This is a genomic window from Streptomyces sp. NPDC002958 (assembly GCF_055563255.1).
In genome coordinates, this window is record NZ_JBVHDS010000009.1 from 225,516 (window position 1) to 281,374 (window position 55,859).

49 protein-coding genes, 2 tRNA genes and 5 pseudogenes (2 of these 56 cut by a window edge) are annotated in these 55,859 nt (G+C 70.5%); 22 read left to right on the forward strand and 34 right to left on the reverse strand.

What is annotated here, in order from left to right; genetic code table 11:
* Window positions 1-646, reverse strand: partial view of an IclR family transcriptional regulator gene (locus ACZ3IC_RS18730; protein ID WP_467417492.1) — the 5' portion only. Its footprint begins 113 nt before the window's first position; 646 of the gene's 759 nt are visible here — the first part of the coding sequence; its start codon is at window positions 644-646; the stop codon falls past the left edge of the window.
* Window positions 647-967: 321 nt separating this feature from the next.
* Entirely contained in the window at window positions 968-1,927 is a 960-nt protein-coding gene (locus ACZ3IC_RS18735) for a D-2-hydroxyacid dehydrogenase (protein ID WP_467417493.1), read from the reverse strand.
* A gap of 294 nt (window positions 1,928-2,221) precedes the next feature.
* On the opposite strand from ACZ3IC_RS18735, the gene ACZ3IC_RS18740 reads away from it, so the two are divergent.
* Window positions 2,222-3,046: a maleate cis-trans isomerase family protein gene (locus ACZ3IC_RS18740; protein WP_467417587.1), complete on the forward strand. Its 825-nt coding sequence runs from the start codon at window positions 2,222-2,224 to the stop codon at window positions 3,044-3,046.
* Window positions 3,047-3,140: 94 nt separating this feature from the next.
* On the forward strand, window positions 3,141-4,238 hold the full coding sequence (locus ACZ3IC_RS18745) for an LLM class flavin-dependent oxidoreductase (RefSeq protein ID WP_467417494.1): 1,098 nt from the start codon (window positions 3,141-3,143) through the stop codon (window positions 4,236-4,238).
* A 16-nt stretch (window positions 4,239-4,254) separates the two neighbouring features.
* Here the strand turns inward: ACZ3IC_RS18745 and ACZ3IC_RS18750 are convergent, their stop codons facing one another.
* Window positions 4,255-6,126 (reverse strand): putative bifunctional diguanylate cyclase/phosphodiesterase, encoded by a 1,872-nt coding sequence (locus ACZ3IC_RS18750; protein WP_467417496.1) that lies wholly within the window; start codon window positions 6,124-6,126, stop codon window positions 4,255-4,257.
* A gap of 409 nt (window positions 6,127-6,535) precedes the next feature.
* Between ACZ3IC_RS18750 and ACZ3IC_RS18755 the strand changes: the two genes are divergently transcribed.
* Window positions 6,536-7,750: a M6 family metalloprotease domain-containing protein gene (locus ACZ3IC_RS18755; RefSeq protein ID WP_467417498.1), complete on the forward strand. Its 1,215-nt coding sequence runs from the start codon at window positions 6,536-6,538 to the stop codon at window positions 7,748-7,750.
* Between the two features lie 90 nt (window positions 7,751-7,840).
* On the opposite strand, the gene ACZ3IC_RS18760 is transcribed toward ACZ3IC_RS18755, so the two are convergent.
* From ACZ3IC_RS18760 to ACZ3IC_RS18790, 7 genes are all read right to left on the reverse strand, one after another.
* Window positions 7,841-7,914: transfer RNA gene (locus ACZ3IC_RS18760), tRNA-Lys, on the reverse strand.
* Window positions 7,905-8,621, reverse strand: a complete 717-nt coding sequence (locus ACZ3IC_RS18765) for a hypothetical protein (RefSeq protein WP_467417500.1) — start codon at window positions 8,619-8,621, stop codon at window positions 7,905-7,907. The genes ACZ3IC_RS18760 and ACZ3IC_RS18765 overlap by 10 nt, the downstream gene beginning before the upstream one ends.
* Before the next feature lie 251 nt (window positions 8,622-8,872).
* Window positions 8,873-9,214: a hypothetical protein gene (locus tag ACZ3IC_RS18770; protein WP_467417501.1), complete on the reverse strand. Its 342-nt coding sequence runs from the start codon at window positions 9,212-9,214 to the stop codon at window positions 8,873-8,875.
* 136 nt (window positions 9,215-9,350) lie between these two features.
* A complete protein-coding gene (locus ACZ3IC_RS18775; RefSeq protein WP_467417502.1) occupies window positions 9,351-10,685 on the reverse strand; it encodes an AAA domain-containing protein in 1,335 nt (444 codons plus the stop codon).
* Window positions 10,682-12,295 (reverse strand): hypothetical protein, encoded by a 1,614-nt coding sequence (locus tag ACZ3IC_RS18780; protein ID WP_467417503.1) that lies wholly within the window; start codon window positions 12,293-12,295, stop codon window positions 10,682-10,684. The genes ACZ3IC_RS18775 and ACZ3IC_RS18780 overlap by 4 nt, the downstream gene beginning before the upstream one ends.
* Window positions 12,286-13,473, reverse strand: coding sequence for a hypothetical protein (locus ACZ3IC_RS18785; protein WP_467417504.1), 1,188 nt, complete (start codon window positions 13,471-13,473; stop codon window positions 12,286-12,288). The genes ACZ3IC_RS18780 and ACZ3IC_RS18785 overlap by 10 nt, the downstream gene beginning before the upstream one ends.
* A complete protein-coding gene (locus tag ACZ3IC_RS18790) occupies window positions 13,358-14,350 on the reverse strand; it encodes a phosphatase PAP2 family protein (protein ID WP_467417588.1) in 993 nt (330 codons plus the stop codon). The genes ACZ3IC_RS18785 and ACZ3IC_RS18790 overlap by 116 nt, the downstream gene beginning before the upstream one ends.
* A 242-nt stretch (window positions 14,351-14,592) precedes the next feature.
* Here ACZ3IC_RS18790 and ACZ3IC_RS18795 point away from each other — a divergent pair, with 242 nt between their 5' ends.
* The gene (locus tag ACZ3IC_RS18795; protein ID WP_467417506.1) at window positions 14,593-15,189 is read left to right on the forward strand and encodes a histidine phosphatase family protein; all 597 of its coding nucleotides are present in this window, start codon (window positions 14,593-14,595) and stop codon (window positions 15,187-15,189) included.
* A 343-nt stretch (window positions 15,190-15,532) separates the two neighbouring features.
* Here the strand turns inward: ACZ3IC_RS18795 and ACZ3IC_RS18800 are convergent, their stop codons facing one another.
* Window positions 15,533-16,888, reverse strand: coding sequence for a tetratricopeptide repeat protein (locus ACZ3IC_RS18800; RefSeq protein WP_467417508.1), 1,356 nt, complete (start codon window positions 16,886-16,888; stop codon window positions 15,533-15,535).
* Window positions 16,889-17,128: 240 nt separating this feature from the next.
* Between ACZ3IC_RS18800 and ACZ3IC_RS18805 the strand changes: the two genes are divergently transcribed.
* The 3 genes and pseudogenes from ACZ3IC_RS18805 to ACZ3IC_RS18815 all read left to right on the forward strand — a co-directional run.
* Entirely contained in the window at window positions 17,129-17,596 is a 468-nt protein-coding gene (locus ACZ3IC_RS18805) for a hypothetical protein (protein ID WP_467417510.1), read from the forward strand.
* Window positions 17,597-17,706: 110 nt separating this feature from the next.
* A complete protein-coding gene (locus ACZ3IC_RS18810; protein WP_467417511.1) occupies window positions 17,707-18,648 on the forward strand; it encodes a spermidine synthase in 942 nt (313 codons plus the stop codon).
* Window positions 18,649-18,695: 47 nt separating this feature from the next.
* Window positions 18,696-18,898 (forward strand): annotated as a pseudogene (locus ACZ3IC_RS18815) (substrate-binding domain-containing protein); the annotation flags it as partial.
* Between the two features lie 80 nt (window positions 18,899-18,978).
* Here the strand turns inward: ACZ3IC_RS18815 and ACZ3IC_RS18820 are convergent.
* The 3 genes from ACZ3IC_RS18820 to ACZ3IC_RS18830 all read right to left on the reverse strand — a co-directional run bounded on the left by ACZ3IC_RS18820 (window position 18,979) and on the right by ACZ3IC_RS18830 (window position 21,025).
* Window positions 18,979-19,051: transfer RNA gene (locus tag ACZ3IC_RS18820), tRNA-His, on the reverse strand.
* Between the two features lie 126 nt (window positions 19,052-19,177).
* Window positions 19,178-19,780: an oligoribonuclease gene (gene orn / locus ACZ3IC_RS18825; protein ID WP_467417513.1), complete on the reverse strand. Its 603-nt coding sequence runs from the start codon at window positions 19,778-19,780 to the stop codon at window positions 19,178-19,180.
* A gap of 9 nt (window positions 19,781-19,789) precedes the next feature.
* Window positions 19,790-21,025: a helix-turn-helix domain-containing protein gene (locus ACZ3IC_RS18830; RefSeq protein WP_467417515.1), complete on the reverse strand. Its 1,236-nt coding sequence runs from the start codon at window positions 21,023-21,025 to the stop codon at window positions 19,790-19,792.
* Window positions 21,026-21,962: 937 nt separating this feature from the next.
* On the opposite strand from ACZ3IC_RS18830, the gene ACZ3IC_RS18835 reads away from it, so the two are divergent.
* Both ACZ3IC_RS18835 and ACZ3IC_RS18840 read left to right on the forward strand, forming a co-directional pair.
* Window positions 21,963-22,484: a universal stress protein gene (locus ACZ3IC_RS18835; RefSeq protein WP_467417516.1), complete on the forward strand. Its 522-nt coding sequence runs from the start codon at window positions 21,963-21,965 to the stop codon at window positions 22,482-22,484.
* Window positions 22,485-22,668: 184 nt separating this feature from the next.
* Window positions 22,669-22,857: a hypothetical protein gene (locus ACZ3IC_RS18840; protein WP_467417594.1), complete on the forward strand. Its 189-nt coding sequence runs from the start codon at window positions 22,669-22,671 to the stop codon at window positions 22,855-22,857.
* A gap of 164 nt (window positions 22,858-23,021) precedes the next feature.
* Here the strand turns inward: ACZ3IC_RS18840 and glmS are convergent, their stop codons facing one another.
* The 8 genes from glmS to ACZ3IC_RS18880 all read right to left on the reverse strand — a co-directional run bounded on the left by glmS (window position 23,022) and on the right by ACZ3IC_RS18880 (window position 32,836).
* Window positions 23,022-24,851, reverse strand: a complete 1,830-nt coding sequence (gene glmS, locus ACZ3IC_RS18845) for a glutamine--fructose-6-phosphate transaminase (isomerizing) (protein WP_467417518.1) — start codon at window positions 24,849-24,851, stop codon at window positions 23,022-23,024.
* Between the two features lie 44 nt (window positions 24,852-24,895).
* Window positions 24,896-25,171: a hypothetical protein gene (locus ACZ3IC_RS18850; RefSeq protein ID WP_467417520.1), complete on the reverse strand. Its 276-nt coding sequence runs from the start codon at window positions 25,169-25,171 to the stop codon at window positions 24,896-24,898.
* A 568-nt stretch (window positions 25,172-25,739) separates the two neighbouring features.
* Window positions 25,740-26,099 (reverse strand): hypothetical protein, encoded by a 360-nt coding sequence (locus ACZ3IC_RS18855; RefSeq protein WP_467417522.1) that lies wholly within the window; start codon window positions 26,097-26,099, stop codon window positions 25,740-25,742.
* On the reverse strand, window positions 26,096-26,737 hold the full coding sequence (locus tag ACZ3IC_RS18860) for a GNAT family N-acetyltransferase (RefSeq protein WP_467417524.1): 642 nt from the start codon (window positions 26,735-26,737) through the stop codon (window positions 26,096-26,098). The genes ACZ3IC_RS18855 and ACZ3IC_RS18860 overlap by 4 nt, the downstream gene beginning before the upstream one ends.
* A 258-nt stretch (window positions 26,738-26,995) precedes the next feature.
* Entirely contained in the window at window positions 26,996-28,162 is a 1,167-nt protein-coding gene (locus ACZ3IC_RS18865; RefSeq protein WP_467417526.1) for an acyl-CoA dehydrogenase family protein, read from the reverse strand.
* 27 nt (window positions 28,163-28,189) lie between these two features.
* On the reverse strand, window positions 28,190-29,131 hold the full coding sequence (locus ACZ3IC_RS18870) for a hydroxymethylglutaryl-CoA lyase (RefSeq protein WP_467417528.1): 942 nt from the start codon (window positions 29,129-29,131) through the stop codon (window positions 28,190-28,192).
* On the reverse strand, window positions 29,128-31,215 hold the full coding sequence (locus tag ACZ3IC_RS18875; RefSeq protein ID WP_467417589.1) for an acetyl/propionyl/methylcrotonyl-CoA carboxylase subunit alpha: 2,088 nt from the start codon (window positions 31,213-31,215) through the stop codon (window positions 29,128-29,130). The genes ACZ3IC_RS18870 and ACZ3IC_RS18875 overlap by 4 nt, the downstream gene beginning before the upstream one ends.
* Before the next feature lie 13 nt (window positions 31,216-31,228).
* Window positions 31,229-32,836, reverse strand: a complete 1,608-nt coding sequence (locus ACZ3IC_RS18880; protein WP_467417530.1) for a carboxyl transferase domain-containing protein — start codon at window positions 32,834-32,836, stop codon at window positions 31,229-31,231.
* Window positions 32,837-32,932: 96 nt separating this feature from the next.
* Here ACZ3IC_RS18880 and ACZ3IC_RS18885 point away from each other — a divergent pair, with 96 nt between their 5' ends.
* Both ACZ3IC_RS18885 and ACZ3IC_RS18890 read left to right on the forward strand, forming a co-directional pair.
* Complete coding sequence (locus tag ACZ3IC_RS18885) at window positions 32,933-33,550, forward strand: SACE_7040 family transcriptional regulator (RefSeq protein ID WP_467417531.1); 618 nt, start codon at window positions 32,933-32,935, stop codon at window positions 33,548-33,550.
* A gap of 114 nt (window positions 33,551-33,664) precedes the next feature.
* Window positions 33,665-34,177, forward strand: coding sequence for a signal peptidase II (locus ACZ3IC_RS18890; RefSeq protein ID WP_467417532.1), 513 nt, complete (start codon window positions 33,665-33,667; stop codon window positions 34,175-34,177).
* 165 nt (window positions 34,178-34,342) lie between these two features.
* Here ACZ3IC_RS18890 and ACZ3IC_RS18895 read toward each other — a convergent pair.
* The 3 genes and pseudogenes from ACZ3IC_RS18895 to ACZ3IC_RS18905 form a co-directional block, all read right to left on the reverse strand.
* Window positions 34,343-34,666: pseudogene (locus ACZ3IC_RS18895) on the reverse strand (prolipoprotein diacylglyceryl transferase family protein); the annotation flags it as partial.
* Window positions 34,667-35,160: 494 nt separating this feature from the next.
* Window positions 35,161-35,814: a hypothetical protein gene (locus ACZ3IC_RS18900; protein ID WP_467417534.1), complete on the reverse strand. Its 654-nt coding sequence runs from the start codon at window positions 35,812-35,814 to the stop codon at window positions 35,161-35,163.
* Window positions 35,811-36,335, reverse strand: coding sequence for a TetR/AcrR family transcriptional regulator (locus ACZ3IC_RS18905; protein WP_467417591.1), 525 nt, complete (start codon window positions 36,333-36,335; stop codon window positions 35,811-35,813). The genes ACZ3IC_RS18900 and ACZ3IC_RS18905 overlap by 4 nt, the downstream gene beginning before the upstream one ends.
* 534 nt (window positions 36,336-36,869) lie before the next feature.
* On the opposite strand from ACZ3IC_RS18905, the pseudogene ACZ3IC_RS18910 reads away from it, so the two are divergent.
* The 4 genes and pseudogenes from ACZ3IC_RS18910 to ACZ3IC_RS18925 all read left to right on the forward strand — a co-directional run.
* A pseudogene (locus ACZ3IC_RS18910) lies at window positions 36,870-37,106 on the forward strand (IS1380 family transposase); the annotation flags it as partial.
* Between the two features lie 237 nt (window positions 37,107-37,343).
* The gene (locus tag ACZ3IC_RS18915; RefSeq protein WP_467417535.1) at window positions 37,344-38,792 is read left to right on the forward strand and encodes a glycosyltransferase; all 1,449 of its coding nucleotides are present in this window, start codon (window positions 37,344-37,346) and stop codon (window positions 38,790-38,792) included.
* A gap of 94 nt (window positions 38,793-38,886) precedes the next feature.
* Window positions 38,887-40,518 (forward strand): DUF6056 family protein, encoded by a 1,632-nt coding sequence (locus ACZ3IC_RS18920; RefSeq protein WP_467417537.1) that lies wholly within the window; start codon window positions 38,887-38,889, stop codon window positions 40,516-40,518.
* Window positions 40,519-40,606: 88 nt separating this feature from the next.
* Complete coding sequence (locus ACZ3IC_RS18925) at window positions 40,607-41,386, forward strand: phosphatase (protein WP_467417539.1); 780 nt, start codon at window positions 40,607-40,609, stop codon at window positions 41,384-41,386.
* Window positions 41,387-41,483: 97 nt separating this feature from the next.
* Here the strand turns inward: ACZ3IC_RS18925 and ACZ3IC_RS18930 are convergent, their stop codons facing one another.
* From ACZ3IC_RS18930 to ACZ3IC_RS18940, 3 genes are all read right to left on the reverse strand, one after another.
* Window positions 41,484-42,407: an acyl-CoA thioesterase gene (locus ACZ3IC_RS18930; RefSeq protein WP_467417540.1), complete on the reverse strand. Its 924-nt coding sequence runs from the start codon at window positions 42,405-42,407 to the stop codon at window positions 41,484-41,486.
* 19 nt (window positions 42,408-42,426) lie between these two features.
* Entirely contained in the window at window positions 42,427-43,584 is a 1,158-nt protein-coding gene (locus ACZ3IC_RS18935) for an acyl-CoA dehydrogenase family protein (RefSeq protein WP_467417541.1), read from the reverse strand.
* Between the two features lie 200 nt (window positions 43,585-43,784).
* A complete protein-coding gene (locus tag ACZ3IC_RS18940) occupies window positions 43,785-44,174 on the reverse strand; it encodes a peptidase inhibitor family I36 protein (protein WP_467417543.1) in 390 nt (129 codons plus the stop codon).
* Window positions 44,175-44,553: 379 nt separating this feature from the next.
* Between ACZ3IC_RS18940 and ACZ3IC_RS18945 the strand changes: the two genes are divergently transcribed.
* Window positions 44,554-44,880 carry a hypothetical protein gene (locus tag ACZ3IC_RS18945; RefSeq protein WP_467417593.1) on the forward strand — a complete coding sequence of 109 codons (327 nt, stop codon included), beginning with the start codon at window positions 44,554-44,556 and terminating at the stop codon, window positions 44,878-44,880.
* Between the two features lie 139 nt (window positions 44,881-45,019).
* Here the strand turns inward: ACZ3IC_RS18945 and ACZ3IC_RS18950 are convergent, their stop codons facing one another.
* The 3 genes and pseudogenes from ACZ3IC_RS18950 to ACZ3IC_RS18960 form a co-directional block, all read right to left on the reverse strand.
* The gene (locus tag ACZ3IC_RS18950) at window positions 45,020-45,454 is read right to left on the reverse strand and encodes a VOC family protein (protein WP_467417545.1); all 435 of its coding nucleotides are present in this window, start codon (window positions 45,452-45,454) and stop codon (window positions 45,020-45,022) included.
* Between the two features lie 59 nt (window positions 45,455-45,513).
* Window positions 45,514-45,636, reverse strand: a pseudogene (locus tag ACZ3IC_RS18955) (IS110 family transposase); the annotation flags it as partial.
* Between the two features lie 135 nt (window positions 45,637-45,771).
* Window positions 45,772-47,256 carry a PucR family transcriptional regulator gene (locus ACZ3IC_RS18960; RefSeq protein WP_467417547.1) on the reverse strand — a complete coding sequence of 495 codons (1,485 nt, stop codon included), beginning with the start codon at window positions 47,254-47,256 and terminating at the stop codon, window positions 45,772-45,774.
* A gap of 187 nt (window positions 47,257-47,443) precedes the next feature.
* On the opposite strand from ACZ3IC_RS18960, the gene speB reads away from it, so the two are divergent.
* Together speB and ACZ3IC_RS18970 are read left to right on the forward strand one after the other, a co-directional pair.
* On the forward strand, window positions 47,444-48,412 hold the full coding sequence (gene speB, locus ACZ3IC_RS18965) for an agmatinase (protein ID WP_467417548.1): 969 nt from the start codon (window positions 47,444-47,446) through the stop codon (window positions 48,410-48,412).
* A 61-nt stretch (window positions 48,413-48,473) separates the two neighbouring features.
* Window positions 48,474-48,596 (forward strand): annotated as a pseudogene (locus tag ACZ3IC_RS18970) (thiamine pyrophosphate-binding protein); the annotation flags it as partial.
* Between the two features lie 129 nt (window positions 48,597-48,725).
* Here the strand turns inward: ACZ3IC_RS18970 and ACZ3IC_RS18975 are convergent.
* Window positions 48,726-49,097, reverse strand: coding sequence for a hypothetical protein (locus tag ACZ3IC_RS18975; protein WP_467417550.1), 372 nt, complete (start codon window positions 49,095-49,097; stop codon window positions 48,726-48,728).
* Window positions 49,098-49,265: 168 nt separating this feature from the next.
* Here ACZ3IC_RS18975 and ACZ3IC_RS18980 point away from each other — a divergent pair, with 168 nt between their 5' ends.
* Window positions 49,266-50,237 carry a serine hydrolase gene (locus ACZ3IC_RS18980; protein ID WP_467417551.1) on the forward strand — a complete coding sequence of 324 codons (972 nt, stop codon included), beginning with the start codon at window positions 49,266-49,268 and terminating at the stop codon, window positions 50,235-50,237.
* A gap of 99 nt (window positions 50,238-50,336) precedes the next feature.
* Here ACZ3IC_RS18980 and ACZ3IC_RS18985 read toward each other — a convergent pair whose 3' ends face one another.
* On the reverse strand, window positions 50,337-50,474 hold the full coding sequence (locus ACZ3IC_RS18985; RefSeq protein ID WP_467417553.1) for a hypothetical protein: 138 nt from the start codon (window positions 50,472-50,474) through the stop codon (window positions 50,337-50,339).
* 140 nt (window positions 50,475-50,614) lie between these two features.
* On the opposite strand from ACZ3IC_RS18985, the gene ACZ3IC_RS18990 reads away from it, so the two are divergent.
* A complete protein-coding gene (locus ACZ3IC_RS18990; RefSeq protein ID WP_467417555.1) occupies window positions 50,615-54,415 on the forward strand; it encodes an ABC transporter ATP-binding protein in 3,801 nt (1,266 codons plus the stop codon).
* Here the strand turns inward: ACZ3IC_RS18990 and ACZ3IC_RS18995 are convergent.
* Window positions 54,384-54,563 carry a hypothetical protein gene (locus ACZ3IC_RS18995; protein WP_467417557.1) on the reverse strand — a complete coding sequence of 60 codons (180 nt, stop codon included), beginning with the start codon at window positions 54,561-54,563 and terminating at the stop codon, window positions 54,384-54,386. The genes ACZ3IC_RS18990 and ACZ3IC_RS18995 overlap by 32 nt on opposite strands.
* A gap of 163 nt (window positions 54,564-54,726) precedes the next feature.
* On the opposite strand from ACZ3IC_RS18995, the gene ACZ3IC_RS19000 reads away from it, so the two are divergent.
* Complete coding sequence (locus ACZ3IC_RS19000; RefSeq protein ID WP_467417558.1) at window positions 54,727-55,173, forward strand: hypothetical protein; 447 nt, start codon at window positions 54,727-54,729, stop codon at window positions 55,171-55,173.
* A 99-nt stretch (window positions 55,174-55,272) separates the two neighbouring features.
* A protein-coding gene (locus tag ACZ3IC_RS19005) for a S28 family serine protease (protein WP_467417560.1) crosses the window boundary here: on the forward strand, window positions 55,273-55,859 show its 5' portion. 883 nt of this gene lie beyond the right edge of the window; 587 of the gene's 1,470 nt are visible here — the first part of the coding sequence; its start codon is at window positions 55,273-55,275; its stop codon lies beyond the right edge, outside the window.

Consider the following 55,859-nt stretch of genomic DNA (forward strand, 5'->3'; position numbering starts at 1 on the left):
ACGACCCGGCCGTCAGCGGTACCGCCGCGCACACCGTGCCGACCGCGTACTCCTGGAGGTCGAGCACCGGGACCGTCGCCGGCTGGCTGTCCAGCTTGGAGAAGAGCACCTTCTCGTTGGTGATCGTCCGCGAGGTGAGCCGGGCCGTCTTGTGGCGGGAGAGGTGGTCGCGGCGGCCGTTCTGGTCGAGCTGGGCCAGCAGGCACTTGCCGACTGCCGAGGCGTGCGCGGAGGACCGGAAGTCCACCCACTCGTTGACCGCCGGGGTTCGGGGGCCGTCGGCGTACTGCGTGACGCGGATCTCGCCGTCGACGTACCGGCTGATGTAGACCGCCGCGCCGACCGAATCGCGCAGCTGTGCCAGTGTCTGCTGGAGCTTGACCTCCAGGGCCTGCCTGCGAGCCGCGCCGGAGCCCAGGAGCAGCAGCGAGGAGCCGGTGACATATGCGCCGTCGGTGACCTGCTCGACGTACCCCTCGCGGCGCAGCGTCAGCAGCAGGGAGTTGAGGTGCCCGATGGGCAGTCCCGTCTCCCGGGAGATCTGGGTGTCCGTCACACCGTTGCCGTGCTTGGAAACCGTTTCGATTACACGAAGGGCGTACTGCACCGAATGGAACGGTGCGGTCGGTTCGGGCTTCAACGTCACGGTTTCCCCCCACCGGTTGTGACCGCAAGCTCTGTCACCACGATAGTCGCCAAGAGCTCTTTCCGGGGTGGCTGTTGGTGAGTTGATGGGGCGCCCCGGCTCCGTAAGCTGCAGCGCGCGCATCGGGCATATGCCGGCGTCATTGGCATGCGACGAGTGACGAGGTCACACCACCGCGGCGAGGGGGAACTCGCTCATACGTTCGCGCTCGGGACCGAAGAAGTCCATTGTCCGGTGAAACCCGACTCGACCGCGTGTCCGGCTCCGAACTCTCGGCCGTGATGAGCGGGTGGAACGGCCACCGGAACCGGCCGACCGAGGTCACTCGCCCCGGTCCGGGACGGAGACGTACCCGCGCCGCTTGTCCACCACGTTCGGCAAGGGCTCCCCGGCCGCCCACAGTTCGTACATCTCCACGAACTGCTCGCCCAGCCGGTCCCGCCAGCCCGCCGTGTCGCCGCTCATGTGCGGTGACACGATCAGGCCCGGTACGCCCCAGAGCGGGCTCTGCGGCTCCAGCGGCTCCTGCTCGAACACATCGAGCGCCGCGCCCGCGATCCAGCGTTTGCGCAGTGCGGCGACCAGATCGTCCTCGACGACCATCGGGCCGCGCCCCACATTGATGAACCGGGCCGACGGCTGCATCAGCCCGAAGAACCGCGCGTCGAACATGCCGCGGGTCGACTCCGTCAGCGGCGCCGCGCAGATCACCCAGTCGGCCAGGGAGGCCAGCCGGTCCAGATCCGCCACGCCGTGGATGGTGCGCCGCGCCCGGCGGCCCACGAGCGCGACCTGGACCCCGAGGGCGATCAACAGCCGGGTGATCTCCCGCCCGATCGGGCCCGCACCGACGACCACCGCACGGCTGCCCGCGACCTGCGCGCTCTCCCGGTGGCGCCACAGCCGCCGGTGCTGGAGCTCCAGTGTGCCCGGGAGATCCTTGGCGAACGCCAGCACCAGGCCCGTCACATACTCGGCGACCGGCCGCTCGAAGATGCCCCGCGCATTGGTCACCACCGTGTCGGAGGCCACCAGCTCCGGGCAGAGCAGCCGGTCCACGCCCGCGCTCGCCGTATGCACCCATGCCGGGCGGGGCCCGTCACCGGGCCAGGCGGCCCGTACCGCGTCGGAGGTGAAGTCCCACACCAGCAGTACGTCGGCTTCCGGGAGCTGTGCGGCGAGTCCGGCCTCGTCGGTGTAACGGACGGCGGCCCGGCCGGTCAGCCGGCCGAGGCGCGGCGACGGGTCGGTGTCCAGGACGAGCAGGGTGGGCTCTGACATGAGAGACGGTCGCTCCGCTGCGTCTGAGATGTGCGTTCGACCACGCTCGCACCCGCGCCCGCCTTCGTCAACAGGTCACGGTGGGGGTGGCGACGGATGGGGGAATACTGGGGAGGAGCGGGAGGAAACGGTCACGGGTGGTGTCTTGCACGGGACCGGTTCCGCTCGAGATTGCCCGTCCAGGCACCGCAGGAACAGAAGCCCAGGCACCCGCAGGAACAGAAGTCCAGGCACCCGCAGGAACAGCAGGCACCGCAGCAACAGCAGGCACCCGCAGGAACAGAAAGGGTGGACATGACGACCCTCGGTTTTCTCTACCCGGGCCACCACTTCGCGGAGGACGACTTCCCGCGGATGGAGATCCTGCTCGACGCCGTCAGACTGGTCGTGAACCACACCGACATCGACGAGGACGCCTACGGGACCGACGCGCTGATGCGGACCGGCGAGCCCGAACGCCTGGCCGCCGGGGTGGCGGAGTTGCAGCGCGCCGGGGTCGAGTCCGTCGTCTGGGTGAGCAGCGGCGGCAGCTTCCTGTACGGCTGGGAGGGCGCCCATGAACAGATCGCCGCCCTGGCCCAGGCGGCCGGCGTGCCCGCCTCCAGTACTTCCTTCGGCTTCGTTCATGCGGTACGGGACCTGGGCGCCGCCCAGGTCGCTGTCGCCGCGACCTATCCCGAGCACATTGCCGCGCTGTTCACCGCCTTCCTGCACTCCGCGGGCGTCGAGGTGGCCGCCACCCACGCCGCCGGTCTCGCCTCTGCCGCCGAGGCCGCCGCCTGGGACCTGGACAGGGTGAAGGAGCTCGTCACGGCCGCAGACCGGCCGGAGGCGGATGCGATGCTGCTGCCCGACACGGCCCTGCACACCGTCTCGCACGTGGCGGAGCTGGAAGAGCTCCTCGGCAAGCCGGTCCTCACCGGGAACCAGGTGACGGTCCGGGAGGGGCTGCGGCTGGCGGACCGCCGGGCCTGGTCCCCGAGGCTCGGCAAGATCTTCGCCGAGCGTGAGGCGCCGCCGGCCCCGGTGGCCACATGGGGCGAGGGCCGGGAGCGCGCACACAGCGGGAAGAAGGGGTGGCCCGGAAGACAGTCCCGTCCCGGCCGCTGGGGGGAATAAAACGGAGACCACCTCCTGTTCTGCTCTTCCGGACGCATGAGACGCATGAGACGTATGAGTCGGACGTACGCGCATCACCGGAGAGGGCCAGGACGTGGACGAGATTCGAGGCGACGAGATCCGTGGCAAGGCGGAGGGGACGGCCACCGTTCCGCTCTCCGTGCTGGACCTGGTGATCGTGGGCCAGGGCCGCACCGCCACCCAGGCGCTGCGTACGAGCGTGGACATCGCACAGCTCGCCGAGCGTCGCGGATTCCACCGCTACTGGGTCGCCGAACACCACTCCATGCCCGGTGTCGCCTCCTCCTCGCCGGCCGTGATCCTGGCCCATCTCGCGGCCCACACCGAGCGCATCAGGCTCGGCTCCGGCGGTGTGATGCTGCCCAACCACGCACCGCTCGTCATCGCCGAACAGTTCGGCACCCTGGAGGCCATGGCCCCCGGCCGTATCGACCTCGGCCTCGGGCGCGCCCCGGGCACCGACGGAGCGACGGCGGCCGCCCTGCGCCGCACGGACCGCCTGGGCGAAGGCGCCGAAGACTTCCCGCAGCAGCTCGCCGAGCTGACCAGGTTCCTGGACGACGACTTCCCCGACGGCCACCCCTACGCCCGTATCCACGCGGTCCCCGGCCCGATCCAGGCCACGGCCGAGGGCGGGGTCCAGTCCGCGGCCCGCCCGCCGATCTGGCTGCTCGGTTCCTCCGGCTTCAGCGCCCGGCTGGCCGGCGTACTCGGCCTGCCGTTCGCCTTCGCCCACCACTTCTCGGCCCAGAACACGGTGCCGGCCCTCGACCTGTACCGGGAGTCGTTCCGGCCGTCCGCGGTGCTCGACGCCCCGTACGCCCTGATCGGGGTCTCGGCCCTGGCCGCCGACGACGAGCGCGAGGCCCGCCGCCAGGTGCTCTCCGGCGCCCTGTCCATGGTCCGCCTGCGCACCGGGCGCCCCGGCCTGGTCCCCACACCCGAGGAGGCGGAGGCGTACGCCTTCACTCCCATGGAGCGGGAGTTCGTCGACAGCTGGCTGGCCAACATCGTCCACGGCACGGCGGACGAGGTCCGTACGGGCCTCGACGACCTGGCCAAGCGCACCGGCGCCGACGAACTGATGATCACCGCCAACGCTCACAGCGGCGAGGCCCGGCTGCGCAGCTACGAACTGATCGCCGACGCGTATGGGCTGCCGGTGGCCTGACACCGGCAGCCGGGGTTCAGACCTTCAGGCTTCCGCTGCCGATCAGCTCGGCGATCCGCTCCGGGGCCACCGCACGTGAGTACAACCAGCCCTGGCCGGTGTCGCAGCCGATCCTGCGCAGCCGTTCCGCCTGGCCTGCCGTCTCCACGCACTCCGCGGTGACGGTCAGGCCCAGACGGTGCGCCAGATGCACCATCGCCTCGACGATCGTCTCGTCGGCGGGGCTCGGGCGGTCGCCGTCGTCGTGGCGGAAGCCGCGTACGAAGGAGCCGTCCAGCTTCAGTACGGAGACCGGCAGCCGGCTCAGATAGGCGAGGTTCGAATAGCCGGTACCGAAGTCGTCGATGGCGATGCGCACGCCCATGTCGCTGAGCGACTGGAGTGCCTGGAGCGGGCGGCCCGCCGAGCCCATCACCGCGGACTCGGTCAGCTCCAGCTGCAACAGTGCGGGATCCAGGCCGGTCTCGGCGAGGATTTCCGCGACATCGGTGACCAGGTCGGAGTCCCAGACCTGCCGTACGGCGACATTGACGCTGATGAACAGCGGCGGTTCGGCCGGGTGGTCGAGTTGCCAGCGCCGGGCCTGGCGGCAGGCGGATCGCAGCACCCACCGGCCGAGCTGGACGATCGAGCCGTCCTCCTCGGCGATCGCGACGAACCGATTCGGCGAGAGCATGCCGAACTGCGGGTGGTTCCAGCGGACCAGGGCCTCCACCCCCCGTACGACTCCGTCGGCCATGCCGACCAGCGGCTGGTACTCGATGGTGAACTCGCCGCGTTCGACGGCGGGCCGCAGATTGGAGGAGAGCGTCTGCCGGGTCATCCGATGGGCGTTGCGCTCCGGGTCGAAGACCGTCCAGCGGGCCTTGCCGTCCGCCTTCGCCCAGTACAGCGTGGTGTCGGCGGCCTGCATCAGACCGGTCGCCGAGGTGCCGGCCACGGCCTGCTCCACCACTCCGATCGAGGCCGAGACGGAGAGCCGCTGCCCGGCCAGGTCGAAGGGCTTCTGCAGCGCGGCCAGGACCGTGCGGGCCAGGTCGGTGAGCTGCTGCGTACCGGTGGAGTCCTCGACCAGGATCGCGAACTCGTCGCCGCCCAGGCGCGCCACGAGATGGCCACCGGGGCGGTGCGAGCCGTCCTGGGACGCGCAGTCGGTGAGCCGGGCGGCGACGGCGGCGAGCAGCCGGTCGCCGATCCGGTGGCCCATCGTGTCGTTGACAGCCTTGAAACCGTCCAGATCGAGGTAGCAGAGCCCGATCCGGCCGTGTCCGGGGACACTGTCGACCTGGTAGGGCGGGGTCTCCAGGACGGCCGAGAGCCGTTCGAAGAACAGGGTCCGGTTGGGCAGTCGGGTCACCGGGTCGTGCATCTGGAGGTGGCGCAGCCGTTTCTGCAGCTCGCGCCGGTCGCTGATGTCCGCGACGGAGAGCAGCACCCTGCCCGTCCCCGAGCCGTCGGCCCGGCCGGCCTCGGTTTCGGGCATCGGTACGACGGTGATCTCGGCCCACAGCGCGCGCCCGTCGGGGTGCTTGAGCCTGCGGGTGCAGCAAAACCGTGAGCGCCGCCCGTGCAGCACCTCGCGGTACGCGTGCCAGGTGCGGCCGTCCGCCGCGAGGTCGAGCAGATCGGCTGCCGACTGTGTGGTCAGTGTCGCGGCGGAAAAGCCGAGGAGCCCGCCGAGGGCATCGTTGGCGGCGACGACCAGGCCCTCGTGGTCGACGACGGCCATCGGGAGCGTGGCGGCCCGGAAGGCGGCCCGGTAACCGTGCGGCTCGGATCCTTCGCTCCCGGCAGGGGACCACGAAGTGTGACACTCCGTGACCGACGGTCCTGCGGAATAGGGGGGTGTGCCCGCCGCGGGCCTCGGCCCTTCGGAGGTTCCGCTCACCGTTCGCTCCCGCCGTGCAGTTCTGTCCTGAACAGGTGTGGCCGGACTGGCCCGCCGCGCGGAGCGCCGTTGTCGGAGGCGGGAACCACGCGGGAAAGCCTGGTGAAGCATAGAGGTTGGTGCGTCGGCCGTTCCAGCGTCCGACCGTTCCGCGCCCCGCGTTCGCCCCACTTGGGCCAGTCGCACGTTGATCCGGTTTGCCCGCGACTGATCTTTTCTGAGCAGTTCCGCTCTCTCGTGATGTCCCGGTGATTGATTGTGACTATCCGTGAGGGTGAATGCCTAGGCCGACTGCTGACTCGACTGGGGCAGCTCAACAGGACGAAAGTCTTGAATCAGCACAGGGTGGGTGGGTGACCGTGTCTCGCACCCGGAGGTAGATGTGCCGCGTCAGCACAGAACCGGGGGAGTGGAGAGGCCGAGCCTGCGTGGTGTGGCCGCTGCCGTGACCTCGCTTCTGGCGTTCGTCGCCACCTCTCTCGTCGCCGGGCCCGCCGAGGCCGCGACCGGTGAAGAAGGTCCGTGCGCGCTGCCCCGTACCGAGGCGCACCACTCGCTCGGTGTAGGGGACTGGAACGACGCCTACCCCCGCCCCGACCACCCTCTCGACGCGGTCATGGTCTTCCTCTCCTTCCCCGACCGCATCCCCACCGCCACGCCCGCCGAACTCGCCGCCGACTACTTCCCCGCCACCACCCAGTTCTTCCAGCGGGCCTCGTACGGGAAGTTCGTCCTGCGCCCGCACCCGCTGCGGCACTGGATCCAGATGCCCGAAACGTCCGCCTGGTACGGCATAAGGCGTGACTGGAGCAACGACCGGCGCAGTGCCTATCTGCGCGATGCCATCGCCGTGGCCGACCCGGAGGTCGACTTCTCCCGGTTCGACATCGTCTACCTGGTCGCCGACCCGGACGCCCCGGGGGTCGACTCCGACGCCACCAAGGTCGTCAACTTCGAGCGGCCGCTGCGCGCCGACGGTACGGACATCCGGCGTGTCGTCACCATCTTCGAAATGCATCCGCCGGATCACAATGTGCTGGCCCACGAGACCGGGCACGTCTTCGACCTGCCGGACCTCTACCACCGACCGTCCGACGGCAAGGGTGACTGGGACACATATGTCGGCGACTGGGACGTGATGGGCAGTCAGTTCGGGCTCGCGCCGGACTTCCTCGGCTGGCACAAGTGGAAGCTGGGCTGGCTGGACCGCAGACAGGTGATCTGCGTCCAGCGCAGCCGGGACATCACCCTGGAGCCGATGGCCGCCGTGCCCGTGCCCGGTGCCTCCATCGGCACCCGGCTCGCGGTGATCAGGACCGGCGCGGGCAGCGCCGTGGCCATCGAGGCCCGCAGCGCCACCGGCAACGACCGGACGACCTGCGCCGAGGGCGTCCTGCTCTACCGGGTGCGCAACGGAACCCCGTCCGGCGGCGGCCCGGTCGAGGTCATCGACACCCACCCGGCCTCCGACGCCTGCTGGGACCGGTCCGTCTACGCGCCGCTCGCGGACGCCCCGCTGCGGGTCGGCGAGACATACAGCATCCCCGGCGGGCACGCCAGGATCGAGGTCGCCGACCGGACGCCGTCGGGCGCCTGGACGGTCCGGATCGCCACGGGGGCGTAGGCCCCCGCGACTGCGGAGAAGCCCATCGGCGCAGGCTTCCGCGGGCACGAAAAAGCCCCCTCGCTTTCGCGAGAGGGCTTCTTCCGTCTGTGCGCCGCCAGGGACTCGAACCCCGGACCCGCTGATTAAGAGTCAGCTGCTCTAACCAACTGAGCTAGCGGCGCCTGCTGACGTCGTAGACATTAGCATCCTGATCGGCGGGAGGAAAAATCGAATTCCGGGCCGCCGACGGGGGCGCCGACCTGGTCACCCGTACACAGGCCCAGAGCAGTACGTCCGGACCCGGCAGCCAGGGGCTGCGGGTGTCGGGGGCGACCACCCAGCGGGGCCCGGGGGTGGAGGAGGTGCAGGTCAGGGGCGGGACGGTCACCGCGTCCCCGGTGCCGTGGCAGAGCAGCGGCGGGACCTTGGCGTCGCCGGCGTCCTGCCTCTGCGCGCCCCTGCCGGTCCGCGGTTCGAGGCCGCCGCCCCACTCCTCCCAGTCGAGCAGCGACGGCAGCCGCTGGGCGGTGCCGGGGGAGGCGAAGAGCAGCATCCGTCCGCGGTGGGTGGCGACGGGTCCGGAGCCGGGGCCGTCCGCCCACAGGTGTTCCAGCATCCGGCGTCCGAAGAGCGTGGGCACATTCACCACGTCGAAGGCCGATCCGCACGGCAGCACCCCGGGAGAGGAGGGGTGGGCCTCCCACTGGGCCAGCATGCTGCGCGGATAGGCCGCGGCGCCGGCGAGCCAGGCGGCACCGGCCGCCGTGACCTGAGCCGTCTGGTTCGCGGCCTGGTCCCGCAGAACGGCGAAGACGTCGGCGTGATGGGGGCCGTGGTGGCGGCCGTCGCCGTGATGCAGGGTTGTTTCGTCTGGCAGCCATGCGCTCATGAGCCCATGTCTACCGGGAGTGATCAAGTGGATTCCGAGAGTTGCCGGAAATCGGGACAGGTCGGGGTGGGGAGGAGTATCTTGCGCTCGGGCATATGCCACTGGTGGTACCCGGCGTCAGGACCTGACGGGACGAGTGGTCCGGGTGGTGCGGTGAGAGGGCGGGTCAGGTCCGGTGACAGACCCGGTGGGACCGGTGCGGCGATTGGGCCGCGGCCCGTACGGAGGCCGGATCGCGGCCGGTACGGCGGTCAGGGCGCGGAGCCGCCCAGCAGGCTCCGGCCGAACTCGACCATCTTCTTGGCATAGTCCTCGGTCCACTCCGCACGCTGCGCGATGTCCGTGGTCGTCAGCCGGTCGAACCGGCGCGGATCGGCGAGCTGGGCGGCCGCGATCGCCTGGAACTCGGCCGCACGGTCGGTCGCGGCACGGAACGCAAGGGTCAGCTCGGTGGCGCGGCTCAGCATCTCCTTCGGATCCTCCATCGACTCCAGGTCGAAGAAGTGCTCGGGATCCGCTACTGCTGCCGACGGCTCGAAGAGCAGGGGTGCGGGGCGCAGCCGCTGCTGCTCGTTCCCCTCGGGTTGTGCCATGTGGTGCTTCCTCCTTCGGTGGGCCCGACGGCCACCCTCCATTGTCCAACGTCGCGCAAGTGGGGTCAGCGGAAGCGCGGAACCGGGGCCGCCGGCCTGCCGCGGCCTGCTGCGGCCGGGGGCGGCCCGGGCGCCGTCATGCCTTCCAGCGCACCCGGTGCTCCGACAGATGCGCCAGCACCGCGTGATTCGCCTCCCAGCCGTCCGGGAACTTCACCGTGACCCCCAGCTGCACCGGCTCCGTCGACGGGTGCTCGTCCAGCAGCTCCGCGACGCCCGCCCGGCACACCACGACGCAGGCGTGCCGGTGGCGCGAGGCCAGTACGCACAGCCGCCCCGTCTCCAGATGGAACGCCGTGGCGTCCGGGCGGCCGGACAGCGGGTGCAGGACCACCGTCACATCGAACTCGCGGCCCTGGAGCCGGTTCGCCGTGTCCACCGCCACACCCGTCACGCCCAGCTCCGCGAGCGCCGCCCGTACCGCCGCCGCCTGGTCGCGGTGGGCGGTGCCGACCGCGACCCGGTCCGCCGTCACCGGGACCGGATCCGGGGAGCGCTCGCTCGTCGCCGCGCCACCCCGGTCGAGGAGCCGACGGACGACCAGGGCCACCGCCCGTACCGCCTCCGGATCGGTGCGCGGGGTGTGCCTGGCCGGGAGTTCGAGCAGACCCCAGCCGGATTCCGCGGCCTCGTCCAGCACCCGGTCCGGCGCCGAGCCGTCGGACACGACACCGAACGAGAGCCGCCGGTCGCCGTGGTCCGTACCGCTGCGGAACGGGGTGTACGGGTAGAACGCGTCCGAGACCAGCGGCGCGGCGGAGGCGGGCAGCCGCCACGACACCGGCAGCCGGTGCTGCGGCAGTCCGGGATTGTGCGCGAGCAGCGTGGAGACCGCGCTCGCGGACGGGTCGTAACTCAGCCCCGCCCACTGGTCCGCGCCCACGATCGAGAACGGGTCCAACTGGCCCGGATCGCCGACGAACAGCGCCCGTTCGAAGAGGCCCGCGACGGCCAGCAGCGCATCGGAACGCATCTGGTACGCCTCGTCGACGATCGCGTGGCCCCACGGCTCGACGTTCTTCACATGCGCCCACTTGGCGGCCGTCGAGATGACGACATCGAGTCCGGCGAGATCCGACGCCTTGGCCGACTTCCGTACGTTGGCCAGGCCGTCCAGCGCCTTGTCGTACGGGTCGGAGTCATTGCTGTGCAACCGGCCGACCGGCAGTCCCGGGTCCTTCTCGGCCAGCCGCACCACCAGGTCGTCGACCTGGGCGTTGGTCTGTGCGACCACCATCAACGGGTGCCCGGCCGCAGCGAGTTCGAGTGCGGCACGCACCACGAGGGTCGACTTGCCCGCGCCCGGCGGGGAGTCCACCACGATGCCGCGCGACGTACCGCTCAGGGTGTCGGCGAGGATCGCGTCGGTCGCCCGCGCGGCCTGGGCGCCCGGGTCGAATACGGCCGTCACAGGAGGTCCTCCGCGGTCACGGGGTCGGGGCTCTCGGCGTGCCCGGCAGCGGCGCCCGGCGGGCCGCCGTGCGTCCAGGGCGTCTCCTCCGGGTCCGGCAGCTTCGGGCCACCGCGCTGATCGTGCTCGAACAGCGTCCAGGCGATCCGGTCGCCCGGCTCGGGCACCGAACCCGGGGCCGGCTCCTTGCTCCGGCCCATCCGGTCGGTGATCCGCAGCACCAGCAGGGGCGCGCTCCCGTCCTCCGGCTGCGTGGCGTACTCCACGAACTCGGCGGTCTGCGGCTTGCCGTCCAGCGAGCGGTACACCTTGGTGCGCTCGCCGAGGTGCGGGCGCTCGTCCGTGCGGACCGTGACCAGCGGGCGTGGGGACGGGCGCTTCGACTCGCTGTACGCCATCACCACCTCCGTCACCTCGCCGATGAACGCCTCACCGGCCAGCCGCCGCCCGGCCAGCACCAGCGGATCGTCCAACGCCTCCTGCGCCTCCAGTTGGGCCTGCGCCGTCTCGCGCGAGGCCAGCTTCTGCGCTGCCGTCACCGCGTCGTCCCGGCGCGGCTGCGGCGGCTCACCCGACCGCACCCGGTCCCGGTGACCGGTGAACGACCAGCGGTCCCTGGTCCAGCGGTCCTCGGCCCTGGACCCCTCGGGCAGCTCCCTCAGCAGATCGAGCCCCCGCCACACCGCATCCCAGGCCGGCCGCATCACCCCGGCCAGCAGCACCCTGATCTCCCGCTCGGCAGCGGTCAGCTCGGCCAGCCGGGCATCGGCCGCCAGACCGTCCTCGGCCGCCGCGAGCGAGGTGCGCGCACGGTCGTACTTCTCGATGGCGGGCGCCAGCAGCCGGTTGTCGAACGCCGGGTCCGTCGCCGGACCGGCCGGCGGGCACAGCAGCTGTCCTTCGAGGTCCCGCTCCAGCTCCGCACGGAGCGCCGCCCGTGCCCCGGACTCGCCCGCCGGAGCGTCGATCCAGGCCAGCAGCGCGCCCAGATGCTGATCCTCCAGGCTGCTCTGCCCGGTCGCCCAGTGCCGGTTCAGCAGATCGGTCGCGGCGAGCAGCAGCGACGAGCCGGGCACCCTGGCCCGCTCCCCGTAGTGCGTCAGCCAGCGGCCCAGCAGCGGGACACGGGCGGGCGCGGGATAGGGGGTGCCGGGATCGTCCTCCGCCGTGCGCCTGAACCGCATGGAGCGGCCGAGCAGCCGTACGAAATCGATACCCGCCCGGCTCGGCACGATCAACTGCGGTGCGTCCGCGCACAGCTCGACCTCGACCTTGACCTTCTTCCCGGTCTCCGGATCGGTCTCATTGCGTTCGGCGGGCTCGACGACATCTTCGTACGCCTCGATGTGCGGCAGCACCGCCTCGGCCAGCTCGGCGAGGAACGCGAACCGCAGATCCCGGTCGCGCGGCTGCGAGACCACCAGCAGCCGGGGCGCATCCCGGTCGGTCCCGACGAGCGCTCCCAGCGGGGCGCCCGCCTCACCGGCGGTGGTCAGCGGAACCAGGACGAGCGGCCGGTCGGTGAGATGACGGTGCAGGACCGTCGTCATCGGCCGGGCCCGCCCGCTCTCCACGGCTTCCAGCCGGGCCAGGGTGCTGATCAGCGACATGTCGTACCGCCCTCCAGCGCCTCGGCACGCAGCTTGGCAGCACGCCGCAGGGCCGCGACCGTCGGATCCGCCGGGTCGCCCTCCTTGCCCGCGGCGGCGGCCAGCACCGCACCCACCGTCGTCAGCCCGCCGAGCTCGCCCCGCAGGCTTCGCCCCAGCGCCTCCACCGCACCGGCCGCACGGGCCTTCGCCCGGCAGTGGAAGGCCAGTTCACAAGCGGCCAGGCACTCCGGGGCATACGCCGCACCGACCGATTCGACCGCGGCGTCGAGTTGCTCCGGGGAGCACTCCGGATCGAAGGTCGTGCCCTCGGGCAGCGTCGCCGCGATGTCCTCGACCCGGGTCAGCCTGGTCAGTTGGCGCCGGGTGACCGCACGCTGCTTGCGTACGTCGACGACCGAGGCGGTGGGCAGATTGGAGAAGTCCTTCGGGCAGACCAGCAACACCCGGTGCCCGACCTCCGCGCCCTCGGTGAGCTCCGCGATCCGCTCCAGCGCCAGCACGTAGACGGCGGACTGCCGGGCCGCCGCACCGACCTTCGCCGCGTCGGCGGAACCGTCGATCATGGGGAAGGACTTGATCTCGACGACCGTCCAGGTGCCGTCGGGATGCACCGCCACCGCGTCCGGCTCCAGATAGGCCGGGGAGCCCGCCACCTCCAGGGCCAGCATCGGGTGGTCCAGCAGCGCCCAGGCGCCCGCCTCGGTCGCCTCCCGCAGAGCGAGCGCCGTACGCGCCGCACGGCCCTGGGGACCGGCCGCGGTCAGATCGGGCACCAGGACCTCGCGCGGTGCCGCGCTGTCACCGCCGAGGCGCTCGTACAGCAGCCGCATCAGCTCCGTACCACCGTCGGCCTTGACCTTGGCCTCGAAGGCGTTGCCCCGGACGAAAGCGAACTGCGACTGGCCGAAAGGGGCGGGGGAACCGAGCGCCTTGGCCAGCGCGGCCTTGTCCACCCCGGCGCCGTCCAGCAGGGCGCGGCGCCGGCAGCCGGGGTTGGCGGCGAGGGCGGCCAACGCGCGGGCATCCAGCGGACGCGGTCGAACTGCCGGGCCCCGCAGCTCAGCGAGCCGCTGCTGGAGTGTCGTCCCCCGCTGCTCCCGCTCCTGCGCGGGCGGCGGCGTCGGCCCGGGGTGCGCGACCGGCCGAGGCGTCTGCGTCGGCCGATGCCGCGGCATCGGTGGGATCTGCGGAGGTGGTCCGCTGGCCAGGGATTCGCTCACCCGCCGAAGTCTTGCATCCGGCACCGACAATCGGGGACTTCGTGCTCGTGGCGAACCGCGGGAAGCGGGCTTGGAGCCGTACCCTGGCCCGGTCGGTGAGACGCATCACGGGCCTGGCCAGCAGGGCTCCGACACCCATCACGGCAGCGCCCGCGACCGCGTCGAGGAAGTAGTGGTTGGCGGTGCCCATCACCACGAACGTGGTGACCAGGGGGTAGGCGATGCCCACGGCCCGTACGAGCGGGTGCCGGGCGTGGCGCCACAGCAGGATTCCGCACCAGAGCGCCCAGCCGACGTGGAGGCTCGGCATCGCCGCGTACTGGTTCGTCAATCCGCTCATGCCTCGCGGGGCACTCGCCCCGGTGCCCCACCACCCGTAGGAGCTGTACTGCGCCATCGTGTCGACGAAGCCGTAACTGGCGTGAAGCAGTCGGGGCGGACAGGTCGGTATCAGCGAGAAGCCGATCAGACCGAGCAGAGTGGAGGTCATCAGCCAGGTGCGGGCCCGGCGGTACACGGCCTCGCGGCGGCGGAAGAGCCAGATCAGAACGGCCGGGGTGACCAGATAGTGCAGGGACGCATACACGAAGTCGGCGGGTATGCCTATCAAGGGGTGCGCGGTGAACAGTCGATTGAGCGGGTGCTCGAAGTTGATGTGGAGCGTCTTCTCCAGGTGCAGGATGTGCAGACCGTGGTCGACGGCCGTGGACACGTCCCCGCGCACCACCAGCCGGCCCGCCGAGTAGGCTGCGTACACCAGTGCCAGCAGCGGCAGCTCGGTCCACCAACGGGGCCGCGGGCGCGGCACGGGCGCGGTGCTGGCATGCTGCATCCGGAAGTTCTCCATCATGTGTTCATGCGACCGACGGCGGGCGTTCAACCGTACGGCGCAGGTCAATTGCGATTCCCCGGGGTTCCTTCGGGTGCCCCGTGGGTGCAGATTTCTCCGCGCAGAGAGGGACGCCTGGTCGGCCCGGGAGGTTGCCTCCCGAATGCGTGCGCGATGATGGGAAAACCGGATGATCCATTTTGTCTCGATCTCCGGCTCAGATCTCAGTTTCAGGGAGAGCCGTCATGGCACCGCGCATCCTGCTCGCCCGGCACGGCCAGACGGAATGGTCCGTCAAGGGCAATCACACCGGCAGGACGGACATCCCCCTGCTCGACACCGGCCGGGCGGGCGCCAAGCTCCTCGGCGAGCGGCTGCGGCACAAGCCGTGGGCGGACCTGCCGGACCTCGAAGTCCGCACCAGTCCGCTGCTGCGGGCCAAGGAGACCTGCGACATCGCGGGGTTCGCGGACCGGGCCGAGCCGTGGGACGCGCTGCTGGAGTGGGACTACGGGGCGTACGAGGGGATGACTCCGGCACAGATCAAGGCGATCCGTCCCGACTGGTTCATCTGGCGTGACGGGGTGCCGGAGGGGGAGACCCTGGCCGAGCTGTCCGCCCGCGCCGACGAGATCGTCGACTGGGCCCGTTCGGCCGACCGCGACGTCCTGGTCTTCGCCCACGGTCACATCCTGCGTGCGCTGGGGGCGCGGTGGCTCGGCGAGGACGTGTCGTTCGCGGCGCGCATCCGGCTCGATCCGACGTCGCTGTCGGTGCTGGGGTGGGCGTACGGGGCGCCCGCGATCGAACGCTGGAACGACACGGGCCACCTGGACCGGTAGGTCCTGCCGCCCCGGCAGGAGGGACCTCGACCGCCGGGCGGGCTTGAACCCCTGCCTCGGTCCGCGGTCCGGGGCAGGGGTTCTGTCCTCAAGCGCCCCAGGTGTTCGGTCCCGGGAGGTTGTGGACGGGTGATTCAGGTCTCGGCTGAGGGATCTTGAACGGGTGAGGGCCTTCCGGGTTCGGTGTGGATTGCGACGTCTACACCGACCGAAAGACCCTCGTGTCTCACCGTAATGCACCCTGACCGAGACCGGCCGCCTGCGTCTGAATCGCTGCGTGGTCGAGGACGGAACCGGTTACGCGGTGCGGGGTGCATGGCATGCGGCCCGTCCGGCGAACCCCCTACGCGCCCGCCTTCGGCTCCGCGTACCGCTCCAGGAACCCCCGTACCTCCACCTCACCCCGCTGCGGCGCCAACACCCCCGCCGCCCCCGTCAGCATCGCCCGGATGCGGGACGACTGGACCCGGTCCAGCAGGTCCAGCACCTGATGGCCCGCCGTCGCCGCCTCCGCGGCCCGGCCCGCCCGGGCGAGGTCCGTGGTCAGCTCGGCCCGGTACAGCGCCAGGTTCCGGGTGAAGTGCGGGTCCTGGAGCCGCGTCGCCCGCCGCGCATGACGGGCCGCCCGCGACCAGTCGCCCAGCGCCGACCAGCACTGCGCCTCCAGCATCTCCAGCTCCGCCTCCCGGAAGAAGGTCATCCACTCCGGATCGGCCTCGGACGGCCCCCGGCCGAACGCGGTGTGTGCCCGGCCGATCGCCCGTTCGCAGCCCGTACGGTCCCCGAGCCCCGCCCAGCCCCCCGCCTCCCGCAGCGCGAGCAGCGCGAGCAGCCGCGGCGAGCCCAGCGGCTGCGCCGCCCGCTGCCCGGCCTCGGCCGCGCGTACGGACTCGCGGGGCCGCCCCGTGTCCCGGGCCAGGAACGACGTATTGCAGAACGCGTGCGCCTCCAGCGCCGCGTCACCCGCCACCCGCGCCGTGGCCAGAGCCTCCGCATAGTGCGAGCGGGCGTCCTCCAACCGGCCCGAGTCATGGGCCAGCCAGCCCACCGAGATGGCCAGCTCACCCGCCCCCGCATGCAGCCGGTCGGCCGTGCAGCGCTTGGTGGTGGCCCCGGAGTCGAGCAGCGCGTACGCCGCCCGCAGCGGCTGGGACGCCCTTCGATACAGGCCGTCACCGCCGTGCCGGTCGTCGAGCAGCCGGATCTGTCGTACCGCCTTCTCGACGGCGCTGACCTCGGCCTCGCCGACCCGGTGCCGGTCGGGCAGGGCGGCGGCAGCGGCGGACGTGCCGCCGAGGCCGAGACCCAGGGTTGCGGCCGCCATCGCGGTGGAGCCGCTCGTCATGAATACGCGACGCAGCACGTCGCTCTCCTCGTCGGTGTCGCTGTGGAGCGTCATAGGGGGCGGTGGGGGTTCGGCGGTGGCCCGCACCCCCCGGCCGCGTACGGTTTCGCGCGGTGAGAAGCCCAGGTCCGCCAGGGTCTTCCCGGGGAACATGTGTAGGAAGACCCGCTCGTACGCGTAGTTGGGGCAGCGGATCTCGCCGGACTCCACGCGTCCGATGTACCGGGCGTCGCACGCGACCTGCTCGCCGATCTCGCGGGCGGACCTGCGTACCGCGGCAGCGAACTCCCCGGCGGAGCGCTGTCCGCGCAGCCGCCGGAAGGCGAGGTTGGGAACTGCCCCTGTCGACACCATGGCTGAGCCCTCTCTGGTGCAGCCGGGCTCCTGCTTCCGGTGTCCCGGCGGAGCAAGAACGTACCGGCTGTGACCGGCCGCACACGCGGCGTTTGCCAATAAAGGGGATATCTCGCCCACGATCCGCCATGAACTGCCACCCTTTGCGGCGGCGTGGCACCGTAGCCCTTGACGCCGTCGGCGCGTTGGTTCACGTGGAGACGGAATCCGGCTCCGCCCGGCGATGAGAGGAGAGGTCCCTTGTTGCATCTCGGCACGGAGACCGGCTCGCGGACGACTGCGACGACCCCGGCCGCAACGGGCGCCCCGGCGCCCGCCGCACCCACCGAACCCACCGCGCCCACGGACGACCACGGCGCCGAACCCTGTGACCTGGTGACCGTCCCGGCCCGCCAGGGACTGGAGGCCGTGGACATCCTGCGCCGCGGCGCCGACCAGGAGGCCGTCGGGCCCGTCCTGCACGACGGCGCCTGCGACACCCTCGGCTTCCTGGTACCCCCGGGGACCGCCGAGGCCTGGGACGTACCGGGCAGTGCCTGTACGCAGACCGACGGCCGCGGGCTGCGCATCAGCGCCGATCCGCCCGTCACCGGCAGCGGCTGGCTGCTGCCGCCCGAGGGCGACGCCCCGGTCACCGACCCGGCCGTGCTGCGGGCCGCTCTGGACCAGGCGGCCCGGCTGATCGAGGCGGCCGACAACTGCTGCTGACCGCCGGCTCCTCGCCCGCCCGCCCATAATGGGCCGGTGGCCGGTTCTTCCCGGCACGGCCGGGCCCGTACCGGCCCGGAGCGACGAGCAGTGAGCAGGTACGAGCAGCAGTGGCACGTCGAGGAGCGTCGAGCGCAGGCGCGGGCGCCCGTAAGCGGTCCGACCGCAAGGTCGACAGCAGGACCGAACGCGGAGCCGGGCGCTCGGGCGCCGGGCGCAGGACGGAGCCCCTCGCCGAACCCGTCGACGGCGGCCTCGCCGAGCTGGTGCCCGACCGGGAGCGCCCGCACGCCTGGACACTGACGCTGGACGGCGCCCCCCAGTCCCATGTGGACCTCGACGACCCCACGTATCTGTCCTTCGAGTACCAGCGCAGGATCGGCCACATCGCCGACCTGGTCGCACCCCCTGGGCAGCCCCTGCACGTGGTGCACCTGGGCGGCGGCGCCTTCACGCTCGCCCGCTACATCGCCGCGACCCGGCCCCGCTCCACCCAGCAGATCGTCGAGGTGGACGCCGCGCTCGTCCAATTCGTCCGCCGGGAGCTGCCGCTGGACCCGCAGGCCAGGATCCGGGTCCGCGCCACCGATGCCCGCGCCGGGCTCGGGAAGATCCAGGACGGCTGGGCGGATCTCGTCATCGCCGATGTCTTCAGCGGGGCCCGTACCCCCGCACACCTCACCAGCACCGAGTTCCTCGCCGAGGTACGCCGGGTCCTGAAGCCCGGCGGGAGTTACGTGGCCAACCTCGCGGACGGTCCGCCGCTGACCCATCTGCGCGGCCAGATCGCCACCGCGGCCACGGCCTTCCCCGAACTGGCGCTCGCCGCCGACCCGACCGTGTGGCGCGGCCGCCGCTTCGGCAACGCCGTGCTGCTCGCCTCGGATCTGCCGCTGAAGGTCGCGGAGCTGACCCGCCGGGTGGCGACCGATCCGCACCCCGGACGCGTCGAACACGGGCGGGCACTCGCCGACTTCACGGGCGGCGCGGCGGCGGTGAGCGACGCGGACGCCCGACCGTCACCGGCGCCGCCGCCCTCGGCCTTCGGCTAGCCGGCGCCCCTCCCGGCAGGCTTTCCACGCCGACGACCCGCTGCCGGGCGGGCCGGCGCATCCCGGGCGATGTGGCTGTCATCGGCTTCGACGACCCGGCCGTGGCCCGGCGCTCACCAGCGTGCGCCAGCCGATCGAGGAGACGGGCCGCACGATGGCCCGCGCACTGCTCCAGGAGATCGCGGGCGAGAACCAGGAGCGTCCGCAGAGCGTGCTCCCCACGGAACTGATCGTCCGCGACTGCTCGTGACGGCCGTCACGCAGCCGCCCGGTGAGGGGGGATCAGATACGAGAAGGGCCCCGGTCGATGACCGGGGCCCTTCTCTTCAGGGTGAGTAACGGGACTCGAACCCGCGACATCCTGGACCACAACCAGGTGCTCTACCATCTGAGCTATACCCACCATGCCCGGTCTTTTTCTGACCGGCCGAGAAAAAGTGTACAGGGTCCGAGAGGGTGCTCGCGCCCCAGTTGTTCAGCCGCTGATCCCAGCCCCCGAAAGGCCTATGACCAGCGGCTTCACAAAGCCCTACGGCGTGGGCGGTGCGACGCGCGCCGCAATCGCCTTGGCGCGCTCCGAGTCCGGCCCGGGCTGCGGCACGAAGATCGCCTCGCGGTAGTAGCGCAGCTCCGTGATGGAGTCACGGATGTCCGCGAGCGCCCGGTGGTTGCCGTTCTTGTCCGGACTGTTGAAGTACGCCCTCGGGTACCAGCGGCGCGCCAGCTCCTTGACCGAGGAAACATCGACGATCCGGTAGTGGAGGTAGCCCTCCAGAGCCGACATGTCCCGCGCCAGGAAGCCGCGGTCGGTGGATACCGAGTTTCCGCAGAGCGGGGCCTTGCCGGGCTCCTTCACATGCTCGCGGACGTAGGCCAGCACCTGGGCCTCGGCGTCGGCCAGGGTGGTGCCCCCGGCCAGCTCGTCGAGGAGACCCGAGGCGGTGTGCATCTGGCGCACCACCTCGGGCATCGTCTCCAGGGCCGCGTCCGGCGGGCGGATCACGATGTCCACCCCTTCGCCGAGCACGTTCAACTCCGAGTCGGTGACCAGCGCGGCCACCTCGATGAGTGCGTCTTCCGTCAACGAGAGCCCGGTCATCTCGCAGTCGATCCATACCATGCGGTCGTTCATGACCCCACCCTACGGGGCACTCCGTTGACCCGGCAGGGCCGGGCGTCCGGTGACGTACGCGTCGGGGCCCGGTTTCCCGGGCTCCGGCTGCCCCGTCCCGACCGTCGCCGACGTGACGACATGCGGACCCGGTGGGGCGGCCGCAGCCGTGGCATGCCGGCCCGTCGAGGCGCCCTGCGCGGGCACGATCGGCTCGACTACCGCGGCGACCGCCTCCGTACCACCGCCCTGCGGACGACGGGCCCGGTAGGCGGCCCGGTACGCGGCGGGGGAGGCGCCCAGCTGGCGCCGGAAGTGTCCGCGCAGCGCGACCGGCGAGCGGAAGCCGCAGCGGCCCGCGACCTCGTCGACGGAGTACTCGGACGTCTCCAGCAGTCGCTGCGCCTGCAGCACCCGCTGGGTGATCAGCCACTGGAGCGGTGCGCTGCCGGTGAGCGAGCGGAACCTGCGGTCGAAGGTCCTCCTGCTCATGTAGGCGCGCGCGGCCAGCGTCTCCACGTCGAACTGCTCGTGGAGGTGCTCCAGCGCCCAGGCCACGACCTCGGCGAGCGGGTCGGAGCCGATCTCCTCAGGTAAAGACCTGTCGAGGTAGCGCTCCTGGCCGCCACTGCGCCGCGACGGCACGACGAGCCGGCGGGCCAGTGCCCCGGCGGCCTCCGTGCCGTGGTCCGTGCGGACTATGTGCAGACAGAGATCGATCCCGGCCGCTGTCCCGGCGGAGGTGAGCACATCGCCGTCGTCGACGAAAAGCTCACGCGGATCGACATGGACCGACGGATAGCGCTTGGCCAGCGTCGGTGCGTACATCCAGTGCGTGGTCGCCGGGCGGCTGTCCAGCAGACCGGCGGCGGCGAGCACGAACGCCCCGGTGCACAGCCCGACGATGCGGGCCCCTTCCTCATGGGCGCGGCGCAGCGCGTCCAGCGCCTCCGTGGGCGGTGGCGAGGTGATCGAGCGCCAGGCGGGCACCACGACGGTGCCGGCCCTGCTGATCGCCTCCAGCCCGTACGGCGCGGTGAGTTCGAGTCCTCCGGTGGTCCGCAGCGGTCCCTCTTCCCCGCCGCAGACGAGGAGTCGGTAGCGCGGAACTCCTGCGTCCTGCCGGTCGATTCCGAACACGGAGAGCGGGATCGAGCTCTCGAAGATGGGGCCGCCGCTGAACAGCAGAACGGCGACGACTTCCCGTCGTCGACGTCCACCGAGCTTCCGTACAGCCTCCGTTGTGGCGGCGGAGTCCTGGCTCATGACGCTAAGCCCCCCTCAGTGTTCGCGTCTTCCTGGTCCTTGCGGGCCTGTCGCTCCTGCACTTTTCCCCTCGGTCCTGCACGAGTCCCCGTCTTCGATACCCAAGATCGAATCTACTGCGTCCCGTGGTGCCGACGTGACAAGTTCACCAACCGGCGTTATGTCGACAAGGCAACTTGGCGGGAAGCATTCGATCACGAAGGGTTTCATTCAGCGGCCGTGCAGGGAAGTGCGCCTCGCCTTGATGGCCCGTCCCCGTCGGGTGGAAGCGTACCGCGCGGTCTCTTCCTGCCTGGTGGCAAGGGGGTTGATCGGCCAATTCGGCAAGGAAGCGACAGGGGTGTGAAGTTGGCTGAAAATAGCCGGTTGTGCGTACGTGATTCAGTCATTCGACCGGCGCACAACCCCGATGGGGCGGCCGCTTCTTTGCGCCCCCAGGCAGGTCGGACGGCTGATTGTGCGGAATGGCGCGGCGGTGCCGGAGGACGGTGAATCCCGACCGGCGGGCCGGTATCGGTCCGCGGCCGTCCGGAGGGCTCCGGGCGGGGCGGACGGGCCGTATTGGACGCGGTGTGACTCCAGGGAGTGGATCGCCGGCCCGTCGGTCGGTGAAGGAGCGGTGATCCACTCCGGGGTGCGGCGATTGCGCGGTGGGGCGGAGCCGGTGACGGATGCGGCCTCGTTCGTCACCGAGGGGGGCCGTCCGGGCGCGGCATCGTCGGTGTACAGCACAACCGGCATTGCCATACGGGTCCGCCTCGGGCATGCTCCGTGAAACGTCGCACGCGCTTTGCGTGGGTCTGGGCAGTGGAGGAGTGGCGCCGTACCCTTGGGGGTAAGGGGTTGGGAAGATGCTTCCCGGACACCGCAACACCGCCCGCTGACGCACCTTCCCCAAGTCGCTCTCCTCACGAGGACTCTCTTCGCCGAGACATCGATGGCCGGTCACGAAATCCCCGAACCCGCCGACCGCAAGCAGGTAGCCGACCCCATGTCGGACCCGCAGGCGGCCGAAGAAACACGTCACTCCTGCGATCCCGCCTTCCGGCATGGGGTCGTGGTCGGCTTCGATGGCTCGACCTCCAGTGAGCGCGCCCTCGCATACGCCATCGGCATGGCCCGAAGATCAGGTTCCGGCCTGATCATCGTCCATGTCGCCAATCGGCTGCCGACCACCGTCTGGGCAGGCTGCGAGCCGCCCGTGTTCGTCGATGTGCCCGATCACCGCACCGAGGTGCTCGGCCTGGAGCTTGCCTGCGCGGACTACCTCTCCGAGGTTCCCTGGGTTCTCGTCGAGCGCGGCGGGGACATCTGTCACGAGCTGGAGGAGGTCGGCCGGGAGTACTCGGCCGACGCCATCGTCGTCGGCTCCACGCACGGCATCGCCGGCCGCATCTTCGGCTCGGTGGCGGGGCGTCTCGCGCGGCGCGCACAGCGCCCGGTCGTCGTCATTCCCTGACCTTTCCCCGCCCCACCGATCCCTTTCAGCACCCCTTTCACGAGGGTCGGACCCCGCAGTCGGCATGGCGTCAACTCGCCTGTGAAAACCGGCAACCTAACGATGTTCAGGGGGATTGTGCGCTTGCGAAGGGTGCATAAAGGCCACTGGGAAGCAGGAGCACTGCATGTGACGGGAGCCCGCCGTGGACAATGACGTCTCTGCGGGATCCTCCGGCACCGCTGCCCTCGGCCATCTCGCCCTGGGGCTCACCCTGTTGGCATTCGGTATCGGTCACACCGGGGTCGTGGACGGTGTGACGGCGGCACTGGCCAACTGGCCCACGGCGCTGCCGGGGCGTGCTGCCGGCCGAGGGGTGGCGGCCACCGGCTGAGGCAGCGGCCCGGCCGGTGCGGCAGGGGAGGCACCGGCTCCGATGGGACAGAAGCGGCTCCGATGGAACCGGCCCCGACGGGGCGGCCCCGATGGAGCGGCCCCGTACCCACGGTGGCGGTGGGTTCGGAGCCGCTCTGCCGGGTACGGCCCGGACAGCGATGCCTACTCGACGGTGACGGACTTCGCCAGGTTGCGCGGCTTGTCGATGTCACGGCCCATGGCCAGCGCCGTGTGGTACGCGAAGAGCTGGAGCGGAATGCCCATCAGGATCGGATCCAGCTCGTTCTCGTTCTTCGGTACGACGATGGTGTGGTCGGCCTTCTCCTGCACCTGGTGGGCGACGGCGAGGATACGGCCGCTGCGGGCCTTGATCTCCTCCATCGCGGCGCGGTTCTTCTCCAGCAGGTCGTCGTCCGGCACGATCGCGACCGTCGGCATCGCGGGCTCGATCAGCGCCAGCGGCCCGTGCTTCAGTTCGGAGGCGGGGTACGCCTCCGCGTGGATGTACGAGACCTCCTTGAGCTTCAGCGAGGCCTCGCGGGCGACGGGGTAGCCACGCACCCGCCCGATGAACATCATCGACTTGGCGTCCGCGTACTCCGCGGCCAGCTTCTTGATCTCGTCCTCGTTGGCCAGGATCTCGCTGATCTGGGCGGGCAGCCTGCGCAACCCCTCGATGATCCGCTTGCCGTCGGCGACCGACAGATCCCGGATGCGGCCCAGGTGCAGGGCGAGGAGCGCGAACGCGACGACCGTGTTCGTGAAGCACTTGGTGGAGACGACACAGACCTCCGGGCCGGCGTGGACGTACGTACCGCCGTCAGCCTCCCGGGCGATCGCCGAACCCACCACGTTGACGACACCGAGTACCCGGGCGCCCTTGCGCTTGAGCTCCTGGACGGCCGCCAGCACGTCGTACGTCTCACCGGACTGGGAGACGGCGACATACAGGGTGTCGGGGTCGACGACCGGGTTGCGGTAGCGGAACTCGGAGGCGGGCTCGGCGTCCGCGGGGATACGGGCCAGTTCCTCGATCAGCTGCGCGCCGATCTGGCCCGCGTGGTACGAGGTGCCGCAGCCAAGGATCTTGATCCGGCGGACCCCGCGCGCCTCACGGGCATCCAGGTTGAGGCCGCCGAGGTGCACGGTGGAGAACCGGTCGTCGATCCGGCCGCGGAGCACCCGGTCGACGGCGTCGGCCTGCTCGGAGATCTCCTTGTGCATGTACGTGTCGTGGCCACCCATGTCGTACGACTCGGCCTCCCACTCCACGGTGGTCGGCGTGGCCGTCGTGGACGAGCCCTCCGTCGTGTACGTACGGAAGTCGTCGGCCTTGAGGGTGGCCATCTCGCCGTCGTCGAGGGTGACGACCTGGCGGGTGTGGGCGACCAGCGCGGCGACGTCCGAGGCGACGAACATCTCCTTCTCGCCGATGCCGAGCACGACCGGGGAGCCGTTGCGGGCGACCACGATGCGGTCGTTGAAGTCGGCGTGCATGACGGCGATGCCGTATGTGCCCTCGACCGAGCGCAGCGCCTGGCGGACCTTCTCCTCCAGGGTCTCCGCCTGGGCACGGGCGATCAGGTGGACCAGCACCTCGGTGTCGGTCTCGGAGAGGAAGACGACTCCGTCGGCGACCAGCTTCGCGCGGAGCTCGGAGGCGTTGTCGATGATGCCGTTGTGGACGACGGCGACCTTGTTGTCGGCGTCCAGGTGCGGGTGTGCGTTCTCGTCGCTCGGGGCGCCGTGGGTGGCCCAGCGGGTGTGTGCGATCCCGGTGGTGCCGGTGAAACGCTTGGGAACGCGGGCCTCCAGCTCGCGGACCCGGCCCTTCGCCTTGACCATCTTCAGCGCGGCGGGCTTCTGGGCCGACGCCTTGCCGCTGATGACGATGCCCGCGGAGTCGTAACCCCGGTACTCCAGCCGCTGCAGCCCTTCCAGCAGCAGCGGGGCCACATCACGCTTCCCGATGTATCCGACGATTCCGCACATAGAGTCTCTGCCCCTCCATCGATGTACTGGTGTGTGCCCGTTGCTCAGCCGTAGACGATGCGGCGCAGCTGGCGGAGCGAGAGCTCCGGCGGCGCGACCGCCCGATGCGGCAACTCGGCCGCGATCCGCTCGAAGATCTCCGCGTTCACCAAGCCGCCGGACTGAAGTTCGCGGTGGCGGCGGCGGACGAAGTCGTCGGTCGTCTCGTCGAAGTACGCCAGCACGTCGAGGATCACCCGGGTGGCTTCACCGCGCTGGAGCGCGGTGCTGCGCACCAGGTGATCGATGAGGTCGTCATGCGACGGGCGGCGTTCGGGCACTCGTTGATATTGCGGTGGACGGGGCGCTTACGCAACAATTCTGCCCGATATCGGGCAGGGAAGGGTGTGATTGCGCTCTCGGGCGGGCTGGAGGGGGGTGGGAAGGCGGCAGGGGGCGCGTTCGGGACGCCTTGGGAGGCATGCCCGGCGATGATGACGCCTGGAGGCACGCCTGGGCACGCCTGGAGACGCCTCGGACGGCCTGCTTGGCGGCCGCGGCCGCCGCCCGCAGTCGCCCGCGGCCACGCACGACTGGGACGCGTACAAGGTGCGGCTGGGTGCGCAGGGGCCGAGGTTCTCGGCGCTCGGCGTCGACTACTACCGGGCGCCGCAGGTCCCGTGGCAGCCGGACTGACCCGAGGCGGCCGGGACGGGTGCGGTGACCGCGCGCCGGACCTCCTGGCGTCGGAGGGGGCTTGGACGAGTCCGTCCGGCGCCAGGCGCCATGGCACCCCTGTAGAGGGCGCCTGCGGCCGGTGCCCGTGGGCTGGTGCCGGTCCGGCGGTCAGGGGCGTGACCGGCCCTGTTCGCCGGACATCGCCGACGTCTCGCGCGGCTGCCGGTGCGTTCACCAGACCAGGACCCCGCCGCCCACCGCCCGCGCCCGCAGAGCGGCGCGAGTGATGTTGGCGAGCCGGGCGGCCACGTAGTCCTCCCCGTAGCCGCTGTGCGCACCGAGGGCCGCCGTATGCCCGCGCAGCAGCTCGCACTCGGCCAGGAAGTCCTCGATTTCCTCCGGCTGCACATACAGATCATCGGCTGCCAGCTCGGGCAAGAACCGGGCACCGAGCGCCCGCGCCCGTTCCGACCCCCAGAGCTTGGTCCGGCTGCTCTCGAAGCCGGCCATGTCGCCGCCGTCCTCGGGGCCGTCGAGAAGATGCGACGTCCCCTGCTCGTCGTAGACGAAGGTGTGCACAAGCAGCGTCATGCCCCGAACGCCTCCCGGCAGCCGTCGAGCCCCTCGACCGTGACCTCGACGGTCCGGTGCTCCTCCCAGCGGGCCCGGTCCAGTCGCAGGCGTTGCACGGTGACGCGTGCGCCCCGCACCGAGGCGACCTCATGGCCGTCCGGGAGGTAGCCGAGCCTGCGCGAGACGCCGAGCGAGCGCGGGTTGTCGGTCAGCGCGGCCGATGTCGCGGTACGGGCCCCGAGGCCCGCGAAGGCCAGATGCAGAGCGGCGGCCCGCATCTCGGTGCCGATGCCCTTCCCCTGGTGGGCCAGACCCAGCCACGACCCCGTGTCGACCTCACCGGTCACGGCGAAGTCCTTCCCCATCATGTCCTGCCGCCCGACCACCTCGCCCTCGTGCAGCACGGCGAGACTCAGCGTCCACTCCCGCACCGACCAGTCGGCGACGGTCCCCAGCACATGCTGGAACACCGCCTTGCCGCGTCCGGCGGGCGACGCGTCGGTCCAGGGAACCGTGAACGGCATACGGTCCGGCGCGTGCACCCCGTCGGCGGCGACCGACGCGAGCTCGTTCAGCAACTCCAGGTCGGGGAGGCGCAGTTCCAGACGGGGCGTGCGGAGGCGGAGCCCGTACAGGGGCCAGTGCTGCGGATTCATGCACGGACTCTGCCGTCCGCGCCCGACCGCTGTCCAACGAATTGCGCGGCTGTTTTTACCTCGCGGATTTCCCCGCGGTCGCCGATGCGGGTGTGACGGGCGCGCGGGCGGTCGGTCGGTGGAGGCGGGCGGTGAGGGGACGCCGAAGCCACCGCCGCCGAAGCCACCGCCCACTGGGAGCGCGACCTGCTCGGCAACGAGCTCCCCTGGGACGCCTGGCAGAACGAAGAGAAGAAGCGCGCCGATCGCCACCGTACGTCAGGCCGGCAGCCCCAGCTCCCTCGCGATCAGCATCCGCTGCACCTCGCTCGTGCCCTCGCCGATCTCCAGGATCTTGGAGTCGCGCCACATCCGGGCCACCGGGTACTCGTTCATGAAGCCGTAGCCGCCGTGGATCTGGGTCGCGTCGCGGGCGTTGTCCACCGCCACCGTCGACGAGTACAGCTTCGCGATCGCCGCCTCCTTCTTGAAGGGCTCGCCCGCCACCAGGCGGGACGCCGCGTCGCGCCAGCCGATGCGGGCCATGTGGGCGCGCATCTCCATGTCCGCGATCTTGAACTGGATGGCCTGGTTGGCGCCGATCGGCCTGCCGAAGGCGTGGCGCTCCTTGGCGTACTTCACCGATTCGTCCACACAGCCCTGCGCCAGGCCCGTGGACAGGGCGGCGATGGCGATCCGGCCCTCGTCCAGGATGCGCAGGAACTGGGCGTAGCCGCGTCCCTCCTCACCCAGCAGGTTCGCCAGGGGTACGCGGACGTCGGCGAAGGACAGTTCGCGGGTGTCCGAGGCGTTCCAGCCCACCTTGGAGTACGGGGCGGCGACCGTGAAGCCGGGGGTGCCGGACGGCACGATGATCGAGGAGATGAGCGGGGCGCCGTTCTCCTTGCGGCCGGTCACCGCCGTCACCGTGACCAGTTCCGTGATGTCCGTACCGGAGTTGGTGATGAAGCACTTGGAGCCGTTGATCACCCACTCGCCCGTGGCCTCGTCGCGCACCGCCGTCGTGCGGGTGCCGCCCGCGTCCGAGCCGGCGTCGGGCTCGGTCAGGCCGAACGCGCCGAGCGCCTCGCCCGAACAGAGCTTCGGCAGCCACTGCCGCTTCTGCTCCTCCGTACCGAAGTGGTAGACCGGCATCGCGCCGAGCGAGACCCCGGCCTCCAGCGTGATCGCCACGGACGAGTCGACCCGGGCCAGCTCCTCCAGGACGATCCCGAGGGCGAGGTAGTCGCCGCCCATGCCGCCGTACTCCTCGGGGAACGGCAGCCCGAACAGGCCCATCCTTCCCATCTCCCGCACGATTTCGTACGGGAACTCATGGCGCTCGTAGAAGTCGCCGATCTTCGGGGCGATCACATCGTGTGCGAACTCCTCGACGGTGCGACGCAGTTCCTCGTGTTCGGCGGTCAGCCGGTGGTCCAGGGACATGGCAGGTGTCACTCCTTGTGGGGGTGTTTATCGCACCGAGAGCGCGCGGACGGTACGGGACGGGCTGGGTCGGCCCAGCTGTTCGGCGAGCCACACGCTGGTGGCGGTGAGCCCGTCGAGGTCGACCCCGGTTTCGATGCCGAGGCCGTCGAGCATCCACACGAGGTCTTCGGTGGCGAGGTTCCCGGTCGCGCTCTTCGCGTACGGGCAGCCGCCGAGGCCGCCCGCGGAGGCGTCCACGGTGGTCACACCGTGCTGGAGCGCGGCGAGGGTGTTGGAGAGGGCCTGCCCGTACGTGTCGTGGAAGTGCACACCGATGGTGTTGGTGTGCACGCCCTCCTCGTTCAGCTCGGAGAGCAGGTCCTGCACATGGCCGGGCGTGGCGACGCCGATGGTGTCGCCGAGGGAGAGCTCGTCGCAGCCGAGGTCCATCAGCGCCTTGGCGATCCGGACGACCTGGTGGACGGGGACGGGACCCTCCCACGGGTCGCCGAAGCACATCGACAGATAGCCGCGGACGTGCACCTTGTCGGCCTTGGCCCGGGCGACGACCGGCTCGAACATGGCGAGCGACTCGTCGACGGTGCGGTTGAGATTGCGGGCGGCGAACGTCTCGGTCGCCGAGCCGAACACGGCGATGTGGCGGGCGCCGAGCGCCAGGGCCCGGTCCAAGCCGCGTTCGTTCGGTACGAGCACGGGCAGGGTGGCGCCCCGGATGTCACCGAGGAGGGGGAACAGGTCCTCCGCGTCGGCCAGTTGGGGCACCCACTTGGGGTGCACGAAGCTGGTCGCCTCGATGCTGGTCAGGCCCGCCGCGGCGAGGCGGTGGATGAACTCCGCCTTCACCTCGGTCGGTACGACGGACTTCTCGTTCTGCAGCCCGTCGCGGGCGCCGACCTCATGGATGCGTACCCGTGGGGGCAGATCCTGGGCGGGCACGGTCATGGGCAGGGTGCGGGTGGTGGTCATGCGTCCTCCCCGGGGTCGGCCGCGGGTGCCACCACGGCCAGGACCTGGTCCATGGCGACCGTGGCACCGGCGGTGACGTCCAGCTCGGTCACGGTCCCGGCGTGCGGGGCGGAGATGACGTGTTCCATCTTCATCGCCTCGACGACGAGCAGGCTCTGACCGGCCACGACCTCGTCCCCGACCGCCACCTTCACCACCGTGACCGTCCCCGGCATGGGCGCGGCGAGCGTGTCTGCCCCACAACGGGCGGCGCCGGCCAGCGACGCCTCCACGGGGTCGTGATCCTGTACGTGCCAGGTGTCGCCGTCGCGGCCCAGCCAGGTCCCCTCCGGGGATGCGGCATGGGTGAACGTATGGGTGACACCGGCGAGTTCGAGGGTGAGGCGGTGCGGGGACAGCTCGATCAGCCTGGCCGTCTCCTGGCCGCCGGGCATCGGAGCCAGTGGGCCGCAGGTGCCCGTCGCGGGCTCCGGCGGCTGTGCGCCCTCCCCGACATGGCCGAACGTCAGCTCGGTGCCCGCCGGGCAGGAGCGCAGCGAGACCTGCACCGGGTCGTGGCCCGGCAGCCGGAAGTCGAGCACCGTGCGGGCCGGGGTGCCGCCCAGCCGCCAGCCGCTCGCCACCGAGAACGGGTCCACCCAGCCGGGGACGGCTGCGGGGGTTGCGGACTCCGGTACACGCTGCCGCAGCAATGCCGCCGCCGCGTACACCTCCTCCGGCACTCCCTCCGGCACCAGACCGGCCACCTCGCGCTCGACCAGACCGGTGTCCAGATCACCCGCCACCACCGCCGGATGGGCGAGCAGCCGGCGCAGGAAGCCGGCGTTCGTCGGAACCCCGAGGATCACCGTCTCCGCGAGCGCCGCACGCAGCCGGCGCAGGGCGGCGGCGCGGTCGGGGCCGTAAGCGATGACCTTCGACAGCATCGGGTCGTACAGGCTGCCGACCTCGCCGCCCGCGCCGAGCCCGGAGTCCGTCCGTACGCCGTTGCCCTGCGGCTCGTGCAGCGCGAGCACCGTGCCGCCGGACGGCAGGAAACCGCGGAACGGGTCCTCCGCGCAGATCCGGGCCTCGATCGCATGGCCGGTGAGTGTGATGTCCTGCTGCCCGTACGGGAGTTTCTCGCCCGCCGCGACCCTCAGCTGCCACTCCACCAGGTCCAGGCCGGTGATCAGCTCGGTGACCGGGTGTTCGACCTGGAGGCGGGTATTCATTTCCATGAAGTAGTACGAGGCGGGGTCGTTGCCCGGGACGATGAACTCCACCGTGCCCGCGCCCACGTACCCGCAACTGCGGGCCGCCTGGACGGCCGCCTCGCCCATCGCCGCCCGGGTCTCCTCGTCGAGCAGGACGGACGGCGCCTCCTCGATGATCTTCTGGTGGCGGCGCTGGAGCGAGCACTCGCGCTCGCCGAGGTGGACCACATGGCCGTGGGCGTCCGCCAGCACCTGGATCTCGATGTGCCGGGGCCGGTCGATCCACCGCTCCACGAGCAGCGTGTCGTCACCGAACGAGGCCCGTGCCTCACGCCGGGCCGCCGCGATCTCGTCCGCGAGCCGCGCCTCGTCGCGCACCAGCCGCATGCCCTTGCCGCCGCCGCCCGCCGAGGGCTTCAGCAGCACCGGCATCCCGATCTCGCGGGCGGCATCGCCCAGCTGGGCATCGGTGAGCCCGCTCCCCGACGATCCGGGCACCACCGGAACCCCGGCCGCCGCGACCGTCTCCTTGGCCCGGATCTTGTCGCCCATCAGCGAGATGGCCCGGGCGGGCGGACCGATGAAGGTCAGCCCCGCCTCCGCGCACGCCCGCGCGAAGCCCGCGTTCTCGGCGAGGAATCCGTAACCGGGGTGCACGGCCTGCGCGCCGGTGTGGCGGGCCGCGTCCAGCAGCGCGGGCACGCTCAGATAGCTCATCGCGGCGGGCGCGGGCCCGATCCGTACCGCCGTATCGGCCTCCCGCACATGCCGGGCGTCGGCGTCCGCGTCACTGAATACGGCGACGGACCGCACACCCAGCTCGCGCAGGGTCCGGATGACCCGGACCGCGATCTCGCCGCGGTTGGCGACAAGAACGGTGTCGAACATCGTCATCTGTTCCTCACATCCGGAAGACGCCGAAGCCGGGTTCACCCAGCGGGGCGTTCGCACACGCGGTCAGAGCGAGCCCCAGCACCTGCCGGGTCTCCATCGGGTCGATCACACCGTCGTCCCAGAGCCGGGCCGTGGCGTAGTACGCGTTGCCCTGGGTCTCGTACTGCTCGCGGATCGGGGACTTGAAGGCCTCCTCGTCCGCCGCGCTCCAGTCGTCGCCCAGCTGGTCGCGCTTGACCGTCGCGAGGACGGACGCGGCCTGCTCGCCGCCCATGACGGAGATCTTGGCGTTGGGCCACATCCACAGGAAGCGCGGCGAGTAGGCCCGCCCGCACATCGAGTAATTACCCGCCCCGTACGACCCGCCGACCACCACCGTCAGCTTCGGCACACGGGTGCAGGCGACCGCCGTCACCATCTTGGCGCCGTGCTTGGCGATGCCGCCGGCCTCGTAGTCGCGCCCCACCATGAAGCCCGAGATGTTCTGCAGGAAGACCAGCGGGATGCCGCGCTGGTCGCACAGCTCGATGAAGTGGGCGCCCTTCTGGGCGGACTCGGAGAACAGGATGCCGTTGTTGGCGACGATCCCGACCGGGTGGCCGTGAATACGGGCGAAGCCGGTGATCAGCGTCGTCCCGTACTCCGCCTTGAACTCGGCGAACCGCGAGCCGTCCACCACCCGGGCGATCACCTCCCGTACGTCGTACGGCGTCCGGGAATCGACCGGAACGGCCCCGTACAACCCGGCGGGATCGACCTTCGGCTCCTCGACCGGCTTCACCGACCACGGAAGCGCACCGCGCTCCGGGAGCGTGGCGACGATGTTCCGCACGATCCGCAGCGCGTGCGCGTCGTCCTCGGCGAGATGGTCGGTCACCCCCGACGTACGGGAGTGCACCTCGCCGCCGCCGAGCTCCTCGGCCGTCACGACCTCGCCGGTCGCGGCCTTCACCAGCGGGGGACCGCCCAGGAAGATCGTGCCCTGGTTGCGGACGATCACGGCCTCGTCGCTCATCGCGGGGACGTACGCCCCGCCCGCCGTGCACGAGCCCAGCACCGCCGCGATCTGCGGAATCCCGGCCCCGGACATCCGGGCCTGGTTGTAGAAGATCCGGCCGAAGTGCTCCCGGTCCGGGAAGACCTCGTCCTGCATCGGCAGGAACGCCCCGCCCGAGTCGACGAGATACAGGCAGGGGAGCCGGTTCTCCAGCGCCACCTCCTGGGCACGGAGGTGTTTCTTCACGGTCATCGGGTAGTACGTGCCGCCCTTGACGGTCGCGTCATTGGCGACGATCACGCACTCCCGGCCGCTGACCCGGCCGATTCCGGCGATCACCCCGGCTGCCGGGGCGGCGCCCCCGTACAGCCCCTCGGCCGCCAGCGGAGCCAGCTCCAGAAAGGGCGAACCCGGATCGAGCAGGGCGTCCACCCGGTCCCTGGGCAGCAGCTTGCCGCGTGCCACATGCCGGGCACGGGCCTTCTCACCCCCGCCGAGCCTGGCCGTGGCGAGCCGCTTGCGCAGCTCGTCGGCGAGCGCGTGATGCGCCGCCTCGTTGGCCTGCCAGGCCTCGGAGGCGGGATCGGCCGCGCTCGCCAGCACCGGTGCCTGCTGCATCGTGTCGAGCCCCCTTGCCCGTACCGCAGTGGTTAATGAGCGTTAACGTTCCTTCAGGTTAACGACCGCTAACCCGCCTGTCTAGAATGAATCCTCATGAGCACCCATGCCACCGCCCGCGTCGCGGCCCCCACCCGCCGCGAGCAGATCCTCAAGGAGGCTGCCCGCCTTTTTGCCGAGCGCGGCTTCCATGGCGTCGGTGTCGATGAGATAGGTGCCGCCGTCGGTATCAGCGGCCCCGGTCTCTACCGGCACTTTCCCGGCAAGGACGCGATGCTCGCCGAGCTGCTGGTCGGCATCAGCGAGCGGCTGCTGGCGGGCGGGCAGCTGCGCGTGTCGGAGGACGCGGCCTGTGAGGACGGCTCCCCGCAGGCCCTGCTCGACGCGCTCATCGAGGGCCACATCGACTTCGCACTCGACGACCGCCCCCTGATCACCCTCCACGACCGCGAGCTGGACCGCCTCCGGGACGCCGACCGCAAGCGGGTCCGCCAGCTCCAGCGGCAGTACGTCGAGGTGTGGGTGGAGGTGGTCCGCGAGCTGTATCCGGACCTGCCCGAGCGCGAGGCCCGCGCGGCCGTCCATGCCGTCTTCGGACTCCTGAACTCGACCCCGCACCTGGGCCGCCCCGGCGCGCAGCCGGACCGCGCGGACACGGCGGCGCTGCTGCACCGGCTGGCGCGCGGGGCATTCGAGGCGGCGGCCCGGGCGTAGGGCGTGGCCATGGGCCCGCCGGTCCTGGATCTGTCCGGAAAGGCGAGAAGACGTTTCAGGAGGGGGCGATAGTCTCAGGAAATCCTGGTTCGGATATCGCTGCGCACGGAGGCCATGATGATGCGGTTGGAGCGTGGTTCAAGCCGGCTGTACGGCATGATGCTCGTGCTGGCGGCGGTGGTCCTGCTCGCCGACCAGCTCACCAAATTATGGGCGGTTTCCGTGCTGTCCGACAGCGAGCGCGTCGCCGTGATTCCCCCTCTGATCCACTTCCGACTGCTGTACAACCCTGGCGCCGCGTTCTCCCTGGGCGCCGGGGTGACGTGGGTGTTCACCTTGGCGGCGGCAGCGGCAGTGGCCGCGATCCTCTACACCGCTCGCCGACTGGCCTCTGCGCGCTGGGCGCTCGTGCTGGGCGCGCTGCTCGGCGGTGCGGTATCCCACCTGGGCGACCGACTCTTCCGCGAGCCCGGGTTGGCCCGCGGGCATGTGGTGGACTTCATCGACTACGGCCCGTTCGTGGGTAACATCGCCGACATCGCGCTCGCCTGCGCATGCGTCGCGATGGTGCTGCTCAGCCTGCTTGATGTGCAGCTTGCCGAGAGGATGGGCGAAGAGTCCGCCTGAAGCGTGTTGCAGAACCGCTGGTCATCCGGCTGCGGTCACGACCGCTCGACAGCCTGAAGCAAGGGGCCCCGGGCCGGTTCGGGTGGCCCGGGCTCGTGGTGGCGCTGAGGTCTCACATGTCTTTGTGTGTCGCTCCTCGTGTCTTGACCGCGACGTCCGGGCGCGGATGCGGCGGCGACGGCAGCCGATCCACGCGCCGACTCCGCCCAGGGCGATGGCGCCCCAAATACCGAGCCCGCCCTCCCACACGTACAGGGCTTGGATCGGCTCGCCGTGTTCGCCGAAGTACGCGTCGGGGCTGCTGATCACGTGGTAGAGCCGTCCGCCGAGGAGGCCGAATGGCACTGCCCAGATGGTGACGTCCGCGATGACGCCCTGATCTCCGCCCCGCGCCACCCAGCGCCGGTTGCCGAGCCGGACGGCCACGAGCGCGCCCAGGATGATGCAGAAGGCGTACGCCCTCAACGGGATTGGGCCGAGATGAAGAACCGTTCCTGGGCAGTGAGCAGGAGTGAGTCCTGTCTCACCGGCACGCCCCGAACGGTGTTGGGCGCACTGGTCCTCCGCTTTCACGTCCTGGTCGGCGACGCATATCACGTATGCGGTCCGTCCCAGGTGGGCGGAATCCCTACGACCTGGCCATGTGGGTGTGGCCAAAGGCGACGGGGAGGCCCCGAACCATCACTCCGGTGATACGGGGGCCCCGACCGCTGACACCACACCCGGCGTCCCAGATCGCGATGCACACGTTACGCACACCCAGTCAGGCACAACCACAGACCGGAACACCGTTCACTCAATCGTGCCCATGTTCGCCAAAGCAAGGTACTGGACCAGCAGTTGTGAACCCCGGTCGAAGGGCTGGGAAGGTAGGCGAGATCCATGGTCGCTCCGTAGGTGCCTCAGTCAAGCGGACTGGTAATCAGGCGTGCAGCGAACTTTCTGAGGCCCTTGATCAGAAATTCGTCTGGTCGAGCGAGAGCTCAGGGTCGGCGCCTGAGCGCTGCGCCGAGTGCGGCGATCCAGATCAGCAGCAAGGGAAGTGAAATGAACGCCGTGGGGGTCAAGGTGGTGGACAGGAGGAGGTAACCGATGCCGGAGGCGGTGATCGTAGCGGCGAGGACCCAGCCGATGACGACCTCCCAACGCCGCAGCAGTGTGCCGTGCCGCGAGGCCACGCAGGCGGCCGCGGCGAGTGTGGCGAGCGCGAACATCTTCACTCCGTCCGCACGCTGGACCGCCTCGAACAGTGCGCCCGTCCTGCCCGGTGACGCTGAATCAGCTGCAGGCACCGCGATCAGCTCCAGGACGAGTTGCACGCATGCGAGCGCCCCCGCGACTCTCCCGGCCCATCCGGTCGAGCGAGCCGCAGTGTTGTTGGTACGGCGGGCCCGGTCGAGCAGTCCGGATCCGACGATGAGCAGACTTGCACCTGCCACACCGTGGACGAGCAGCGCCTGGGCGCCGACCTGGACCGGCCGGTCGGCGTAAGCGGTCGTGATCCCGGCGTGTGTGTCACCGACGTCGGGTGTCGCTCCCCATGCGGCGGCGAGCCCGAGAATCCACGCCGCGGCATGTGCGTATCCGGCGGCGCGGGCGGTGCTGCCGTCAGCGGGCTCCTTGGCAAGTGTCGTCATGCGGTGTCTCCCGCGGTCTTGTTCCGGATTGCCTGGGCGAACGCATCGCAGCCGGTCCGCCATGCGGCGTCCAGGTCTGCGCCGGGCGGGAAGCGGCCGTCGAGTTCGAGCACGACCATGCCGTGCGCGAATGCCCAGAACGAGCGCGCGATGTCGATGTCGCCGTGCACCGCGCGGGCCAACGGCGTCGCCGCGCGATCTTCGAGTCCATCGGGAAGCGCGGCGCGGGCGAGCGGCCGACTGTGAGTGATGCGGTAGAGGTGCGGGCTGGCAAGAGCGTGCCGCCGGTAGGCACGGGCGAGCACAAGCAGGGGCGGTTCGACGCCGATCTCGGCTTCGGCGGCCTCCAGATCCTCCGCCAACCGGGTCATCCCCTGCGCCTGGAGCCCGCTCTCGACAGCGGCCTTGTCGGGGAAGTGCTTGTACAAGGAAGGCGCCCGGATGCCGACCCGTTCGGCGATGCGCCGCATCGACAACGCATCCGGCCCTTCGGCGTCGAGCAGTTCCCGGGCGGCGGCCATGATCTGCTGCGCGCGGTCAGCCACCGTGGGCCGTCCGCACGATGACGATGCCGGTGGGCCGCACAGATCCGGAAGCCGGTATCCGAACGGTGGGCGGGACTGGGGGGCCGGCGAGGAAAACAGGCGCGGCGACGGGTGGCAGTTGGTGCTCTTCCCCGGGAACTGCCATCGCCCCGGAAAGGAGCGCCGGCGCCTCCCATGCACTCCGGAAGGGCCGGGTCGGGACCCTGCTGCACGGGGCCTTACTGGCTGTGGCGGTTTTCACTGCGGCTCTCCCACGTTGCGACCGACCGGACCTGACCAACGACGTTTGCCGCGGGGCGCCAACGTATGGCTAACGGTGTTAGCCGTCAAGCCCGGAGGTGTCGAAATCCGACTTGCCGAGCCTCAACGTCCGCACCTGGCGGGCGAGTTACGCCTGACTGGCCATCCACCTCGACCGCGACCCGCACCGCCCAGGACACCCCGAGTGGCGGAAACGCTACGCAGCACGCAACAGCACCGAGGCCGTGAAAAGGCACGGGCCCGCACCCGCCTTCCTGCCACTTCGCCATCAACGCTGCCTGGCTCGAACTGGCTCTGACCGCCGTCGACCTGCTCGCCTGGGCCCAAACTCTGCTGCTGGACGGCGAATTGGCCTGCGCCGAGCCGGAGAAGCTCCGCCACCGGCTGCCGCACGCAGCCGCCCGCATCACCCGCGGCGGCCGCCGCATCACCCGTCGCGGCCGCCGCCTCCATCTGCGGATCCGGGTCACCTGGCCCTGGCGAGATGAGCACGAGCGTCGGGCCCCGACCATGCCCGCTCGACGGCAAGCGGCCAACAGCCACGGTCCGCCGCGATCGGCCCGACTCATCCCTCCCAACCGAAAAAGGAGGTTGATGCGAGAGGGAAGAGGTGGTTCCTCGGATTCCCTTTTCTTCTTCAAATGAGCTCCGTCGTTCGGAGTGTCGCGGCGACCCACAGGCATATGGTTTGAGCTGTCCCACCCAAGCCTGATGGGAAATTAAATGAAAAAATGTCAGGTCTCGATCGTTGTTCCCTGCTTCAATGAGGACGAGGTGATCGAGGCATTTCACCGTGCGTTGATCTCTGCCCTCGAACCGACTCGGCGGACCTTCGAGATCTGTTATGTCGACGACGGCAGCAGCGACCGGACCAGGGCCCGGATCGGCTCGCTCGCCACCGCGGACCGGCGGGTCCGCTACACCTCCTTCAGTCGCAATTTCGGCAAGGAGGCCGCCATGCTCGCGGGGCTGCGCATGTCCCGCGGCGAAGCCGTCGTGCTCATGGACGCCGACCTCCAGCATCCGCCCGAACTTCTGCCCCGCATGCTGGAGTTGCGGAGGTGTGGGTACGACCAGGTCGTCGCGAGGCGGGACCGGACGGGTGAAGGCGTCCTGCGTACCTTTCTCAGCGCCGCCTACTACCGGGCCATGGGCCGCTGCATGGACGTCGAGGTCGTCGACGGCGAGGGCGACTTCAGGCTGCTGTCACGCACCGCCGTGGACGCCGTTCTCGCGCTGCCCGAGACCAACCGGTTCTCCAAGGGGATCTTCTCCTGGGTCGGCTTCGACACCGTCAGTTTCACCTACCGGAATGTCCGGCGTGCGGCCGGGAGTTCGAAGTGGGGCAGCAGGCATCTGCTCAACTACGGGATCGACGGACTGATCTCCTTCAACAGCCGTCCACTGCGCCTGGCCATCCACGTCGGCCTCGCCCTCGCGCTGGCGGCACTGGGGTACGCCCTGTGGATCATCGCCAGTGTTGTTCTGCACGGTGTCGCCGTACCCGGCTACACCACCCTGCTGACCGCCGTCGTGGCGCTCGGCGGAATCCAGCTCGCCACGCTCGGCGTCATCGGCGAATACGTGGGACGCATCTACAGCGAGTCAAAACACCGTCCGCACTACGTGGTGCGCGAAACGAACGAATCCGCGAACGTTCGCCCGGTCGATATTCCGCCCGATACGCCGGACGGGCTCCATGCCGCTTCGCCCGCACCCGTGGTCGAGAGACCGATGACGGGGCCCGCCGGGGCGACCGCGCTCGGGGCCGCCAGGTCCCACACCGTACGCCAGTTCGTCATTTTCGCGGTGATCGGAATCATCAATACGGCGGTTTATCTGGCGACATACGTGTCGCTGAACATCTGGATTCCCTATCTGGCCGCGCATGTCATCGGATATGCGGTCAGCATCGTGGGCTCGTTCCTGCTCAACTCGTGCGTCACCTGCCGGACGAAGCCGACCTGGCACGCCTTCGTCCGGTATCCCCTGTCGAGCGTCGTCAATCTCGTTCTCACCGGCGTCCTGCTCTACCTCGGTGTCAGCAGGCTGGGCGTGGACAAGAACATCGCTGCCGTGGCCGCAGGAATCCTCGCCACCCCCTTCTCGTTCCTGCTCGCCCGCTGGGCCATCGACTCCGGTGCCGACCTGGCCCGGCAACGTGCCGCCTGACCGGGAGTCGTGCCGGACACACCACACCTTGATCCCCACCGCCTGAACTCGCAGCGCGCAAGGCGCGAGCAACGTACGAAGGGCAGCAGTGCACATGACCGCGCACACCGCGAAGGTCTCCGGCACCCAGCCGGAGAACGAGAAGTCCCCCCACCCGGAGAACCACCCCGGCCCCTCACGGCGATGGGCGACGATCTGGACGGCGGCCCTCACGCTGCTGCCGCTCGCCCTGCTCGGCGCGGCCTTCTGGATCGGCCGACTGGTCCGCCCGGGAGCAGACGACTGGTGCTTCCTCCCGGTCGTACGCGACGAGGGCGCCTCCGGAATGATCGCGAAGTTCTTCCTCCACGACAACGGGCGCATCGCCAACGCCCTGGTGGTCGTCGCGTACGGGGCATTCGACGTCGCGGGCCAGCAGTGGTTCGCCCTGGTCAGCGGGGTGCTCATGCTGGGCATCCTCTGGGCGCTGACCGCCTCCGCGCTCCGCAGGGCCAACCTGACCGTGCCGCGCGGGCTCGCGCTGCTCGTGGCGGCGATGATGGCGGTGATCTTCTTTTTCGCGACGCCCAATACGTACAAGACGTTCTACTGGCCTGCCTCCTCCGTCTCCCACACCGTCTCACCGGTGCTGGCCTGCGCCGCAGTGATCCCCCTGCTGCGCGCACGGACCGGCCGGGGGCGGGCCTTCGCGCTGGGCATCGCCTACGTGGCCGGAATCTTCATCGGCACGCTGTCGGAGGAGACGGCGATCGTCGCGATCGTCGTGCTCGCTGCTGCCCTGCTGGTCAGCCGCTGGGCTCTGCCCGGTCCCGGCCGCACCCATGCGCGCATCTGGTGCGCGGTCGCCTCCGCCGGGGTCGCGGTCGGGATGGCCATCCTCTACCTGGCGCCCGGCGGACGCGCCCGGCGTGAGAGGTTCGACGCCGACACCGCCTCCATGCTCGGCCCGGAGACACTGGTTACGACGCTGCGGGCGTTCGCACACATCCTGGGGACGATCTTCACGACCTGGCAGTACCTGGGAGCGGTCGCTGTCGGCGTACTGCTGGGCCTGATGGTGCGCGGTGGCGAGCGTGGACAGGGGCCGGAGGGGTCCTCGCTAGGCGAGGCGGGGCCGGAGGGGTCTTCGCGAGGCGAGGTGGGGCCGGAGGGGTCTTCGCGAGGCGAGCAGGGGTCGGAGGGGTTTTCGCGAGGCGCGGCGGGACCGGACGGGTCCCTGCGGCGTCGGCCCCTTCTCCTGGTTCTCGTCGGGTTCCTCGCCTTCCTGGTCTCCGGCTACCTCTGCACCATCGTCGCCTACCCGGCCTTCGGGGCGAGCGTGGCGACCGCGTCGCGCATCTGGGGCGACTTCCTCCTGCTGTACGTGATGCTCCTGGTCGGCGTCGGCGCCCTGCTGGGACGGGTGCTGCGCTCCCACCGGTGGGGGATCCGTGCGGTGACGGCGGCGGCCGCCGGAGCCGTATGTGCTCTGGTCTGCATCGGCCTTGCCGTCCCGCTGCTCCGGCTGGAGCCGGAGATGGAGCTGCGCGCCCAGCGTTGGGACCACCAGGACTGGTGGCTGAAGGACCGGGTGGCGAGCGGCGCCCAGGTGCTTCCCTACACGCCGGTCTCGGTCAGCGGGATGGTGGAGCCGTTCGGCGACCACGGTCGACGGGCGTGGCCGGCGCAGTGCGTCGCCAAGTACTACCACCTGAAGGAGGTCACGTACTCGACCCAGCTTCCCTGAGTGGCCGACCGCCCCGGGAAGCCTGTTCGGCCCGTCTGTCGTGCAAGACACCCAGCACACTGTGCACACCTGACGGCACAATGGGTTCATGCCGATACCCAGCCGTGCCGCCCTCGTCGAACACCTTGTCCGTACGCGTATCGCCGGAGACGTCGCCACACCCCGCGACAACAACCTCTCCCACTACCGCAAGCTCGCCAACGGCGACCGTCACCACTGGCTGGGCCTGGAGCTCGGGGACCGGTGGCGGGACGAGCAGGACGTGCTGGCCGTGATGGCCGAGCGCTGCGGGGTCAGCGACGACCCGGAGCACCGGTTCGGGCAGGACACCATCGACCCGGAGCTGACGGTCGACGCCCTGGAGCGGATGGCGGCGCGACTGCGAAAGGCGGCCGCTGGGGCGGAGCGGGTGCTGTTCGCGACCGGGCACCCGGGCGGGCTGCTCGATGTGCACCGGCAGACCGCGGCCGCGCTGCGGGCCGCCGGGTGCGAGATCGTACGGATTCCGTCGGGGCTGGTGGCCGACGAGGGCATGGTGTTCCAGTTCGCGGACGTCGCGGTGCAGGAGCGCGGCGCAACGCTCTGGCACACGCACTCGCCCGCCCCGATGGCCGCGATCCTGGACGGTCTGGAGCGCGAGGGCCGGCCGATGCCGGACCTGGTGGTAGCCGACCACGGGTGGGCGGGGTGCGCGGCGCAGCGTGGCCTGGACGCGGTGGGGTACGCGGACTGCAACGACCCGGCGCTGTTCCTCGGCGAGGCCGAGGGGACGCTCCAGGTGGCCGTACCGCTGGACGACCATGTGCTGGACCCGCGGTTCTACGACCCGCTGACGGACTATCTGCTGGACGCGGCGGGGCTGATCTGACGCTGGTCGGAGCCCCACCACCGGTTTTCTCGTCACTCATGGTGGGGAGCCGAATCGGCAGGCCGTGGCCTGTTCGGTCAGCCGGAGCGCGAACTCGTCAGTCCCGGGGGACGCGGACCACGCCCTCCTGGATGACGGTGATCGCCAGTCGGCCGTCCTGTGTGTAGATACGGGCCTGACCCAGCCCGCGCCCGCCGGACGCGGACGGCGACTCCTGGTCGTACAGCAGCCATTCGTCGGCCCGGAAGGGACGGTGGAACCACATCGCGTGGTCCAGGCTCGCGCCGACCACATCGCCGACTGCCCAGCCCCCGCGCCCATGGGCGAGGAGCACCGAGTCGAGCAACGTCATGTCGGAGACGTACGTCGCCATGCAGACATGCAGCAGCGGGTCGTCCGCGAGCTTGCCGTTGGTGCGGAACCACACCTGGGACCGGGGCTCGCGCGGTTCGCCGACCGTGCCGAAGGGCGGCACGTCCACGTACCGCAGGTCGACCGCGGCCCGTGCCTCGATCAGCCGGTCCACGACACCCGGATCGCTGAAGCGGTCCGCGTACCGGGGCAGCATCTGCGCGGCCGTGGGCAGCGTCTCCGGGTCCGGGGCGGGCGGCATGTCCGCCTGGTGCTCCAGCCCCTCCTCGTGTGTCTGGAAGGACGCCGAGAGATGGAAGATCGGCTGGCCGTGCTGGACGGCGACGACCCGGCGGGTGGTGAAGGACCGGCCGTCCCGGATGCGGTCGACGTTGTAGACGATCGGCGCGCCCGGGTCGCCCATCCGCAGGAAGTAGGAGTGCAGGGAGTGAACGGATGGGGTCTCCCCTGCTCGAGCGGAGCCGAGAGCTCGGGGAAGGCCGGCGGGGACGGTACGGCCTGCGGCGACCAGGGCCTGGGCCGCGACCTGGCCGCCGAAGACGCGGGGCACGATCACCGAACGGCTCGTACCCCGGAAGATGTCCCGCTCGATCTGCTCCAGGTCGAGCAGATCGAGCAGATCGAGCAGGGAGTCACGTGCTGAGCTCATGGAGGGAACGTAACCGCTCTTACAGGCCCATGGACTTGGCGATGATCGACTTCATGACCTCGCTGGTGCCGCCGTAGATGCGGTTGACCCGGTTGTCCGCGTAGAGACGGGCGATCGGGTACTCGTTCATGTAGCCGTAGCCGCCGTGCAGCTGGAGGCACTTGTCGATGACGCGGTGCGCGACCTCGGTGCAGAACAGCTTCGCGGAGGCGGCCTCGGCGGCGGTCAGCTCACCGGCGTCGTGGGCCTCGATGGCGCGGTCGCAGACGGCCTCGGCGGCGTCCACCTCGGCCTGGCAGGCGGCCAGCTCGAACTTGGTGTTCTGGAAGGACGCGACGGTCTTGCCGAAGACGGTGCGCTCGGAGACGTAATTCTGGGCGAACCGGACAGCGGCCTTGGCCTGGGAGTACGCGCCGACGGCGATGCCGAGGCGCTCCTGCGGCAGGTTCTGACCGAGGTAGGAGAAGCCCTTGTTCTCCTTGCCGAGGAGGTCCTCGACCGGCACCTTGACGTCGACGAACGCCAGCTCGGCGGTGTCGGAGGTGCGCAGGCCCAGCTTGTCGAGCTTGCGGCCGACCGAATAGCCCTCGGCCTTGGTGTCGACGACGAGGAGGGAGATGCCGTGCCGGCGGTCATCCGCCTTGGGTGCGTCCGTACGGGCGCAGACGATGACCCGGTCGGCGTGGACGCCACCGGTGATGAACGTCTTCGCACCGTTGAGGATGTAGTGCGTGCCGTCCTCGGAGAGCTTGGCGGTGGTCTTCATGCCGGCCAGGTCGGAACCGGTGCCCGGCTCGGTCATGGCGATGGCGTACATCGTCTTGCCACTGACGAAGTCCGGCAGCCAGCGCTTCTTCTGCTCCTCGGTGGCGTACGCCTTGATGTATGGCAGGCAGAGCAGGACGTGCACGCCGGAGCCGCCGAAGTTGACGGCCGCGCGGGCGCACTCCTCGGAGATGATCGCCTCGAATTTGAAGGACTCCACGCCGGCGCCGCCGAACTCCTCCGGCACCTCGATGCCGAATATGCCCAGCTCGGCGAGCTTGTAGTAGAAGTCGCGAGGCACCTGGCCGGCCGCGAACCACTCGTCGTAGACGGGGGCGACCTCGGCCTCGATGAAGGCGCGGATGGTCTCCCGGAACGCCTCGTGGTCCTCGTTGAATACCGTACGGCGCACGGGTGCCTCCTTGGTCAGCTGCGGGCGGGTTTCGGCAGGAGTGGCTAAGCGCTTGCTCAGACCTGGTCAAAAGTTACCCGGCGGTCACCGAGGCTGTCCAGGGTGATGCTCAGCACGCCCGCGCGGAGCGTCCGGCCGCGGACGCGCAAGAGCCCTTCCCGACCCCCGGCCGGGAAGGGCTCTTGCGCTGTCTCCGTTCCCTACTGGGGCTTGAAGGAGCGGATCTGGTAGCTCCCCTGGAGGTTGCCGCCGCTTCCGGCGGGGGTGGATCCGACTCGGGCGTTGTAGTTGGTCTGCGTGTAGTACTGAACGCGGTGCCCGGTCGCGTTCCACACGGAGCGGACGTTCTGGCCCCGCTGGATGAAGGAGCAGTCGTCGGCGGTATTCGCCCGCTTCTTGTCCGACCACTGGCAGCGGGTGCCACCTCCGTTCCAGTCGCTGTAGATACAGAAGTAGCCGGGGCTGCAGCTGTAGGAAGCCAGGGCGCTCTCGGTGGTGGCGTTCTCGGCTGCCGTGGCGGCGACGGGGCCGGTGCCGAGTCCTAAGGCCAAGGCGATCGAGGTGGCGGCGAGCGTGATCATGCGGTTCATGGCGAAGCTCCTTCCATCCCGTGCGTGACGGATCAGGCACTCTCGGTGATCTCCAGCGTGGCACGGCTGTTATCGCGGAAACCAGGGCGGAAGGAGGGGCGCCCGAAGCCTGCGTCACGGCTCGGGGCGCCCCTGTGTACACCGGCGCGCACACGGTCGCCGTTCACCCTGCCCGGACTACGGGGTCAACCTCGCGGTATGCCGGGGCATGGCGGCAAGACGGTCATGGGCGGCCGTGCCCCCGCACGTCCGAAACGGCACGGCTGGGCCGGGGACGGGACGTTCAGGCGGGGAGGTTGTCGCCCTTGACCGCGGCAACGGCTGTGCATGGCATCGACATCGGGCCACGTCTGATCCACGGCATCGAGGTGCCCGCGTGATCTCGCAGACCCCCGGCGCCTCGGCACGACTGCTTCCGTGGTCCAGCCCGGAGAGCAAGCCCTGTTACGCCATCGGTGACGGGACCGGATACGTCTCCCGCGTAGCCGACAACATCGAGAGTGTGCAGCTCGGCATGGCTGTCGAACTGCTGGCCCACGCCGACGACATGCTCGACGACCGCGATGTCACTTCGGCGCAGCTCCGCTACGTCGTGGCCCGCATGGCCGAGGCATTGCGCGACGTGCACAGGATCGCTCAGAGCCGGGGCGACCGGCTCGCTGTTTCAGCCCGTGACGGGAGCAAATCACCCAAGTCGCAGGCCTGAACCTTCCTGCCGACCCGGGGGAGTTCCCTCTATTTCCTTCGTCAAGCCTGGTGGGGTTTGAGCCTCGACGATGAGCGGTGGGTTGGGATCGTTTGGAACCATTCCAGATGGGTTTGCCGGTCCGAGGCGGCGGTTGATTCTAGAGACTGTTGAAGTCGGGGACGGTGATGGAGCCGTCTGCGGCAAGTGGGAACCCCGGGTTGTGAGCGATTTCCCAGGCATGGCCGTCAGGGTCGACGAAGACTCCTGCGTAGCCGCCGTAGAACGTCGTGGCCGCAGGACGCGTGACGGTAGCGCCCGCTTGCTGCGCTGTCGTGATGAGCTCGTCGACTTCGGTCGGGGATCGCACGTTGTGAGCGAGCGCGATTCCGCCGAACCCAGCCGACTGATGATCTTCAACGCCGCAGTCGAGCGCGAGCTTGTCGCGATCCCACAGGACCAGCGCGAGACCGCCCGCTTGGAAGAAGACGGTTTCCTGAACCGTCTGTCCCTTCCAGCCCAGGGCCTCATAGAACGACCGGGCACGTCCGAGGTCGGAAACACCCAGTGTGATCAGACTGATACGCGGTTCCATCGGCTCATTTTATTCACCCTTCGAGTCCTCGCCAGGGTGCTGGTGGTCTGCGATGCGTGTCAGGCGGCCGCTGCGGGTCGTGACTCGTAGAAGGTGCCGTCGCGGAGCATGGCGAACAGGGCATCGATGCGGCGTCGGGCGAGACAGAGGAGAGCTTGGGTGTGGGTTTTGCCCTGGGCGCGCGCGAAGGCCTGCCGTGCCCGTCGCCGGGCCGGCGGTCGTGCCCCTGATCAGCGGTCTACCGGTGCCTCCGACGCCCGCCGACGTTCCGCCGCCCGACTCAGGAATCCCCCTTCAGGACTTTCCTGGGGCGCTGATCACCGCTGCCGCAGTGCGAACCACAGTTCCGTCCGTACGTCCATGTCGTCCAGGTCCGCGTCCAGCAGCGTCGCGCAGCGGGTGATGCGTTGGCGGACCGTGTTGCGGTGGATCCGGAGGGCCGTCGCCGTGCGGTCCCAGCTGCCGTGCAGGCTCAGCCAGCAGCGCAGGGTCTCGGTCAGGGGCTCGGTGAGCGGGGCGAGGAGGGCGCGGGCGTGGGCCTCGGCCTGGTCCGGGGGGACCAGGGCGGCCAGGCCCGCTCCGGTGTCGGTGTGGTGGTGGGCCAGTGGGATGCGGGTGGCCACGGCGCGGCCCAGGGCGCGGGAGGCCTGGCCGTCGGCGAGGTCGAGGGCCGTGATGGGTGCGGGGGCGGAGGCGCCGAGGGTCCAGCCGGGCTGCGGGGTGATCCGGTCGTCGCCGGGGACCAGCACCCTGACGGCGTCGCCGCCCCGGCCCGCGTCGACCAGGGCCGAGCCGAGGGCGGCGCCCAGTGCGCCGGCGGTGAGCGGGTCGACGGGGCCGTCGCCGCTGCGGCGCGCGTGCACCACCGTCCACTGCTCGGAGCCACCGAGCAGCGGGGCGACGTCCTGCGGGTCCGCGCCCAGCAGCATCCGTACGAGGGCGGCCGACCGGCCCGCCGCGTCGGCGCCCTGGTGCGGGGCGGCCAGAAGGGAGAGCAGGACGACCGCGACCCCGGCGATCGTGTGGTCGCCCGCCTCGCGCCGGTCCGTCGCCAGCGCCAGGACGAGACCCTGGCCGCCGCCCAGTGCGTACGCGGACAGGTGCGCGTCCCGCAGTGTGTCGGTGGCGGACGTCGGAGCGGGGCGTGTCACGGCGGAGACCACCCGGGTGAGCCGGGCCAGCGCCGCGCCGACGTCGGGAGCCGGGCGGCGGCCCGCGGTGTGCAGTTCCTCGCCGTCCGCGGAGAGCAGCACCGTCCGGCCCTCCAGCTGGGCCGCCAGTTGGTGCAGCACCGCGGGGATCGGGTCGGGCCTGGCCGCCGCCGTGGCCAGTGCCTGCTGGGCGCGGGTCACCCGGCGCAGCTCGCGGTGCCGGGCCTCGGCCATCAGCCGCCACACTGCCCGGGCAATCGCCGTGAACGGGGTCTCGGGCGGCACCTCCACCAGCGGCAGTCCGTGCTGGTCGCACGCCTCGATCAGCGCCTGCGGCACCGTGTCGAACACCGGCGTCACCCCGAAACCGAGCGCCGCCGCCCCCGCCTCCACCAGCCGGGCCACATACGTGTCCGGGTCCTTGAGCAGCACCCCCGCGCTCAGCACCAGCTCGCCGCCGAGCAGATACGGGTACGGGTCGGCCATCTCCGAGGTGTGCACCCACAGCAGATCCGCCTCGGCCGGACCCGCGATCTGGTGCAGCCCGAGGTCCTCACGGGCGAGCAGCTCGGTGAGGGGGATCGGGGGCGTGGGGGGAGCGGAGGGGGTGGGGGGAGCGGGCGGGGTGAGCCCGGCCAAGGCTTCCGGCATGGATGGTCCATCCATTGGTGAATGCGATTATGGATGAAACATACACTTCAGTGCCGCGTTCGGGTCACCTACCGTCTTCACCACATGCGACGTGCGCGCATGTGACACAAAGGTGCGCACCGCCTCAGCGCCCCCCGCATCGCAACGAGAAGCGTCACCCCGCATCGCAACAAGAAGGACACCCACCATGAGCAGCAACGAAACGCCGCGCGGTCCCGTCGACTCCTCCCGCGTTCCGCGGTACGCCGGACCCGCGACGTTCGCCCGGCTGCCCCGCCTCGACGAGGTCCCCGCCGCCGATGTCGCCGTCGTCGGCGTGCCCTTCGACACGGGTGTCTCCTACCGCCCCGGTGCCCGCTTCGGCGGCAACGCGATCCGTGAGGCGTCGCGTCTGCTGCGCCCGTACAACCCGGCGCAGGACGCCTCGCCGTTCGCCCTCGCGCAGGTCGCCGACGCCGGTGACATCGCCGCGAACCCCTTCGACATCAACGAGGCCGTCGAGACGATCGAGGCCGCGGCCGACGATCTCCTGGCCACCGGCGCCCGCCTGATGACGCTCGGCGGCGACCACACCATCGCGCTGCCGCTGCTGCGGTCCGTCGCGAAGAAGCACGGCCCGGTCGCCCTGCTCCACTTCGACGCCCACCTCGACACCTGGGACACCTACTTCGGCGCCGAGTACACCCACGGAACCCCGTTCCGCCGGGCCGTCGAAGAGGGCATCCTCGACACCTCCGCCCTCTCCCACGTCGGCACCCGAGGCCCGCTCTACGGCAAGCGGGACCTGGACGACGACGCGAAGATGGGCTTCGGCATCGTCACCTCCGCCGACGTCATGCGGCGCGGCGTCGACGAGATCGCCGACCAGCTGCGCCAACGCATCGGCGACCGGCCGCTCTACATCTCCATCGACATCGACGTCCTGGACCCGGCGCACGCCCCCGGCACCGGCACCCCCGAGGCCGGCGGCCTGACCTCCCGCGAACTCCTGGAGATCGTCCGCGGGCTGGCCTCCTGCAACCTGGTCTCCGCCGACCTGGTCGAGGTCGCCCCCGCGTACGACCACGCCGAGGTCACCTCCGTTGCCGCCTCCCACACGGCGTACGAACTGACGACGATCATGTCCCGCCAGATCGCGGAGGCCCGCACGAAGTGAGCCACGGTCACCACGACGAGTGGCCGCGGCTCGCCCCCGAGCAGATCACGGCCGCCCCGAACCCCCGTCCGGACGCAATGGCGGCGACCTCGTCGTCGAGACCCTCCAGGACTTCGGCGCGACCACTGCCTTCGGCCTGCCCGGCCGGCGCGCGCTCGGCATGTTCGACGCGCTGCGCCGCTCGGTCGTGCTCCCGACCCCGCTGACCTGCTGAGGATGTTCGAGTCGACTCATCTGGCCGACGCATCTGTAGGACGCGTGCAGGACGCGCCTGCCCGCCCGTGCCCCCGGCTGTCAGGGGGGCACGGGCGGTTCAGCGTCCGGCGGCCTCTTTCTCGATTTTCTCGAGGGCATCCAGCTGCGCCTGCCGACCCCGGAAGAACTCCTTCTGCTGATCCGGATTCAGCGTGGCCGGCAGATCCCTGGTCGAGGGCATCAGATCCGGGATCGTCCGGAAGACGGCGCCGGCTGCGGGGCCGTGGCCCCGCAGCCGGGCCCAGTACAAGGACTTGCCGACCGTGTGCAGAGGCACGGTCATCTCCGTACGCGGCTTCTTCGCGGCTCTCTGCCTCGACTCCTCGCGCCCCAGCGCGCGGAAGCCGATGTCGCCCAGCCGTTGCAGCACCTCCAGGGCGGCGTACAGCTGCCCGCAGAGACAGGCATCGGTCGGCCGGTCGTCCGGCATGATCCCTCCCCGTTCTGCCTCGTTCCGATGACGGAAGGCATCCCTACCCGGCCCACCCGGCCGGGGAACACCGGCTCGCGGTGTACAACCTTTCCGGCCGTCAGCAGTCATCAGTGTCGGGTGTGCCGGGGGGCACACCGTATGAATTCGCCCAGGGGGAAACGTCGTATGAAACAGTCCTGCATATTCCGCACATCCCGCCGCGCGCACTCCGTACTCGCTGTCGCGCTCGCCGCAGGCGTACTCGCACCCGTGACGCTCGGCGCCGCGCCCGCCGCCGCCGCGACGCCGACGGTGAGCTGCACGTCCGGCAAGGCGGGGTTGGCCGCCAAGCTGTCGAAGGACATCACCGCCGCGCTCAAGGGGAGGAAGTCGACGACGGCCGTGGCGCTCTACGACCGGACCACCAAGACGACCTGCTCCTTGCGGGCGACGACGAAGTACGACTCCGCCAGCGTCGTGAAGGCGACCGTGCTGGCGACGCTGCTCTGGGACAACAAGAAGCACAACCGCTATCTCACCCAGCGCGAGATCAACCTCACCACCGCCATGATCACCAAGTCCGACAACGACGCGACCACCAGCCTGTGGAAGCAGCTCGGGGTGACCAAAATCAAGGCGTTCCTGAAGGCCGCCGGGATGACGCACACCGTGCCCGGCTCCGGTGGCTACTGGGGGCTGACCCAGATCACCGCCCAGGACGAGCAGCGGCTGCTGACCCTGCTGACCGCCAAGAACTCCGTACTGAGCGACAACTCGAGGGCGTACGCACTGGGCCTGATGCGCAAGGTCGTCTCCTCCCAGCGCTGGGGCACGCCCGCCGGTGCGCCGTCCGGAGTGACCGTTCAGGTGAAGAACGGCTGGCTGCCGCGCGCCACCCACGGCTGGCGGGTGCACAGCATCGGTGCCTTCACGGGCAAGGGGCGCGACTACGCGATCACCGTGCTCACCCAGGACAACAAGACGATGAACGACGGCATCGACACCATTCAGGCCGTCGCCCGCGCTGTGCACAAGGACCTCAACCCGGCCGCCGGCGCGTTGACGACCGTGGCCCCGCCCGCCGCCCCGCAGGAAGCGGTGCCTGCGGTACCGGAGGCACCGGCGGTACGGATGCTCACCGCGACGCCGCGGTCGTAGCCGACAGGGGCGAAGTTGTCCTCGATCACCGGACGCGGCATGCCCGTTCGGCGGTCGAGGACGCAGCGGGCTGCGGCGACCGACCCGCCTCGGCGCCGGTCAACCGCTGACCGCCTGCGCATCGGCATCGCGGGTGTACAGCCGAACCTCGGGTTCGATCCCGATGGTGTAGCCACTGTCCATGCGCCGGAACGTATAGATGTCGCAGTGTATGAGCGAGGCGGGTGTGTTGCGCATTCGTTCATATGGGTGAGCGCACGTAGGACCGATGACGGACCGGTCTACGCCACAAGACCCGTCTTTGTAACGGCGGGGATGAAATTCGCCGTCCACCGCGTTGGTGCCTTCCGGTAGAGCAGGTCGAACGGGAGGCACCGGTGACGGACGCAGGGGACGCAGAGGGCGCGGCGCAGGCCCCGGGATGGGCTCGGCGGCTGAGCGGCTACGCATGGCGCTACCGGCGCAATACGCTGCTGGCGCTCGGCTCGTCGCTCGCCGGCATGGCGGTGATGGCCCTTGTCCCGCTGATCACCAAGGTGATCATCGACGACGTCGTCGGCGACCACACGCGGTCACTCGCCGTATGGACCGGGCTCCTCATAGCCGCCGCCGTGCTGGTCTACATAGCCACGTACATCCGCCGCTACTACGGCGGCCGGCTCGCCCTCGACGTACAGCACGACCTCCGTACCGAGATGTACGCGACGATCACCCGCCTCGACGGGAAACGGCAGGACGAGCTGTCCACCGGGCAGGTCGTCGGACGCGCCACCAGCGACCTGCAGCTGATCCAGGGGCTTCTGTTCATGCTCCCGATGACTATCGGGAACGTACTGCTCTTCCTCATCTCCCTGGTGATCATGGCGTGGCTCTCGCCGCTGCTCACCCTGGTCGCGATCGCCGTCGCCCCCGCCCTCTGGTTCATCGCCCGCCGCTCCCGCTCCCGGCTCTTCCTCGCCACCTGGTACGCCCAGGGGCAGGCCGCCGCCGTCGCCGGAGTCGTCGACGGGGCCGTCTCCGGGGTCCGGGTCGTCAAGGGGTTCGGGCAGGAGGACCAGGAGACCGGCAAACTGCGCGAGGTCGGGCGCAGGCTCTTCGCCGGACGGCTGCGGACGATCCGGCTGAACTCCCTCTACACCCCCGCCCTCCAGGCCGTCCCCGCGCTCGGCCAGGTCGCGATGCTGGCCCTCGGCGGCTGGCTCGCCACCCGGGGCGAGATCACCCTCGGCACGTTCGTCGCGTTCTCCACCTACCTCGCCCAGCTCGTCGGCCCGGTCCGGATGCTCGCCATGGTCCTCACCGTCGGACAGCAGGCCCGGGCCGGCGTCGAGCGCGTACTGGAACTGATCGACACCGAGCCGACCATGAAGGACGGCACCAAGGAACTCCCGGCCGACGCCCCCGCGAGCGTCGAGTTCGACGACGTACGGTTCGGCTACGCTCCGGTCCGCCCCGCCTCCGCTACCGACGACGACCTTGGAAGCGGAGCCTCGGACCGCCCCGTCCTCGACGGCTTCTCGCTGACCATCGAGCCCGGTGAGACCGTCGCCGTCGTCGGCGCGTCCGGCAGCGGGAAGTCCACCGTCTCGCTGCTGCTGCCCCGCTTCTACGACGTGACGCACGGCGCCGTCCTGGTCGGCGGCCATGACGTCCGCGAGCTGACCCAGCAGTCCCTGCGCGCCGCCATCGGCCTCGTACCGGAGGACAGCTTCCTGTTCTCCGACACCGTCCGCGCCAACATCGCCTACGGATTGCCGGACGCCACCCAGGAACAGATCGAGGAAGCGGCCCGGGTCGCCCAGGCCGACCGATTCATCGCGGACCTGCCCGAGGGCTACGACACCAAGGTCGGCGAGCACGGACTCACCCTCTCCGGCGGCCAGCGCCAGCGCGTCGCGCTCGCCCGCGCCATCCTCACCGACCCCCGGCTGCTCCTCCTCGACGACGCCACCTCCGCCGTCGACGCCCGCGTCGAGCACGAGATCCACGAGGCGCTGCGCCAGGTGATGGCCGGGCGGACGACCCTCCTGATCGCCCACCGCCGCTCCACCCTCAACCTCGCCGACCGGATCGCCGTCCTGGAGCACGGCAGGCTCGCCGACATCGGTACGCACGAGGAGCTGGAGCGCCGCTCCGCGCTCTACCGGCGACTGCTCACCGACCCGGACGAGCTGGGCGGCACCTCGCCCGGACACCAGACGCTGACCACCGCCGACTCCACCCCCGAGGACGACCGCGCGCTCCAGGAAGAACTGGACGCCGAGTTCGACGCCGAGCGCGGCATCAGCCCCCACCTGTGGGTCCGCAAGGACGAGCCGCGCGACACCGGGGCCGCCGGCATGCCCGCAACCCCCGAGCTGCTCGCCCAGGTGGAGGCCCTGCCGCCCGCCACCGACACACCCGACATCGACGAGGCGCAAGCCGTCCGAGCCGAGGAGTCCTACGGGCTGCGCAGGCTGCTGCGCGGCTTCGGGCTGCCGCTCCTGGTGAGCCTGGCGCTGGTGGCGGTTGACGCGGGCGCCGCACTCCTGCTGCCCGTACTGATCCGGCACGGCATCGACCAGGGCGTCTCGCAGCTCGCACTCGGTGCCGTCTGGGCGGCGTCCGCGCTGGCCCTGGTGGTCGTGCTCGTGCAGTGGGCGGCCCAGATCGGCGAGACCCGGATGACGGGCCGCACCGGCGAGCGGGTGCTCTACTCGCTGCGGCTGAAGATCTTCGCGCAGCTCCAGCGGCTCGGCCTGGACTACTACGAGCGCGAGCTGACCGGCCGCATCATGACCCGGATGACGACGGACGTGGACGCGCTGTCCACGTTCCTGCAGACCGGTTTGGTCACGGCCTTCGTTTCCGTCGTCACGTTCTTCGGCATCATGGTCGCGCTGCTGGTCCTCGACGTACAGCTGGCCCTCGTCGTCTTCGCGACACTGCCGGTGCTGGTCATCAGTACGTTCTTCTTCCGCCGCAAGAGCGTCAAGGCCTACGAGCTGGCCCGGGAACGCATCAGCGTCGTCAACGCCGACCTCCAGGAGTCCGTCTCCGGGCTGCGGATCCTGCAGGCGTTCCGCCGCGAGAGCGACGGCGCGGAGCGGTTCGCGGGGCGCAGCGACCACTACCGCGAGGCCAGGGTCCGCGGTCAGTGGCTGATATCGGTCTACTTCCCGTTCGTGCAGTTCCTGTCGTCGGTGGCCGCGGCCGCCGTCCTGATCGTCGGCGCGGGCCGGGTCGACGACGGCACGCTCACCACCGGTGCGCTGGTCGCGTACCTCCTCTACATCGAGCTGTTCTTCGCCCCGGTGCAGCAGCTCTCCCAGGTGTTCGACGGCTACCAGCAGGCCGCCGTCTCCCTCGGCCGCATCCAGGAGCTGCTGCGGGAGCCGACGTCCACCGACGCCGCGGACGAGCCGCTGGACGTGCTGTCGCTGCGCGGCGAGATCGCCTTCGAGGACGTGTCCTTCGCATACGGCTCCGGCGACGACACCGAGGAGGCCCTCAGCGGTGTCGACCTGCGTATACCGGCCGGCCAGACGGTCGCGTTCGTCGGTGAGACCGGCGCGGGGAAGTCCACCCTCGTCAAGCTCGTCGCCCGGTTCTACGACCCGACGGGCGGCCGTGTCACGGCGGACGGCACCGATCTGCGCCGCCTCGACCTCACCGCGTACCGGCACCGGCTCGGAGTTGTGCCTCAGGAGGCGTATCTCTTCGCCGGTACGGTCCGTGACGCCATCGCGTACGGGCGGCCCGAGGCCACCGACGCCGAGGTGGAGGCGGCGGCGCGGGCGGTCGGCGCCCACGACATGATCGCCACCCTGGACGGCGGCTATCTGCACGAGGTCGCCGAGCGGGGCCGTAACCTCTCGGCCGGCCAGCGCCAGCTGATCGCCCTCGCCCGCGCCGAACTCGTCGACCCGGACGTCCTGTTGCTCGACGAGGCGACCGCCTCCCTCGACCTGGCCAGCGAGGCTCTGGTCAACCAGGCGACCGACCGGCTCACCGGCCGCCGCACCACCCTCGTCGTCGCACACCGGCTGACCACCGCCGCGCGCGCCGACCGGGTCGTGGTGATGGACCACGGCCGGGTCGTCGAGGACGGCACGCACGACGAACTCCTCGCCCGGGAAGGGCACTACGCCGTGCTGTGGCGCACCTTCATCGGGGAGGACGAGCCGGCGGGGGTGTGAGGGCCGGGACCGCGGCGGCGACGGTGAGGAGTGCGGTGGCGAGCAGCGCCCGACCGATGGTGCGCTGACCGATGGCGCGCGGGCCGGTGGTGCGCTGACCGGTGGTGCGCCGGCCGAGAAGGCCCTGTGCGTTGCGGAATTGAAGCACGGCAGTTCCTGCCTTTCGTCTGGCTCCGCCCTGCTGGAGCCATGCTGTGGCGATTCAGTGATCCCGGAGGCGGAGCGCGCCGGGCGCAACCTCCGGATGGCCTCCTGCGTCGTACGCATGTATGAGTATGTGGCGAGCAAGGGCGTAAGTGTTCGATCGGGCGATGGGGCTGCTGGTGATCAGAGGTACCGGAAAGGCCGGAGCGGCCGACAGGGGAGGAAGAGGCCGGGGGCGCCGGACGCTTGTGCGTCTGTTCGTCCTGCCGCTGGTGGCCGCCGTCGGTCTGGTGCTCAGCGGCACCGCAGCGAGCGGCGCCGACGCCGCGACGGTGTGCGCCGGACGCCCCGCCAAGACGGTCAAGTTCAAGACCGGTGAGCTGCGCGTCTTCAAGAGCCGCTCCTACGCCTGCGCCGTCGCGGTCGCGAAGAAGCCGGGCCCGCGCCGCACGATGTCCGTACGCATCCAGGCGCGCGGCGGCAGCCCCGTCGTCGACAGCGGCCGATACACCAGACAGGCAGGCCCGGTGACGGTCCATGCGCTGAACCGGTGCGTCCGGGCCTCGGCCACGATCTCGGGAAAGTCCGGCTCCACGGGCTGGATTCTCTGCTGACGGCGGCCACTCGTCGTACCCACTGGTCAAAAGGGTCTGGCGGCACTCGTGTTGCCCCGCTAGGTTCACGACGTCTGTTGTGAATCAAGGGGAGGGTGCATGCGCAAGGCGCTCAGAGGGTTCCTGTCGCTGGCGGTGCTCATCGGCACAGTGAGTGCGACGGGTGTTTCGGCCGGGGCGGCCACCGCCGCGGAACCGACCGCGTTCCGGAGCACGGCCGGAAGCGACAGCGGCACGAGTACGGACATCAAGGACCGCATCCTGGCCATCCCGGGGATGAGCCTCATCGAGGAGAAGCCTTACGCGGGCTACCGCTACTTCGTCCTCGAATACACCCAGCCGATCGACCACCAGCGCCCGTCCAAGGGCACCTTCCAGCAGCGCGTCACCCTGCTGCACAAGGACACGTCCCGCCCGACGGTCTTCCACACCAGCGGCTACAACGTCTCCACGAACCCCAGCCGCTCCGAGCCGACCCGGATCATCGACGGCAACCAGGTCTCCCTGGAGTACCGGTTCTTCACCCCGTCCCGCCCGGCGCCCGCCGACTGGTCCGAGCTCGACATCTGGCAGGCCGCCAGCGACCAGCACCGCGTCTTCACCGCGCTGAAGCAGATCTACACCAAGAACTGGCTGACCACCGGCGGCTCCAAGGGCGGCATGACCGCCACGTACTTCGAGCGCTT

Excerpts from the sequence above, each read along its gene's own strand:
- ACZ3IC_RS18735 (WP_467417493.1), bottom strand. The coding sequence starts at position 1,927 with ATGTCAGAGCCCACCCTGCTCGTCCTGGACACCGACCCGTCGCCGCGC.
- ACZ3IC_RS18740 (WP_467417587.1), top strand. The coding sequence starts at position 2,222 with ATGACGACCCTCGGTTTTCTCTACCCGGGCCACCACTTCGCGGAGGAC.
- ACZ3IC_RS18765 (WP_467417500.1), bottom strand. The coding sequence starts at position 8,621 with ATGAGCGCATGGCTGCCAGACGAAACAACCCTGCATCACGGCGACGGC.
- ACZ3IC_RS18770 (WP_467417501.1), bottom strand. The coding sequence starts at position 9,214 with ATGGCACAACCCGAGGGGAACGAGCAGCAGCGGCTGCGCCCCGCACCC.
- ACZ3IC_RS18780 (WP_467417503.1), bottom strand. The coding sequence starts at position 12,295 with ATGTCGCTGATCAGCACCCTGGCCCGGCTGGAAGCCGTGGAGAGCGGG.
- ACZ3IC_RS18785 (WP_467417504.1), bottom strand. The coding sequence starts at position 13,473 with ATGCCGCGGCATCGGCCGACGCAGACGCCTCGGCCGGTCGCGCACCCC.
- ACZ3IC_RS18790 (WP_467417588.1), bottom strand. The coding sequence starts at position 14,350 with ATGCAGCATGCCAGCACCGCGCCCGTGCCGCGCCCGCGGCCCCGTTGG.
- ACZ3IC_RS18795 (WP_467417506.1), top strand. The coding sequence starts at position 14,593 with ATGGCACCGCGCATCCTGCTCGCCCGGCACGGCCAGACGGAATGGTCC.
- ACZ3IC_RS18800 (WP_467417508.1), bottom strand. The coding sequence starts at position 16,888 with ATGGTGTCGACAGGGGCAGTTCCCAACCTCGCCTTCCGGCGGCTGCGC.
- orn (WP_467417513.1), bottom strand. The coding sequence starts at position 19,780 with ATGAACGACCGCATGGTATGGATCGACTGCGAGATGACCGGGCTCTCG.
- ACZ3IC_RS18830 (WP_467417515.1), bottom strand. The coding sequence starts at position 21,025 with ATGAGCCAGGACTCCGCCGCCACAACGGAGGCTGTACGGAAGCTCGGT.
- ACZ3IC_RS18835 (WP_467417516.1), top strand. The coding sequence starts at position 21,963 with ATGGCCGGTCACGAAATCCCCGAACCCGCCGACCGCAAGCAGGTAGCC.
- glmS (WP_467417518.1), bottom strand. The coding sequence starts at position 24,851 with ATGTGCGGAATCGTCGGATACATCGGGAAGCGTGATGTGGCCCCGCTG.
- ACZ3IC_RS18855 (WP_467417522.1), bottom strand. The coding sequence starts at position 26,099 with ATGACGCTGCTTGTGCACACCTTCGTCTACGACGAGCAGGGGACGTCG.
- ACZ3IC_RS18860 (WP_467417524.1), bottom strand. The coding sequence starts at position 26,737 with ATGAATCCGCAGCACTGGCCCCTGTACGGGCTCCGCCTCCGCACGCCC.
- ACZ3IC_RS18865 (WP_467417526.1), bottom strand. The coding sequence starts at position 28,162 with ATGTCCCTGGACCACCGGCTGACCGCCGAACACGAGGAACTGCGTCGC.
- ACZ3IC_RS18870 (WP_467417528.1), bottom strand. The coding sequence starts at position 29,131 with ATGACCACCACCCGCACCCTGCCCATGACCGTGCCCGCCCAGGATCTG.
- ACZ3IC_RS18875 (WP_467417589.1), bottom strand. The coding sequence starts at position 31,215 with ATGTTCGACACCGTTCTTGTCGCCAACCGCGGCGAGATCGCGGTCCGG.
- ACZ3IC_RS18880 (WP_467417530.1), bottom strand. The coding sequence starts at position 32,836 with ATGCAGCAGGCACCGGTGCTGGCGAGCGCGGCCGATCCCGCCTCCGAG.
- ACZ3IC_RS18885 (WP_467417531.1), top strand. The coding sequence starts at position 32,933 with ATGAGCACCCATGCCACCGCCCGCGTCGCGGCCCCCACCCGCCGCGAG.
- ACZ3IC_RS18890 (WP_467417532.1), top strand. The coding sequence starts at position 33,665 with ATGATGATGCGGTTGGAGCGTGGTTCAAGCCGGCTGTACGGCATGATG.
- ACZ3IC_RS18900 (WP_467417534.1), bottom strand. The coding sequence starts at position 35,814 with ATGACGACACTTGCCAAGGAGCCCGCTGACGGCAGCACCGCCCGCGCC.
- ACZ3IC_RS18905 (WP_467417591.1), bottom strand. The coding sequence starts at position 36,335 with ATGGCCGCCGCCCGGGAACTGCTCGACGCCGAAGGGCCGGATGCGTTG.
- ACZ3IC_RS18915 (WP_467417535.1), top strand. The coding sequence starts at position 37,344 with ATGAAAAAATGTCAGGTCTCGATCGTTGTTCCCTGCTTCAATGAGGAC.
- ACZ3IC_RS18920 (WP_467417537.1), top strand. The coding sequence starts at position 38,887 with ATGACCGCGCACACCGCGAAGGTCTCCGGCACCCAGCCGGAGAACGAG.
- ACZ3IC_RS18925 (WP_467417539.1), top strand. The coding sequence starts at position 40,607 with ATGCCGATACCCAGCCGTGCCGCCCTCGTCGAACACCTTGTCCGTACG.
- ACZ3IC_RS18930 (WP_467417540.1), bottom strand. The coding sequence starts at position 42,407 with ATGAGCTCAGCACGTGACTCCCTGCTCGATCTGCTCGATCTGCTCGAC.
- ACZ3IC_RS18940 (WP_467417543.1), bottom strand. The coding sequence starts at position 44,174 with ATGAACCGCATGATCACGCTCGCCGCCACCTCGATCGCCTTGGCCTTA.
- ACZ3IC_RS18950 (WP_467417545.1), bottom strand. The coding sequence starts at position 45,454 with ATGGAACCGCGTATCAGTCTGATCACACTGGGTGTTTCCGACCTCGGA.
- ACZ3IC_RS18960 (WP_467417547.1), bottom strand. The coding sequence starts at position 47,256 with ATGCCGGAAGCCTTGGCCGGGCTCACCCCGCCCGCTCCCCCCACCCCC.
- speB (WP_467417548.1), top strand. The coding sequence starts at position 47,444 with ATGAGCAGCAACGAAACGCCGCGCGGTCCCGTCGACTCCTCCCGCGTT.
- ACZ3IC_RS18975 (WP_467417550.1), bottom strand. The coding sequence starts at position 49,097 with ATGCCGGACGACCGGCCGACCGATGCCTGTCTCTGCGGGCAGCTGTAC.
- ACZ3IC_RS18980 (WP_467417551.1), top strand. The coding sequence starts at position 49,266 with ATGAAACAGTCCTGCATATTCCGCACATCCCGCCGCGCGCACTCCGTA.
- ACZ3IC_RS18985 (WP_467417553.1), bottom strand. The coding sequence starts at position 50,474 with ATGCGCAACACACCCGCCTCGCTCATACACTGCGACATCTATACGTTC.
- ACZ3IC_RS19000 (WP_467417558.1), top strand. The coding sequence starts at position 54,727 with ATGGGGCTGCTGGTGATCAGAGGTACCGGAAAGGCCGGAGCGGCCGAC.